A 57671-nucleotide genomic window follows, 5' to 3' on the forward strand; every position below is an offset into this window, starting at 1 on the left:
ACCGCAACGCTTGACGCCTGCCGCCAGCGTCTGCGTCCGATTCTGATGACGTCGCTTGCCTTTATTTTTGGGGTATTACCGATGGCGACGAGCTCAGGTGCAGGCTCTGCCAGCCAGCACGCGGTCGGTACCGGCGTGATGGGCGGGATGATCTCCGCAACCGTGCTTGCCATCTTCTTCGTACCGCTGTTCTTTGTACTGGTACGCCGACGCTTCCCGCTGCAGGAACGGCCTAAATAACAGGTATAAAAAGGGCGGCTTCAAAGCCGCCCTTTTTACAGGTTCATTTTTAGAGGTAGCGCATTCGCTATTCTTCCCGAAATTATTTACGAAGCATCACTTCGATAAAATCTTTCCAGTTCCCCAGTTCACGTTCGATCATAAAAGCCTCTCTTATTATTATGCGCATTTTACGTAACGGTAAGACAGATGTGAAGAACATTTAATCAATGACTGTGATAGCGGCTCCCTGTGCCTGATGCCTGCTGGCATGCCATCAATATGGCCATGAACCCGTAAATTTACTGTGACTTATGGCAATATTTTGAAATAGTCGAAATTTATCGGAACTATCTGTTCCGACGACAGAAAATGCTATTTTATTTTAAACTGCATGACCAGGCATTTAAGGCCGGAGAATTATACCTGGCGGGCGATTTCGAGTATTATTCTTCGCCATTATCTCATTCTAAAAACCTGGATAATTTACCTGTTTCCCCACAAGGAATTTAACATGACAACGATGTACGGGATTAAAAACTGCGACACCATAAAGAAAGCCCGCCGCTGGCTGGAAGAACACCAGGTAGAGTACCGCTTCCACGACTATCGCGTGGATGGTCTCGATGATGAATTATTACGCACATTTATCGCTGAACTAGGCTGGGAAGCGCTGCTTAACACGCGCGGTACTACCTGGCGCAAGCTCGATGAATCAGTACGCGCGGTTATCAACAACGCCGATGCCGCCGCCGCGCTGATGCTGGAAATGCCAGCTATCATCAAACGCCCATTGCTCTGCGCGCCCGGTAAGCCTATGCTGCTGGGTTTCAGTGATTCCAGTTACCAGCAGTTCGCTAGTGAGGTGTAGTTATGTCTTGCCCGGTCATTGAGCTGGCACAGCAGCTTATTCGCCGCCCTTCTCTCAGCCCCGACGATGCGGGCTGTCAGGCGCTGATGATTGAACGTCTGCGCCAGATTGGCTTTACCGTCGAAGCACTCGACTTTGGCGATACCCAGAATTTCTGGGCCTGGCGCGGTAAAGGTGAGACTCTGGCGTTCGCCGGTCACACCGATGTGGTACCCGCCGGTGATGCCGATCGCTGGATCAACCCGCCGTTTGAACCAACCATTCGTGACGGTATGCTGTTTGGTCGCGGCGCCGCCGATATGAAGGGCTCTTTAGCCGCGATGGTGGTTGCCGCCGAGCGTTTTGTCGCCCAGCATCCTCATCATCGCGGTCGCCTGGCGTTTCTCATCACTTCTGATGAAGAGGCCAGCGCAACCAATGGGACAGTCAAAGTGGTCGAGACGCTGATGGCGCGCCGTGAACGCCTGGACTACTGCCTGGTGGGCGAACCCTCCAGCACCGCCGTGGTTGGCGACGTGGTGAAAAATGGCCGTCGCGGCTCGCTCACCTGCAACCTGACTATCCATGGTGTGCAGGGGCACGTAGCCTATCCGCACCTGGCCGATAACCCGGTTCATCGTGCTGCACCGTGGCTCAACGAGCTGGTAGCCATTGAGTGGGATCAGGGCAACGAGTTCTTCCCGCCGACCAGCATGCAGGTGGCAAACATCCAGGCCGGAACCGGTAGCAACAACGTTATCCCGGGCGATTTGTTTGTGCAGTTCAACTTCCGTTTCAGCACCGAACTGACCGATGAGATGATCAAAACTCAGGTCCTGGCGCTGCTTGATAAGCATCAGCTACGCTACAGTGTTGACTGGTGGCTCTCTGGTCAGCCGTTCCTGACCGAAAGCGGGAAGCTGGTCGAAGCGGTGGTGAACGCCATTGAACACTATAATGAAATAAAACCACAGCTGTTAACCACCGGCGGTACGTCTGATGGACGCTTCATCGCCCGCATGGGCGCGCAGGTTGTTGAACTGGGTCCGGTGAACGCCACCATTCATAAAATTAATGAATGCGTCAACGCGGCCGACCTGCAACTGCTTGCCCGCATGTATCAGCGGATCATGGAACAGCTCGTCGCTTAACAGCAATAACCTGAGAGGTAACGCACATGGAATGGCTGGCTAAATACTGGTGGATACTGGTGCTGGTGTTTCTGGTAGGGGTGATCCTGAACGTGATCAAAGATCTAAAACGCGTCGATCACAAAAAATTCCTGGCAAACAAGCCAGATCTCCCGCCGCATCGTGATTTTAACGATAAGTGGGATGATGACGACGACTGGCCGAACAAAGACCAGCCGAAGAAGTAACCGTGTTGTCCCCTCTCCTTTGGGAGAGGGGATCGCTTACAACATTTCAATAATATCGTCGTCTTTCGGCGTTCCGCCGCTCAACGCTTCATCAAAGTAATGCTTCGGCACCGTGTAACGCAGATGGTCGAGCGCAAACTGCATACTGCGGTCATCAATGGCATGACCCAGCTCATCTACGATATCCAGGGTCACATCGCCACCGGCATTCTGTAGCGCATCCTCTGCCGCAACCGCGTGCTTAAGCTCAATGACCCGGTCTTCGCCACCGTGAATCAAATGCACGGTCGTTGCGGTATTCGCCGTCTGGGGAAGCGTTGCGTAGCGGCCATTGAAGGCGATGACTCGTGAGGCCAAATCTCCATGGGCCTTCACCCCCTCCAGCGCCATGATAGCCCCCTGAGAGAAGCCAATCAGTGCGGTGGCAAGCGGGCCGACGCCGCTCTCTTTTTGCCAGTAACGAATCACGTCAACAAACGTTGGCATAATGGCATCTATTCGCGCCTGACGATTCTCTTCCGTTACGCCCTGCACCGAAAACCACTGACGACCCGGCCCTGGCCCACACGGCTCGGCGCCGCCGATGCTGACAATGAGCGCGTCCGGGAACAAAGGCGCAAACCAGCTGCCAATTTCGCCCATCGCGACCGGGTTATCACCAACGCCATGAAACAGCAGCAACAGCTGTTGGGCAGGTGTGGCAGGGCTCTGGACGACAAAGTGTTCATGTTTCATGGGTGTCTCCTTAGACTATGCAGGCAGTGTACGCCCCATGCGAATAATGACCATGCCATTTAACTGAATGAGTTCGTTAAAAAAATTGCAGCTGGTTTATCTGATGGCGCCATGAGTCGGTTCGGGCGGCATCGAGCGCCATGAGTGCCTGCCGGGCTTCTTCGCGCAGACGCACCAGCAGCGCTTTACGCCCGTGCAGGCCCAGCTCCGCACACAGCGCCGTTTCGCTACGCTGCTGCAGCCGTCCACGCAGCGCAGGTAACGCTAAGTCCACCGCCAGTAGAAGCCGGTTAAGGCATCCAATTGCCGTCATCAGCGGACGGTGGGCGAACGCAAAGCTTGCCAGCTCCTGCCAGTCGTCATCATTAAGCATAGCGTCGTCAGAAGCCTCCAGCGGCAGCTTTTCATCAAGCCAGGGGGCGAGCCACAAAGCGTCGCGACGCAGACGTTGATGTTCATGCCGCGCCAGCGCTTTCCCGGCAGTGCTTAGCGGCAGCAGCGCCATCGCGGTATAGCAACCGCTACTGGCCTCCCGATGAGTGCCGATACGCGCGAGGGTAAAACCACAGCGCTGCCAGAAGCGCCACAGCGCCGGCGTGTAGCCAAAACTCACGGAGAGATAATCCACATCCTGATGCGCGACCAGCGCTTGCGCTATCAGCGCCTGCCCTGTTCCCTCACGCTGGCGCGAAGGGTGAACCGCGATCCGGGTAACGCGCCGGGCGCTGAGGGTTGCCGCCAGCGGACTCCCCCCGTGCGCTGCCAGCGACTGCGCCACCAGATTGCCGCGTGGGCGACGAAATCCAGCCCATACAGCCCGGCTGAGCGCTTCGCTGAGGTTCCCCTCATCCACCAGCCATAGCGCCCCGGCGAGGCCAGTGTCGCACTGCGCCGCCATAAAGTGCTGGCCCGGAGCATCCATCATTCGGCGTAAATCGAGAGGCGACGTGCGGTAATGCGCCCCGGAGAGCAGCTGATACATCGCCTGCGGCAGCTCGGGTGCGCTGAACCAGGCTTCCGGTTCAACGGCACAGAACTTAAGCGGCCCGCGAAGGGTTTCGCTAAAGCTCTTGTCATCAAAGAGCAGCGCCTGGCTCACCACCGCCTCCAGCGGGCACCCGGATGCCCAACGCACCGGCTCGCTGAGCGTCAGATAACGCAGCTTCGGGAAGCCTGCGCAGAACTTCAGCAGGAAGCCGCGCCCGGTTCCCTCGTAGCCCTGAACGGTGGTTGTGAGTAACGTGCGAGGAAATCGGGCAACCAGCGCCTGCAACAGCGGGGCCGGGATCGCCGCCGCTTCGTCGACGATAAGCCAGTCGGCCTTCACTTCTGACGCCAGCAGCGCGTCCGGTGCCATAAACTGAAAAGCGTCTCCGGCGAAGCGGGCCATCACGTCGGTGGCGGCCCGCGCCGGAGCGGTCACCATCGCACTGCCTGCAAGGCTGCGGATATGCATTCCCGCCAGCGCTGACTTACCGCGTCCACGTTCTGCCGTCACCACCATTACTCCGGGGGAGCAATCCGCCAATGTCTGTAAGATTTCCTGCTGCTCGCTGTCGGGTTCACCGTTTGCAGGTGTCCAGGTAGGGCGCGGAGGGAATTCAGGCAGCGTGAAGGGAGACTCCTGACGCCAGACCAGCGTTTGCGAGTCCTGTAAGATCACGCGGCAGAAATGGGCAACAAAATGGGGGGTCGCAATCGCCTGCGCCGTATCGCTCCAGCGCAGTGAGTCGTTATCAGGGGTATTTGGCCACTCTGTAAACGGTGGTACCAGCAGGACCAGCCAGCTCCCCGCCTGCAAAGTCCCGGCGAGGGCGGCAAAGGCCGCGGCATCAAAACCACGGCGGGCGTCAAATACCGCATGCCGAAACTCGCGCCCGAGCAGCGTGACCAGCGCAGAGGGCTGGCACGAAGGTTCAGAAATAGGCTGTGGGCCCACCCACAGCCAGTCGCCAGGAAGCGCATCGCGCAACGCGAGCGCTTCCTGCTGACTCCACGGTGCGTCGCCGCTCAATACCAGCAGGCGACGAATGCCTTCCCGTTGCATACTCGCCGTGAGTGCGGCGAGAGATCCCCTGAAGGACATCAACTACCCTCAGTTCTGTGCGGCAAAGGTGTTGCACTGGCTCGGATCACCGCTGTCGTAACCGCGCTTGAACCAGGTATAACGTTGCTGAGACGTCCCGTGGGTAAAACTATCCGGGACCACGCGTCCCTGGCTCTGCTGCTGCAGACGGTCATCGCCAATCGCCTGAGCGGCGTTCAACGCTTCTTCCAGATCCCCGGTTTCCAGCACACCCTGCTTCTGCATGCTGTGGCCCCAGACCCCCGCAAAGCAGTCCGCCTGCAGCTCCATGCGTACAGAAAGACGATTCACTTCCGCCTGCGAGGCATTTTGCTGCATCTGGCGCACCTTAGGCTCAATACCCAGCAGCTTCTGTACGTGGTGGCCCACTTCATGAGCAATCACGTAGCCCTGGGCGAAATCACCATCGGCACCGAGTTTGCGCTTCATGTCGTCATAGAAAGAGAGATCGATGTACACCGTGCTGTCAGCCGGGCAGTAGAACGGCCCCATCACCGACTGACCGGTACCGCAGCCGGTGCGGGTCGCACCGCGGTACATGACCAGATGCGGCTGCTGATAGTGTTTGCCCATCTTCTCGAAGATTTGTCCCCAGGTATCTTCCGTAGTAGCGAGGATAACGGAGGTGAATTTTGCCGCTTCATCGTCATTAGGGCTGATGGAGCGCTGCTGCGAGGAAGACTGCGGAGACATTGGCTCCCCGGTCAGCAGGCCGGTCAGGTCAACGCCGTAATAGCCAGCGACCAGCACCACCACCAGCAGGATTATTCCGCCCTTGCCGCTCGGCAGGCGGAATCCGCGCCCTCCCATCATCGGAGGCCCTGCGTCATTCCTTCTGTCTTCTACATTGTCGCTTTCGCGACGCCCTTGCCAACGCATAACTACCTCAAACGTTCTATGAATAATAGATAAGATCGTAGGCGGTTAGCGGCAGGATTACCACAGAAAACAGTATGAAAGGTAGCAGAAGCACTCAGAAGATACGTCATCCCCTGAGTGCTGGCGGGGAGCAGAATCAGTCGAGTTTAACGCCCAGACGATGCGCAACCGCTTCATAGGCTTCAATCAGGCCACCGAGGCTCTGACGGAAACGGTCTTTGTCCATTTTATCCAGCGTCTCTTTATCCCACAGACGGCTACCGTCCGGAGAGAATTCGTCGCCCAGCACAACTTCACCTTTGTACAGGCCGAACTCCAGTTTGAAATCGACCAGGATGAGGCCCGCGTCATCGAAAAGTTTGCTCAGCACGTCGTTGGCTTTGTACGTCAGCTCTTTCATACGCGCAAGGTGCGCCTGGCTCACCCAGCCGAAGGTCTCGCAGTAGGATTCGTTGATCATCGGGTCGTGCATTTCATCGTTCTTCAGGAACATGTCAAACAGCGGCGGGTTCAGCTCGATACCTTCTTCAATCCCCAGGCGTTTTACCAGGGAACCAGCAGCACGGTTACGCACCACACACTCTACCGGCACCATCTCCAGTTTTTTCACCAGGCTTTCGGTATCAGACAACAGCGCTTCCATTTGGGTCGGGATACCCGCGGCTTCCAGTTTGCTCATGATGAAATGGTTGAACTTGTTGTTCACCATCCCTTTACGATCGAACTGCTCAATGCGCGCACCGTCTCCTGCTGACGTATCGTTACGGAATTCGAGCACCAACAGGTCCGGATTTTCCGTGCTGTAAACGGTTTTCGCTTTACCGCGATACAACTCAGCTTGCTTTTGCATCTTTTTTCACTCCAGTGAGATTAAAGCTATTAAATTGGCGTTTTTCTGCCGACGCACACGTTTGCGTCACTATACAGAAAAAAGGGCTGGATTGCTCCAGCCCTGCAAAATTACTTGTTAAACGCGGCCTGGAATACGGCTACCAGGGCATCGTTTTGCGACTGCGTCAGGGTGTGGCCTTTCGGGTCGATGAACTGCAGACTGCTGCGGTTATCGAGGTCGCCAACCTGAAGTTTATAGTCGCCGGAAGCGAGATCCGGGTCACGGGCGCCCAGTTCCTGCCAGCTGCTGTCTGAGATAGGCTTGTAGGTAATCGCCATGCTGCCCTGCGAACGGGTACTGTCGGTCACTTTCATGCCCACTTTCTCAAGCGTTGCCGGGAGGCGCTGCCAGACCTGGTTGAACGGTGCGCGTACCACCAGCATCGGCAGACCGGTATCATCCGCCGCGCTCTGCACGTCGAAGGTAGCACCAGCACGGCTCTGCGCCGCATTCTGCGCATTCGTTGCACGCTGATCGAGGCCTGCGGAGATAACGTTCAGCATTTCGGTGCTGTAACGCTGCATGGATGCGGCGTCAGCAGCCGGCTTGCCGCCCTGCTCAAGGTTAATCAGCTTCACGCTCACCGCTTGCTGGTAGCCCTGAGGTTTCACCGAGATTTGATAGCGACCACGGTACTGCTGATCTTCATCCAGGCGGTTCCAGTCAACCCAGTCGGTGGTCAGCGTTTGTGCCGAGTCATCGCGCTTAGTGATGGTGTAGTTCTTCGCCTGAAGCACGCTTACCACCTGCGGCCACAGTGAACCACTACGGCCACTTTCCACCAGCAGCGTAGCGGTATCGCCGACATACTGGGTGCGCGCGCCATTTACCAGCGCCAGCGGCTGTGCTGGTGGGCGAATATCCAGCCCTTTACCGACCACGCCGCTACCGTTAGCAACAGGAATATTATAATCGCCGTTCTGAATCGGCAGGATCATCCCGGCTGGCGAGTGCAGTTCAGCAAGCGGTGCTGCATCCAGATAGGACTCATCACCGCTCACCTGGCGCTTGTAGCGCGAATCGGAACTGCAGGCCGCGAGGAGCAGAACAAGCGAAACACCCGCAACCTTCGCCAGGCGCGACTTCTGTACTGAGTAAGCCATCAAATCTCCCTAAACTTTACAGCAAACCGGCATGCTTAAGCGCTTCGGTGACGACATCGCGACCGTGGTCGGTAATCGGCGTCATCGGCAGGCGCAGCGTATCGGTTGCCACAAGTCCCAATTCCTTACAGGCCCATTTCACCGGGATCGGATTGGGTTCGACAAATAATTTATTGTGTAACGGCATCAGACGCTGGTTAATCACGCGCGCCTCGGCAAACTTACCGGCAGCCGCCAGTTTACACATTTCCGCCATGTCGCGCGCGGCAATGTTTGAGGTGACCGAAATCACGCCATGACCGCCGAGCTGCATGAAGTCCAGCGCGGTAGCATCATCGCCACTCAGCAGGATAAAGTCGTCTGAAACCAGCTCTTTGATCTGGTGAACGCGGCTTAAGTTCCCTGTAGCTTCCTTAATACCGATAATATTTTTTACTTCTGCCAGGCGACCCACGGTCTCCGGTAGCATGTCACAGCCGGTACGTGATGGCACATTATACAGAATTTGCGGCAGGTCAGTATGTTCAGCAATCGCTTTGAAGTGCTGGAACAGCCCCTCCTGCGTTGGGCGATTGTAATACGGCGTAACCGTCAGGCAGCCGACAATGCCGCTGTCATTGAAGCGCTGGGTCAGGCTGATCGCCTCGGCGGTAGCATTTGCACCAGTACCGGCAATCACCGGAATGCGACCATCCGCCAGTTCCAGCGTCATCAGTACTACATCGCCGTGCTCTTCGTGGCTCAGCGTGGCAGATTCACCGGTAGTCCCTACCGAAACAATCGCCGTGGTTCCGTTGGCGACATGGTAATCAATCAGTTTCTTCAGGCTTGACCGGTCGACATTACCTTTTTCATCCATCGGCGTGACAAGCGCTACAATACTTCCCGTGAACATGGGCCATCCTCTGAGCAGACGTGCAGATAAGAGTCTCAATGGTACGTTTGGTCTTGTAATAAAAGCAAGAGACCAGAGCCGTTGTGGATGTTGTATGCCGGTTTTTTTTATGCTTTCCTAATGATTACCTCACCTTTGACAGGAAGAACAGGTTTGACAGCCTCCTCACAACACTATCTGGTTATCACCGCATTGGGCGCCGACCGACCTGGCATCGTCAATACGATCACCCGCCACGTCAGCAGCTGCGGCTGTAACATTGAAGACAGCCGTCTGGCGATGCTTGGCGATGAGTTCACCTTCATCATGCTGCTCTCCGGTAGCTGGAATGCGATTACGCTGATTGAATCTACCTTGCCGTTGAAAGGGGCCGAGCTGGATCTGTTGATCGTGATGAAGCGCACTACCGCTCGTCCGCGCCCGGCCATGCCGTCAACGGTATGGGTTCAGGTCGAGGTACCGGACTCACCTCACATTATTGAGCGCTTCACTGCGCTATTTGACGCCCATGACACCAATATTGCCGAGCTGGTGTCTCGTACCCAATCGGGCGAAAATGACGTTGCCGCACAACTGTTTATCCAGATAACCGCCCATAGCCCGGCGTCACAGGATGCGTCAAATATCGAGCAAGCGTTCAAAGCCCTATGTACAGAACTGCACGCACAAGGCAGTATAAACATCGTCAATTATTCACAGCATGATGAACAAGATGGAGTTGTGTAATGAACCCACTGAAAGCCGGTGACATCGCACCGAAATTTAGCCTGCCCGATCAAGACGGCGAGCAAGTAAATTTGACCGACTTCCAGGGACAGCGTGTTCTGGTCTATTTTTACCCGAAAGCTATGACCCCCGGCTGTACCGTCCAGGCATGCGGTCTGCGTGACAATATGGATGAGCTGAAAAAAGCCGGTGTCGAAGTGCTGGGTATCAGCACCGATAAACCAGAAAAACTGTCACGTTTCGCCGAAAAAGAGCTGCTGAACTTTACGCTGCTGTCTGATGAAGACCATCAGGTTTGCGAACAGTTTGGTATCTGGGGCGAGAAGTCCTTTATGGGCAAAACCTACGATGGAATTCACCGCATCAGCTTCCTGGTTGATGCCGACGGCAAAATCGAACACGTGTTTGATGACTTCAAAACCAGCAATCACCACGACGTGGTGCTGAACTGGCTGAAAGAAAGCGCCTGATAGTTTAAGTTGAGCAGCATCGCTATTCACGCAAAGTGAATATGCGATGTTGTGGACGGGTTCCGTTCACCTCAAATGTACAGATTCTCTGGCGCTCTGATACCCGGTGAACGTGTTAAGGGCGCTCGTCGCCGCGCCCTTAACAATCCCGGCTCCCTGCCCTGCGGAAACACGTCGGCAATTTTCAGCCGGACCAGCCACCACTTTACCACCCGCGCTTTTACTCAGCAGCAAAGCGGTGCTTTCTGGCAGCAAGACAATAACAGCGAAACCCGAGTCCGGCTGAAAACCGATGAGGCGTTGACGGCTGACCGGGGCCACCCGCAGGGAGGCGGGTGGAGGGACTGGCCTGCAGGGACGCAGGCTCAGCCCCGAACCGATAGTCAGACGGCATAAGGCGAATGGACCGCGAAGCGGCGGTTTTCCCGCCGGGAGCCCGGGTTGCCAGGGAGGTGGCGGTGAGCCTCCCTGGCACGTTCACCGGTATCAGTGTGACAAAGAAGTAGTGTATTTAAAGTGAACGGAAACATTCACCTCGCAGACATAGTCTCTGGACATCGGTAGAACGTAGCTCGCTTTGCAGCGGCACGGTTAACGCACGACCGACTGCCGTCCCATCTCCCAGACTGCAGCCACGTTGCGGGCTGTGACCTGCAGATTGGTTCTGGCCTCTGCCAGCGCCTCCGGGAGCGTGACAACCTGAGTGAGTATCGAGAACGCCGCGTCGATGCCGTGCTGGTGCACCACGCCGTGGTCCTCACGTAACCCACCGGCCAGGGCAATAACCGGTTTGTGGTAGCGCTTCGCCACCCGGGCGACGCCAATCGGTGTTTTACCGCAAATGCTCTGACTATCGAGCCGTCCTTCGCCGGTGATCACCAGGTCCGCGTCCTTCACCTGGGCTTCCAGCCCCAGACGGTCGATAACAATCTCAACACCAGCGCACAGCGTGGCGTTGAGAAGCCCCATTAGTGCAGCACCCATTCCGCCAGCGGCGCCCGCTCCCGGTGCGTTCAGCACGGTCCGCCCGGTGGTACGGTGAATAATGGTTCCCCAGTTCGCCAGCGCGATATCGAGCCTTGCCACCATCTCGGTGGTGGCTCCCTTCTGCGGGCCAAACACCGCCGAGGCGCCCTGCGGACCACAAAGCGGATTGTTTACATCGCACGCCACCGTCAGCGTGACGTGCTGCAAACGCGGATGACAGGCGGATAAATCAATCGCGACCAGCGATTCCAGCGCTTCACCACGATGCGCAATTTCACTGCCCCCGGCGCTCAGCAAGCGTGCGCCAAGCGCCTGCATCATCCCGGCGCCTCCGTCGTTGGTGGCGCTGCCGCCAATGCCGAGAATAATGTGCTCTACCCCTTCGTCGAGGGCTGCGCGAATCAACTCCCCGGTGCCAAAGCTGGTGGTTTTCATCGGATTGCGCAGCTCAGGGGCAACATAATGCAGGCCAGAAGCTGCCGCCATTTCAATAACCGCGGTTTTGCCATCCCCCATCATGCCCCAGCGCGCAGATACCGTTTCACCGAGTGGCCCGGTTACCGGCGTGTGGCGAAAATGACCCTGGCTTGCCGCCACCATCGACTCCACCGTACCTTCGCCGCCGTCGGCCATCGGCACATTGACATATTCCGCATCCGGCCAGATTTCACGACAACCGGCTTCAATCGCCTGCGCCACTTCCAGTGCGGACAGGCTCTCTTTAAATGAATCGGGGGCAATTACAATTTTCATAGTTATCCTGCCAGTCCAAATACACCAAACATCAGAGTCGAGATAAACGCGATGGTTAAGCCCACCAGCGTTTCATAAGGCATCAGTTTCAGACGCTCATGAATTGCCATGTTGACGCTACCGCCAGTGGCGTGGAAGAAGCTGCCGTGCGGCAGGTGATCCAGCACCGTAGCACCGGCGTGGATCATCGCAGCACCCGCCAGCGCAGAGACGCCCAGTTCAAGCAGTGTAGGCGCAAACACGCTGGAAGCCACCGCGGTACCCGCTGTGGTAGACGCCGTCGCCATCGACATAATGGCACCGGAAATGGGCGCCAGCAGGTATGACGGAAGCCCGGAGGCCGTGAGCCCGTTAACCAGCACATCTTTTAATTCTGAGTTCGCAATAATACCCGCGAGCGTCCCGGTACCCAGCAGCATAATGGCCACCGGCGCCATACGGCTCAGCCCGGACACCATAAAGTGATTTGCCTGACGACCACGCCCCATCAGCACGGCGCCAATCAGGCCGCCGACCGGCAGCGCAATCAGCGGGTCAATCGCAATTCCGGCAACAGGACGCAGCGACAGCAGCACAATCGCTACCAGCGGCGCGCTGATAGAAACCAGGAACCCCGGCTGACCGTGGGTGCTGGCGTTGGTAATCACCTCTTCTGCGGTAACCGGGCTGCCCTTACGGGTGAGACGTTTCGCGAGGAAATATGCCATAGCCAGACCGAAGAGACCCGGAATGATGCCGGCCATCATCACCGAGGTTAACGGCACGTGGAAAGCATCCGCCGCCGCAATCGTGTTCGGGTTAGGCGACATCACGTTCCCGGCTTTCCCGCCCCCGATCATCGCCAGCAGGATGGCGGCTTTTGACAATCCGGCGCGATGAGCAATAGAGAGGGCAATCGGTGCCACGGTGATGACCGCTACATCGATAAACACGCCAACCGCCGTCAGGCACAGGGTGGCAATCGCCAGCGCAAGCAGCGCCCGGGTTTCACCGACTTTTCTGACTACCGTTTCGGCAATGGTATTTGCCGCACCGGACTCAATCAGCACCCCGGCCAGTACGCCCGCGGCAAGAATGCGCAGTACCGCGTTAGTGATCCCCTGCGCGCCCGTCACCATCAGGGTAACGGTCTCGACGAGGGATGCACCGCCAATAAGACCACCGATCAGCGCCCCGGCCATCATGCCGTAGGCGGGCGAAACTTTACGTAATATGAGGATGATTGCTACCGCCAGCGCGGCGATAGCTCCGAGAGTGGAAATCGACGTCATGTGATGCGCCTCCGTTAATTGACCCGCGCAGTATGGGAAATCAGCCGCATAACGAAACTGGAGGTTTTAACGAACTTTTGCCGGTGTCCGGGGGGCTAAGTTGTGGGATTCTACAGCCTGACACTGCAGCTCCATGCCAATAAATAACCAGAGAATACTTTTCAGGTTATTGATTTTTATACCGGTAATCTCTTCGCAGCGCTGCAAACGATAGCGAAGCGTATTGACATGAATATGCAGGGCTTTCGCCGTTTGAGAGAGGTCACAGTTATGCGCAAACCATTCGCGCAGGGTTTGTTGCAGCACTCCTTTGGCATCGTGTTCAACCAGATGTTGCCAGAGCCTTGAAAGCTCCTGCACCTGCCAGCTCTCCGAGACGTCGCTTAACAGCGCCGGTAAGGCATAGTCGTGATAGAACACGTACTGGTTTTTTACCTTCTGCCGTTTCACCATCGCCTGGGTGGCCCGGGCGGTTTGCCACGAGCGGTGTAGCCCATTGTCACCGGAAAAGTAGCCGCCAACCACAATGCGGCTAAAACCCGAACTGCTGGCCCAGGATTTGAAGCACTGGAGATCTTTCATCTCCTGCACCAGATCCCAGTTACCGTCTTTGCGGCTAATGGGTTTGATAATGATCAGTTCGTTGAAATCGGTGAAGGTCACGAGGTGATCGCGGGCGCGGTTTTCGAAGTACTCCATCAGGTTGCGCAGCGCCTCACGATCGGGCTGACGCAGCTCAATTATCGCTACCACCCGCGGCTGGCGCAGGTCGATCCCCAGATAAGAAACCATCGAGTGTAACGACTCCGGCGGCGGTTCGCGCATGATGAGCTGATTAATGAGTTCTTCCCGATAGCGCTTATCCCACTCTTTCTGCTCAATCAGCACCATGTGTTCAATAACCAGCTCAGAGGCCATCTTCACCAGTTCGGCGTAGGCGCGCACTTCACCCGGCTCGCCGGTAATTCCGACCACGCCAATCAGTTGGCCGTGAAAAGAGACCGGCAGGTTAATGCCCGGGCGAACGCCCTTGAGCTGGGCCGCGGTGGCGGTGTCTATCTCCACCACCCGGTTGTCTTTGAGCGCCAGAATGGCCCCTTCATGGCGCTGATGCAGGCGCGATGGCTCCCCCGAGGCGATAATGATGCCATGCTCATCCATGACGTTGACCGAGTAAGGAATGATGCGCATTGCCCGCTCAACAATCTGCCGTGCGGTGTAGTCCTTTAAATATCGCTTCTTCATTCCTTTTCTCGTCTGATTCAGGGGTTATCGACTACCGGTCCGTCCGGCCAGGCATGTACCACGGCTTTGATAAGGGTTGCCAATGGGATGGCGAAAAAGACGCCCCAGAAGCCCCACAGGCCGCCAAAAATCACCACCGAGAGGATGATGACCAGCGGATGCAGGTTGACCGCTTCAGAGAACAGCACCGGCACCAGCAGGTTGCTATCCAGGCCCTGAATCACCAGGTACACGGTAAACAGACTCCAGAACTCGGTGCCAAGGCCAAACTGGAACAGCGCCACGCCCACTACAGGAATGGTCACCACGAAAGCGCCGATATAGGGGATCAGCACCGAGAGCCCCACCAGCACCGCCAGCAGCAGCGAGTAGTTGAGACCAAACATGATAAAGCCTATCCAGGTAGCCACCCCAACCACGATCATCTCCAGCACTTTGCCGCGAATGTAGTTGGTTATCTGCTGGTTCATTTCTTTCCAGACCTGACCGGCCAGGCCGCGATTTCGCGGCAGCACGCGGCGCACGGCGTTCTGCATTTGCACTTTATCTTTCAGCAGGAAGAACACCATCAGCGGTACCAGCACGAGGTATACCGCAAGCGTCAGCAGCCCTACCAGCGAGGCAAGCGAGTATTTCACCACCGAGTCGCCAAGGGTCAGGAAGCGGCTACGCATGTTTTCCGCCATGGCATCGATGATCCCGGCATCCATCAGTGCCGGGTAGCGGCGCGGCACGTTGGCAGCAAAATCAGAAAATTTGCCCAGCATGCCTGGCATATCGCGAATGAGGTAGATCCCCTGCTGCCACGCCACCGGTATCACCACAAACGCCATCAGCAGCAGGATCCCGACGAACAGCACCAGCACGATGCTGGTCGCCCAGGTTCGCGAGCAGCCCACGCGCTCCAGCCGAACCGTCGGCCACTCCAGTAGATAGGCGAGCACTATTGCCACCAGCAGCGGCGCCAGCAGGCCGCTGAAGAAAAACAGAATGCCAAATCCGGCGAGCAAAATGACCAGCAGTGCTATCGCTTCCGGGTCGCTAAAGCGCCGACGATACCACTGCATTAACAACTTGAGCATAAAACCTCTTTCCTGTGAATGTCAGGATCTTTCTACCCGGAGTGTATCGAAATGTCACATAAAAGACTCCGCTTTTTGTCGCCCCCGCAGCAAACATCAAAAGTGAATCAAAAGAGGATTTTCAACCGCCCTGACCACCGCTACACTCATACAACAACAGCGCAGGAACCATCACCCCCGGCGCTGGTCAAAATGGCACATCCCACATGACAGGACTGAGGTTATGTTCAGGCAGTTAAGAAAAACGCTGGTTGCGACCGTTGTTGCCTCCCTTACGCTCGGCTCGTGTCTGCCCGCCTTTGCGGATAACGCTGACACATTGCCAGATATGGGTACCTCCGCAGGAAGCACGCTCTCCATTGGTCAGGAGATGCAGATGGGAGATTATTACGTACGTCAGCTACGCGGCAGTGCGCCGTTGATTAATGACCCGTTGCTGACGCAGTACATCAACACCCTCGGGATGCGCCTGGTCTCCCACGCCAATTCTGTACGTACGCCGTTTCATTTTTTTCTGATTAATAACGACGAACTGAACGCCTTCGCCTTCTTCGGCGGTAACGTGGTGCTGCATTCCGCCCTCTTCCGCTACACCTCGACGGAAAGCGAACTGGCCTCGGTGATGGCGCACGAAATCTCTCACGTTACCCAGCGCCATCTGGCGCGGGCGATGGAAGATCAGAAGCGCAATGCGCCGCTGACCTGGGTCGGTGCACTGGGCTCTATTCTGTTAGCGATGGCGAGCCCGCAGGCGGGGATGGCCGCGTTGACCGGTACTCTTGCGGGTACCCAACAAGGGATGATTAGCTTCACCCGTCAGAACGAAGAAGAAGCTGACCGCATCGGTATTCAGGTGCTGCAGCGCTCGGGCTTCGACCCGCAGGCGATGCCTTCTTTCATGGAGAAGCTGCTGGATCAGTCGCGCTACTCCTCCCGACCACCAGAAATGCTGCTGACTCACCCATTGCCGGAAAGCCGTCTTGCCGATGCACGTAACCGTGCCAACCAGATGCGTCCGGTGGTGGTGCAGTCTTCTGAGGATTATTACATGGCGAAGGCGCGTACCCTCGGCATGTACAATTCCGGACAAAATCAGCTCACCAGCGATTTACTCGACAGCTGGGCGAAAGGCAACGTTCGCGAACAGCGTGCTGCAACCTATGGCCGTGCGCTACAGGCCATGGGTGCTGAAAACTACGCCCAGGCAAGCAAACTGCTGCAGCCACTGTTAAGCGCCGACAGCCAGAACCCGTGGTTCCTCGACATGGCGACCGATATCGATCTCGGGCAGAAAAAAACCGCCGATGCGATTAACCGTCTGAAAAACGCCAAAGAACTGAAAACGAATCCGGTGCTGCAACTGAACTTGGCCAACGCCTATTTACAGGCCGGTCAGCCAGGCGAAGCCGCCACCATTCTTAATCGCTATACTTTCACCTATAAAGACGACACCAACGGTTGGGATCTGCTGGCCCAGGCAGAAGCCGCCCTTGGCAACCGGGACCAGGAGCTGGCAGCGCGCGCCGAAAACATGGCGCTGGTAGGAAGGCTCGATCAGGCCATTTCTATGCTGAGCAGCGCCAGTTCTCAAGTGAAGCTGGGTAGTCTGCAGCAGGCACGGTATGATGCGCGCATCGACCAGTTCCGGGACCTGCAGGAACGCTTCCGTCCGTATAGCAAAATGTAAGGAGAAACCATGTCTGACGCCACGGTCACTATTTATCACAACCCTCGCTGCTCCAAGAGCCGTGAAACGCTGAGCCTGCTGCAGAGCAAGGGGATTGAGCCAGACGTCGTGCTGTACCTCGATAACCCGCCGGATGCTGCAACACTACGCAATCTGGTGAAAATGCTGGGAATGAGCAGCGCGCGCGAACTGCTGCGTGACAAAGAAGATCTCTACGTCTCTCTGGGGCTTGCAGATCCAGCGCTCAAAGAGGAAGCCATCGTCATGGCCATGGTTGAGCATCCTAAGCTTATCGAACGTCCTATTGTTGTGAAAAACGGCAAGGCGCGCATCGGGCGCCCGCCGGAGCAGGTTCTCGACATCCTCTAAGCGGAAGCCATACGCCGCAGCGCTTCGAGAAAGGCCTGCGGCGTGTTTTCTCCCAGCTTTTTCTGCGCCTTACCGGTATTCCATAAACGACACAGCCGCTGCACCGTATCATCCAGGGTATCCATCGCCGGGATAAGATCTGACAGCAAGCCCGGGATCTGCACCGCAGCCCCCTCACCGCTGCCGGTGGATTTCATGACAAGATCGGCACGGGTGAACTGAAAACATTTCGCCGAATCAGTCTCAACACATTGAATAGCAGCCGGACAGACGATAAGCACCTGATCCAGCCAGTCGCTGACTAACGCCTGTGAGACGCCAGAAAACACCCGAGCAAAGCACCAGCCGCTGACCGGCTCCTGCGCCCACAGCAGGTGGCTCTCACCGCCGTCGTCCATTGACAGTGCCAGCAGGCGGTAATGCAGGTGCAGCGTATTAGCTTGCATCCCCGCTTTTAGCGCCTTTTTCCCCTGTAGCTGTGCCTGTTTCCGTCCTTCATGGGCCGGACGCAGATAACGGTTAAGCGTGGCCCGGGAGAGTGAAATCCCCAGTCCTTCAGTCACAATAAACAGCAGCTCATCAAGCGGCGCACGCAGCACATCGCGCAGCGCATTTATCATCACCACCTGCTCTTGTCTCAGCGCTTTGTGTACCAGATGTGGCGTCGTGTGGTGGTCAGAAATCTGGCTGCGTTTACGCCAGCGACGAACCGTAGTGACAGAGATACCCAGCTCCCGCGCCAGTTCGCGGTCACTCTTGTCAGATTCCTGCAGATATTTGCGAGTGCGAGGCGTTGTTGTGGCATTCGCATGCAGTTTAATTTCCATCCCCACTCCTCAAAACACATAACTAATCATATGAGATTTATATGATTAATAAGAACACAATGTGAGCAGATTCACCTTTCAGCCCACCGCTTTCTCCCATAATCCCTCATACATAACACACACAATAACGTCTGATCTTGTACGGAGTTCACAATGAACAATGTTCTGGGATTTTTAGAAGCGAAACTGATGCCTCTGGCGGCAAAAACCGCGCAGCAACGCCACCTCGGGGCGATCCGCGGTGCCTATGTATCATTCATGCCATTTATCATCGTGGGATCCATCCTGCTGGTGATCTCTTCATTTCCGAATCAAGCCTACCAGCAGTTTATGGCCGGAGCCTTCGGTGCCAGCTGGAGTGCGATCATCGAGATCCCGTTTAATGCGGTGTTCTCCACGATGTCGCTGTTCATCAGCTTCCTGGTGGCTTTTCGCCTGGCAGAGCACTACGGCGATGACCGGATCTCCTGCGGGATCCTCTCTCTGGTATGCTTCCTGATCCTCACCCCTTTCATCAAAGTTGCCGAAAACGGCGGGATCACCGTGATGCCGGTAGAGTGGATCGGCACCAAAGGGCTGTTTGTGGCGATGATAGGCTCACTCATCTGGACCGAACTGTTCTGCTGGCTGAAGCGCAAAAAACTGGTCATCAAGATGCCGGAAGGCGTACCACCGGCGGTGCAGGAATCCTTTGCCGCGCTTATCCCCGCGCTACTGGTGATGATTCTGGTGCTGGCTATCCGCATCCTGTTTGAAAACACCCACTATCACACCATTCATCAGTTTATTTATGAAGTGGTTGCCACGCCGGTACGCCACTATGGAACCTCCTATTTTGGCGCGCTGATGACCGTCTTCAGCATCACCATTTTGTGGTCAGTCGGCATCAACTCCGGCTCGATGATTAACGGCATCATTCGCCCGCTGTGGATGGAAAACCAGACCGACAACATCGCGGCAATTCAGGCAGGCGTGACGCCCCCGCACATCATTACCGAACAGTTCTTCGATATGATCTGGATGGGTGGCGCCGGGGCGACGTTATCACTGGTAATTGCGATGCTGATTTTCGCCCGCAGTAAAAACATGCGTGAAGTGGCGCGCCTCGGGGCCGGAGCTTCCCTCTTTAACATCAACGAGCCGATTCTGTTTGGCCTGCCGGTCATCATGAACCCGATTATGTTGATCCCCTTCAACCTTGTACCGCTGGTGCTGGTTACCATTCAGTACGTGGCGATGAAAATCGGTGCCGTTGCGGTAACGACCGGGGTGTTTATTCCCTGGACGCTACCGCCGGTCATTAGCGGTTTTATCGTGACCGGGCACCTCAGCGGTAGCGTCATGCAGTTACTCAATCTGCTGATTGGCGCCATGCTATACCTGCCCTTCATGCGCATTGTCGACAAACAGTATCGCGCGGCCGAGACGACCTCGACCGCTGAAACAGAAACCTCGCTGGCAAAACAGGAGTAAACGATGTGGGGAATGATTGCCACCTGGAGAATGGCGCTGGAAGGCGTAACGGAAGCGGCGGCGGAGCTGAAGGCGGGGAAAAGCACCGCCAGCGCCGTGGTGAACGCGGTTGCCGCCGTTGAGGATTTTCCGTTTTACAAGTCGGTGGGCTTCGGCGGCCTGCCGACAGAAAATGGTGACGTGGAGCTGGATGCCGCTTATATGGACGGTGACACGCTGGCCTTCGGCGCCGTCGGGAATCTTATCGATATCGTCAACCCGGTAAAGGTAGCGTATGCCTTAAGCCGTCAGCGCTATAACAGCCTGCTGGTGGGCCAGGGTGCTCGCGAATGGGCGCTGAGCCAGGGGTTCAGCAGCAAAGAGATGCTGACCGAACGTGCGTTGCAGCACTACCGCAAGCGCTGCCGGGAAACGCTGGATAAAGGCCTCAGCCCCTACGATGGTCACGACACCGTCGGCGTTATTGGCCTTGATAAGCACGGTTCCATGAGCGTCGCCACCTCCACCAGCGGCCTGTTTATGAAAAAACGCGGCCGCCTCGGTGATTCGCCGATCATCGGCTCCGGTTTTTACTGTGACAGTGAAACCGGTGCCGCCACCGCTACCGGCGTGGGCGAAGATCTGATGAAAGGCTGCACCAGCTATGAAATTGTGCGCCGCATGGCGCAGGGCATGAGCCCCCAGCAGGCAGCGGATTCCGTGGTCTGCGAGCTTGAGGATAAGCTGATGTCGCGCTTCGGCCGCGCGGGCGATCTCTCCGTGGTGTGCATGAACCGCCAGGGTGAGTTCGGTGCTGCAACTAACATCAAAACGTTCTCGTTCGTTGTCGCAACGGAGAAACAGCCGCTCACCGTGTTCCGCGCCGAACGTATCCGCGAGAAAACCCATTATCAGCCGGTGGACGACGAATGGATGCAGGCCTACGCCGCGCGTATTCGCGCCCCCATCGAGGAGTAACTCATGCTGGATTATCGCTTAATCACTGAACCCGATGCCCTCTGCAACGGGGCGCATCTGGTCAGCTGGCCGGGCAGCCCCCTGCTTGCACAGTTGACGCTGGCTAACGACCAGCTCATTGATGACATGGCGCAGCGGGCGCTGAAAGGCACAGTGGCTGACACCTGTTTTGGCTGTGCACCTTTCGCGCGGATCACGCTTATCCCCAAAGAGGAGTGGCAGGATCCGATAACCGACAGCCTCACCGCCGCATTACGTCCGCTGTGTAAAGCACCCACTGCCCCGCGACTGCTGCTTGATGCATCGCTCGCCGCCGATACCAGCGCCTTCGCCCAGGCATTACGTTTTGTTTTTAACCTCGACTGGAACCTTGAGGATTTAGGCCTGCGTCGTACATCGGTCGATAAACCGCGCTTCGAGCATCTCGACCTGTTCTGCCTTCCCGGGCAGCGTGAAGAGCTGGAAACGCGGGTTCACCAGCAGCATGTCATTGCCCTGGGAATGATCGCCGCCCGCAGGCTGGCTGATTTACCTTCCGAACAATGTACACCGCAGTACGTAGTGGAAGAAGCGCAGCGCCTGTGCGCCGCCTACCCTGCGCTTCGCTGTGAAGTGCTGGATGAAAAGGCCATCGTCAACCAGGGGCTGGGACTGCTGCATGCCGTAGGCAAAGGCTCATCGCGCCCGCCGCGTCTGCTGGCTATCCATTATGACGGCATCCCCGAAGGCCCGGTACGCAGTTACGTGGGTAAAGGCATCACCTTCGATACCGGCGGCCTGTGGCTGAAAGAAGGCGCGGGCATGTACACCATGAAGTACGACATGTGCGGCGCCGCCAACGTGCTGGGGCTGATGCAGAGCATCGCCGCCCTGGCGCTACCGGTGCGAGTAATGGGCGTACTGGCGCTGGCTGAAAATGCCATCGGGCCGGAGGCGATGCAGCCCGGAAGCGTCGCCCGGGCCTGCAACGGCATGACGGTTGAAATCAACAACACCGACGCCGAAGGCCGGCTGGTGCTGGCAGACGCCATCGCCTGGGCGAGCCAGCGCCACCCGAAAACGCAGTACATTATCGATATGGCAACGCTCACCGGCGCGGTGGTGAAAGCGCTTGGCTACGAGCTCAGCGGCTTGATGACCCAGGATGAAACGTTACGGGAGCAACTCATCCACGCCGGGAAAAAGTCGGGGGATGAAGTGTGGTCACTGCCGCTGGATGCCAGACTGAAAAAACAGACCGACAGCGCGATTGCCGACCTGTGTAATACCCCGACCAATAACGCCGCGATCAGCGCTTCGGCGGCGTGGTTGCTGCACCACTTCTGCCCGCCGGAGATCCCATGGGCACACCTTGACGTCAGCGGTACGGCCTTATGGCGCGAAGGAGGGAGAAGCGTGGCGTCAGGCAGGCCGATCCCGCTGCTGATGCAGCATTTGCTTAATGATTTGGCTGAGGATGGGCGCTAGGCCCGTGCGAGCGAAGCGCCGCCGGGCAATATTGCCGGATGGCGCTACAGCTTGAGGATCTCTTTTACGAAGGGGATCGTCAGCTTGCGCTGAGCGGTGATCGAGGCCTTGTCGAGCTCGTCGAGGGTCATAAACAGCGTGCGCATTTCCCTGTCCAGACGCTTTAACAGGAACCGGCACACGTCTTCCGGCATTTCAAAACCGCGCAGCCGAGCGCGTACCTGCAGCGCCTGCAGTTTGTCTTCGTCAGACAGCGGCTGCAGCTTGTAGATTTGCCCCCAGTCCAGCCTGGACGCCAGATCCGCAAGACCAAGATTGAGCTGGCGCGGCGGGCGATCGCCGGTAATCAGCAGGCGGGTTTTACCCGATTCGAGGATCCGGTTGTAGAGATTGAAAATCGCCATTTCCCACTGTTCGTCCCCGGCTACGCACTCAATATTGTCGATGCAAACCAGCGAAAGCTGTTCCATGCCTTCGAGCACTTCGGGAACAAACCACGTGCGTTTATCCAGTGGAACATAACCTACGGCTTCGCCACGCTGCGACAGTTCTGCACAGGCCGCGTGCAGCAAATGGCTGCGACCCGCGCCTTCGCGTGACCAGAAATAGATATAACCACTGTGCTCCTGACGCAGAACATTCTGCAACGCAGCAAGAAGAGAAGGGTTATCGCCCGGCCAGAAACTTGCGAACGTTTCATCGTCAGGTAGATAAAGTGGCAGAGAGAGCTGTGCCGGTGTGTTCAGAGCGACCTCAACATGGGCTTACACAAAAACGCGAAGAGTTTAACACAGTTTTATAGCGGGAGAGAACCGGGCGAGGATCCCGCCCGGTTAAAGGATCAATGCTTCACTTCGGTGCTGTCTTCTGCATCCAGTACTGTCTCTTCCGGACGCAGTACGCTGATAAGCTTAAAGATAAGGCTCAGCGCCACGCCCACGATGGTGGCCAGCGCCATGCCTTTCAGCTCTGCGGCACCGATGTGCACCTTCGCGCCGCTGACGCCAATAATCAGGATCACAGAGGTCAGGATCAGGTTCTGTGCTTTGCTGTAGTCGACTTTAGATTCGATCAGCACACGAATACCGGAAGCACCGATCACCCCGTACAGCAGCAGCGACACGCCGCCCATCACCGGGATCGGGATAATCTGGATCGCCGCGGCAAGTTTACCCACGCAGGAAAGCAGGATCGCGATGATTGCCGCGCCGCCGATAACCCAGGTGCTGTATACGCGGGTGATCGCCATCACGCCGATGTTTTCCCCGTAGGTGGTGTTTGGCGTTGAGCCAAAGAAGCCGGAGATGATGGTGGAGAAACCGTTCGCAAACATGGAGCGATGCAGACCCGGATCGCGGATCAGGTCTTTTTTGACAATATTCGCCGTGACCACGAGATGCCCTACGTGCTCGGCAATCACCACCAGCGCCGCAGGCAAAATGGTGAAAATGGCAAACCATTCAAAGCGCGGGGTGTACAGCGTTGGCAGGGCGAACCAGTGTGCGTCGGCAATCGCCTGGGTGTTGACCATCCCCATTGAGAACGACAGCGCGTAACCCACCAGTACGCCCACCAGGATGGGGATAATGGCGAGGAAGCCACGGAACAGCACGGAGCCAAAAATGGTGACGCCTAAAGTCACCAGCGACACGATGATGGTTTTGGAATCTGCCGACTGTCCGTCCGCTGGCAGCAGACCCGCCATATTCGCCGCAACGCCCGCCAGCTCCAGACCGATAACCGCGACGATGGCACCCATCGCCGCCGGTGGGAACATGACGTTCAGCCAGCCGGTACCCGCTTTTTTCACAATAAACGAGACGAGACAGAACAGCACGCCGCACATAATGAAGCCGCCCAGCGCCACTTCATAACCCAGCGGCAGCAAAAGCAGCACCGGGGAGATAAATGCAAAGCTCGATCCCAGGTAGGCCGGAATTTTGCCTTTACAGATAAAGAGATACAGCAGCGTCCCGATGCCGTTAAACAGCAGTACGGTAGCCGGGTTGATGTGAAACAGGACTGGCACCAGCACGGTTGCGCCAAACATAGCGAACAAGTGCTGCAAACTAAGCGGGATTGTCTGTAAGAGCGGCGGTCTTTCACTCACCCCGATAGCACGGCGCGTCATAGCGTTTTCCTCTGTGTTGTTATTAGTAGTGTGTTGTTTTACTCAAAAAAAAGCCGACTCTTAAAGTCGGCTCTTTTTAGTGAATCACTTATTTAGTACCAAAAATCTTATCGCCGGCATCGCCAAGCCCCGGAATAATGTATCCGTGCTCGTTGAGTCCCTGGTCGACGGAGGCGGTGTACAGCTCAACGTCCGGGTGCGCTTTCTCCAGCGCAGCGATACCTTCCGGAGCAGCAACCAGAACCAGCACCTTAATGCTGGTGCAGCCCGCCTGCTTCAGCAGGTCGATGGTTGCAATCATGGAACCACCGGTTGCCAGCATCGGGTCAACCACCAGCGCCATACGCTCGTCGATGTTAGAGACCAGCTTCTGGAAGTACGGTACCGGCTCGAGGGTTTCTTCATTACGGTAGATACCCACCACGCTGATACGTGCGCTCGGTACGTGCTCCAGCACGCCTTCCATCATGCCAAGACCGGCACGCAGAATAGGTACAACGGTAATTTTCTTACCTTTGATCTGCTCAACTTCTACCGGGCCGTTCCAGCCCTCAATGGTGACCTTCTCGGTCGCCAGATCAGAAGTTGCTTCATAGGTCAGTAAGCTGCCGACTTCAGAGGCCAGTTCACGAAAGCGTTTAGTGCTGATGTCATGCTCACGCATCAGGCCCAGCTTGTGTTTGACGAGTGGGTGTTTCACTTCCACGATCTTCATTCTCATACTCCTCTGAGTGTCGGCCACAAAAAAAATCGCGGGATTATACCGCTTTTTTCGGATTACGCCATACCCGTAATGCTTGACCGCGATCAAGCAAAGTGATTAACAGCTCGTTACATATTAGAAAATATACGAAAAAAAGCCGGGACATCGTTCCGGCTTTTTATAGATCAGCGCATCAGGTCAGTTAAGCCCAGCGCTCCTGGCAGTTAAAGTTCATTACCATTGCTGGCAATCACGTTCTTATACCAGTCAAAAGATTTTTTCCTGCTACGCGCCAGGCTGCCATGGCCCTCGTTATCTTTATCGACATAAATAAAGCCATAGCGCTTCTTCATTTCACCGGTGCCAGCGGATACCAGGTCGATGCAGCCCCACGGGGTGTAGCCCATCAGATCCACGCCATCTTCCACCACCGCCTTTTTCATTTCGCGGATATGCGCAGAGAGATAATCAATGCGGTACTGGTCGTTCACCGTACCGTCGCTTTCCTGCACATCAATGGCGCCAAAGCCATTTTCCACAATGAACAACGGGAGCTGATAGTGATCCCAGAACCAGTTCAGCGAATAACGCAGCCCAACCGGGTCGATCTGCCAGCCCCAGTCTGACTTCTGCACGTATGGGTTTGCGACCAGGCTTGTGGATTCGTCGTAGTCGAGGGTTGGGTTATCCTCCGTCGCCTTGGTGGTAAACGACATGTAATAGCTGAAACCAATATAGTCGACGCCCCCTTTCGCCAGAATGGCGTGGTCTTCCGCGGTAATATCAAGCTCAAATCCGCGACGCTCAAAGTAGTTGAGCAGGTGCTGCGGATATTTGCCGCGCACGTGAACGTCGGTAAACCAGTAGCGTCGGTGCATGGCGTTCATCGCCATCATCATGTCGTTCGGCGCGCAGGTCAGCGGGTAAATCGGGCACATCGCAATCATGCAGCCAATCTGTAATGAAGGATTGATTTTCCGCGCCGCCTGCACCGCCAGTGCGCTCGCTACCAGCTCGTAGTGCGCCGCCTGGAACATGACCGGCTCACGATCTTCACCCGGCTGGTAGTGAATTCCGGAGTTGGTGAACGGGGCAAAATCTTCGTGGAAGTTCGCCTGGTTGTTGATTTCGTTGAACGTCATCCAGTATTTCACTTTGTGCTGGTAGCGCCCAAAAACCACGGTGGCAAAACGCACAAAGAAATCAATCAGCTTACGGTTACGCCAGCCACCGTACTCGGTCACCAGGTGATAAGGCATCTCGAAGTGGGAGAGCGTAATCACCGGCTCAATACCAAGCTTCAGGCATTCATCAAACAGGTCGTCGTAGAACTGTAGCCCGGCTTCGTTTGGCTGCAGTTCATCACCGTTCGGAAAAATACGCGTCCAGGCGATAGAGGTTCGGAAGCAGCGAAAACCCATTTCGGCAAACAGCCTGAGGTCTTCTTTGTAGCGGTGATAAAAATCAATCGCCTCGTGGTTTGGGTAGTTTTTCCCCGGCAGTACGCCGTTGGTAATTTGTCGCGGAACGCCGTGCGCACCGGCGGTCATGACGTCCGCAACGCTGACCCCCTTCCCGCCCTCTTTCCAGCCGCCTTCCAGCTGATGTGCCGCAACCGCCCCACCCCATAAGAATCCTGCTTTAAATCCAGACATTCGTATTCCCTCTTTCAGCATGTTCGCGTCATGTTGACGCCACAGAAACCGGTTTCAGTGAATGATGTTGTGCCCGTGCCCACGATGCAAGAAGAAGAATGTACCCGGTTTCATTTTCGTGAACGGTATCAAGTTCACGGACGATATCGACAGAAATGCAGAAAATAACGGCTGATGAAAAATGAACGTAAAGCAGGCTCGCAAACGTTTGCTTTGGCTGTTAGAATGGCGCCGTTTTTTACTTCTATCGCAAGAAACGCGTGGAGATTTCGCTGTGACCGACAAAACCTCTCTTAGCTACAAAGATGCCGGTGTTGATATTGACGCAGGTAACGCTCTGGTCGACCGTATCAAGGGCACGGTGAAGAAAACCCGCCGCCCGGAGGTCATGGGAGGGCTCGGCGGCTTTGGCGCGCTGTGTGCGCTGCCGCAGAAATATCGTGAACCGGTGCTGGTTTCCGGTACCGACGGCGTAGGCACCAAGCTGCGTCTGGCGATGGATTTGAAACGCCACGATACCATTGGTATCGATCTCGTAGCGATGTGCGTTAACGATCTGGTGGTTCAGGGCGCAGAGCCGCTGTTCTTCCTCGATTACTACGCCACCGGTAAGCTGGACGTCGACACCGCTGCAAGCGTGATTAACGGCATTGCCGAAGGCTGCCTGCAGTCGGGCTGCTCGCTGGTCGGCGGTGAAACCGCTGAGATGCCGGGCATGTATCACGGCGAAGACTACGACGTGGCAGGCTTCTGCGTTGGCGTAGTTGAGAAATCTGAAATCATCGACGGCTCCAAAGTGGCCGACGGTGACGTGCTGATCGCCCTTGGTTCCAGCGGCCCGCACTCTAACGGCTATTCGCTGGTGCGTAAAATCCTCGAAGTCAGCAAGTGCGACCCGGAAGCTACCCAGCTCGACGGACAAAGCCTGGCCGACCACCTGCTGGCCCCGACCCGCATCTACGTGAAATCAATTCTTGCGCTGATTGAAGAAGTGGACGTCCACGCCATCGCCCACCTGACCGGCGGCGGCTTCTGGGAAAACATTCCGCGCGTCCTGCCGGATAACACTCAGGCGGTACTCGACGAATCCTCCTGGCAGTGGCCAGCGGTGTTCCACTGGCTGCAGGCAAACGGCAACGTCTGCCGTCGCGAAATGTATCGCACCTTCAACTGCGGCGTCGGGATGGTTATCGCCCTGCCGGCAGCAGAAGCAGACAAAGCACTGGCATTCCTCAAAGAGAAAGGTGAAAACGCGTGGAAAATCGGGTATATCAAAAACTCCGATTCCGAAGAGCGTGTGGTCATTGAATGAAAAATATCGTCGTGCTGATCTCCGGCAATGGTAGCAACCTGCAGGCCATCATTGACGCCTGCGAACAGCAACGGATTAACGGCGCTATTCGCGCCGTATTCAGCAACAAGGCCGACGCGTTCGGACTTGAACGCGCGCGTGATGCCGGGATCCCCGCCCATGCACTTGCGGCGAATCAGTTTGCCAGCCGTGATGCCTTTGACCGCGAGCTCATCCGCGAAATCGATGCTTACGCCCCGGACATTGTGGTGCTCGCGGGTTATATGCGCATTTTGAGCCCGGAGTTTGTTGCGCAATATCAGGGCCGTTTGCTGAATATTCACCCTTCTCTGCTACCGAAATATCCAGGTCTTTACACGCACCGCCAGGTGCTGGAGAACGGCGATGAAGAGCATGGTACGTCGGTGCATTTTGTCACCGACGAACTCGATGGCGGGCCGGTTATTCTGCAGGCGAAGGTCCCGGTATTTGCCGGTGATGATGAAGACGACGTCACCGCCCGCGTACAAGTGCAGGAGCACGCGATTTACCCGCTGGTCATAAGCTGGTTTGTCGATGGCCGACTGCAAATGCGTGATGGTCAGGCCTGGATGGATGGTCACCCGCTGCCGCCGCAGGGCTACGCCGCCGAATAATGCCTCCTCTGTGCCCGTGGTATGTACTTTGCCCCGGGCCATTCCCGCTATTACCGTCTGAAACCCTTCACTTTTTCGCTATGCGCCAGCGTAATGCCGGAAAACTGTCATACTTATCTGGCACAGTTGGACATCGCCTGACAAAGCTAGCAATATAAGCATGGAGACGGATTTACCGCGTCCCGTGAACGAACCGGAGTGTGAGTAGTAATGGGCCAGGAAAAGCTTTATATCGAGAAAGAACTCAGTTGGTTATCCTTCAACGAACGTGTACTCCAGGAAGCGGCCGATAAGAGTAACCCGCTTATTGAACGCATGCGCTTTCTGGGCATCTATTCCAACAACCTTGATGAGTTCTATAAAGTTCGATTTGCCGAGCTTAAGCGCCGTATTATCATCAGTGAAGAACAAGGTTTAACGGCCCATTCCCGACACCTGTTAGGTAAAATCCAGACCCGTGTGCTGAAAGCGGATCAGGAGTTTGACAGCCTGTATAACGAGCTGCTGCTCGAGATGGCGCGTAATCAAATTTTCCTGATTAACGAACGCCAGCTGTCGGTCAATCAGCAAAACTGGCTGCGTCACTACTTTAAGCAGTATCTTCGCCAGCACATTACCCCGATCCTGATTACCCGGGAAACTGACCTCGTACAGTTCCTGAAAGATGATTACACCTATCTGGCGGTGGAGATTATTCGCGGCGATAACATCGAATATGCGCTGCTTGAAATTCCGTCAGATAAAGTCCCGCGCTTTGTGAATTTGCCGCCGGAAACCCCGCGCCGCCGCAAACCAATGATCCTGTTGGACAACATCCTGCGCTACTGCCTCGATGACATCTTCAAAGGCTTCTTCGATTACGATGCGCTGAATGCCTACTCGATGAAGATGACCCGTGATGCCGAGTATGACCTCGTTCACGAGATGGAATCGAGCCTGATGGAGCTGATGTCCTCAAGCCTGAAACAACGCCTCACCGCAGAGCCGGTGCGTTTTGTTTACCAGCGCGATATGCCGGATGCGATGGTCGAAATGCTGCGTGAAAAGCTGACTATTTCGCGTCTTGACTCCATCGTCCCGGGCGGACGGTACCACAATTTTAAAGATTTCATTAGCTTCCCGAATGTTGGCAAGGGCAATCTGGTGAACAAGCCGCTGCCTCGCCTGCGTCACCTGTGGTTTGATAAATTCCGCAACGGCTTTGACGCTATCCGTGAACGCGACGTGCTGCTGTACTATCCGTACCACACCTTTGAGCACGTGCTGGAACTGCTGCGTCAGGCGTCGTTCGACCCGAGCGTGCTGGCTATCAAAATCAATATTTACCGCGTCGCCAAAGACTCACGCATTATTGATGCCATGATCCACGCGGCGCATAACGGCAAAAAAGTTACCGTGGTCGTGGAGCTGCAGGCGCGCTTCGACGAAGAAGCCAACATCCACTGGGCGAAGCGTCTGACCGCCGCCGGGGTGCACGTTATCTTCTCAGCGCCCGGCCTTAAAATTCACGCCAAGCTGTTCCTTATCTCGCGTAAAGAGGGTGATGACGTGGTGCGCTACGCCCACATCGGCACCGGTAACTTTAACGAGAAAACCGCGCGTATTTATACCGACTACTCGCTGCTGACCGCCGATGCGCGCATCACCAACGAGGTACGCCGGGTGTTCAACTTTATCGAAAACCCGTACCGCCCGGTGAATTTCGAGTATCTGCTGGTGTCGCCGCAAAACTCGCGCCGCCTGCTGTACGAGATGATCGACAAAGAGATTGCCAACGCGCAGAACGGCCTGCCTTCCGGCATTACGCTCAAGCTCAACAACCTCGTGGACAAAGGGCTGGTTGACCGGCTGTATGCCGCTTCCAGCTCCGGCGTACCGGTTAACCTGCTGATCCGCGGCATGTGCTCGCTCATCCCGGAGCTTGAGGGCATCAGCGAGAATATTCGCGTAATTAGCATCGTGGACCGTTACCTTGAACACGATCGGATCTATATTTTTGAGAACGGTGGCGATAAAAACGTGTATCTCTCATCCGCCGACTGGATGACGCGTAACATCGACTATCGTATTGAGGTGGCGGCGCCGCTGCTTGACCCGCGCCTCAAACAGCAGATCCTCGATATTATCGATCTCCTGTTCAGCGACACTGTAAAGGCGCGTTATGTTGATAAAGAACTGAGTAATCGCTATGTTCCACGCGGTAATCGCCGTAAAGTACGCGCACAATTAGCGATTTATGACTATATCAAATCACTTGAGCAACCCGATTAACCTATGCCCATACACGACAACTCCCCGCGGCCACAGGAATTCGCCGCGGTAGATCTCGGTTCAAACAGTTTTCATATGGTCATCGCCCGCGTGGTTGACGGCGCGATGCAGATTATTGGCCGCCTGAAGCAACGAGTACATCTGGCTGATGGTCTGAATGAAAACAACATGCTCAGCGAAGAAGCGATGGAACGTGGGCTTAGCTGCCTCTCCCTCTTTGCCGAACGACTGCAGGGATTCTCCCCCTCCAGCGTCTGCATTGTGGGTACACACACGCTGCGCGTGGCGCTGAATGCGCAGGAATTTCTTAAACGTGCGGAAAAGGTTATCCCTTATCCCATCGAAATTATTTCGGGTAACGAAGAAGCGCGACTGATTTTCATGGGGGTAGAACATACCCAGCCGGAAAAAGGCCGCAAGCTGGTTATCGACATCGGCGGTGGCTCCACCGAGATGGTCATTGGTGAAGACTTCGAACCCCAACTGGTAGAAAGCCGTCGCATGGGCTGCGTGAGCTTCGCGCAGATGTTCTTCGCGGGCGGCGTTATCAACAAAGAGAACTTTCAGCGTGCGCGCCTCGCGGCAAGCCAGAAGCTGGAGACCCTCTCCTGGCAGTATCGCATTCACGGCTGGAATGTCGCCCTCGGCGCTTCCGGCACCATCAAAGCTGCCCACGAGGTGCTGCTGGCGATGGGTGAAAAAGACGGTTTCGTGACGCCTGAACGTCTTGAAATGCTGGTAGACGAATTACTGAAACATAAAAACTTTGAAGCGCTCAGCATGCCGGGGCTCTCTGACGAGCGTAAAGCGGTGTTCGTGCCGGGGCTCGCTATCCTCTGCGGCGTGTTTGATGCGCTGGCGATTAAAGAGCTACGGCTGTCCGACGGCGCGCTGCGCGAAGGCGTGCTGTATGAGATGGAAGGTCGTTTCCGCCATCAGGATATTCGCAGCCGTACGGCGCAGAGCCTTGCGAACCACTACAACATCGACCGGGAACAGGCGCGCCGCGTGCTGGAAACCACGATGCAGATGTACGATCAGTGGGAAGCGCAAAACCCAAAACTCGCCAACCCGCAGCTGGCAGCGCTGCTGAAATGGGCAGTGATGCTGCACGAGGTGGGGCTCAACATCAATCACAGCGGAATGCACCGCCACTCGGCCTACATTCTGCAAAACAGCGATCTGCCGGGCTTTAACCAGGAGCAACAAACGCTGATGGCGACGCTGGTGCGCTGCCACCGCAAAGCCATCAAGCTCGATGAGATCCCGCGCTTTACGCTGTTTAAGAAAAAGCAGTTCCTGCCGATGATCCAGCTGCTACGCCTCGGCGTGCTGCTGAACAATCAGCGTCAGGCGACAACCACGCCCCCCACGCTGACCCTGACGACGGAAGCCCACCACTGGACGCTCTGCTTCCCTCATGACTGGTTCAGCCAGAACTCCCTGGTACTGCTCGATCTGGAGAAAGAGCAGCAGTACTGGGAGTCGGTGACCGGCTGGTGGCTTAAGATTAAAGAGGAAGATGCTCCGGTGATCGCCGCCTAAGCGGCGTTCACATCGGCACTGGCAACCAGACTCTCCAGCGGTTCTGGTTTGCCAATGCCGTAGCCCTGCAGATAATCAATCCCCAGCGACATCGCCGCCTGACGGGTTTCTTCGTTTTCTACGTACTCCGCGACCACCAGCATTTTCTTCATCCTCGCCAGATGGCAGATAGAGGCCACAATCTGATAATCGAGGCTGCTGTCGACAATATTGCGGATAAAACTGCCGTCAATTTTGAGGATGTCGGCACTGACGTTTTTAAGCCGTGCGTAGCTGGCGTAGCCGGTTCCAAAATCGTCTATTGCTACCCGGCACCCAAGCTCCTGTAACTCCGCCATGGTCTGGCGAGCCTGTTCCGGATGCGCCAGCGAATGGCTTTCCGTCAGCTCAAAGATAAGCTGCCAGGGCTCAACCGACCAGGTTTTCAGCAGCCGCTGAACGGTTTTAGCCACCTGTGTACCGCAGGCGGTAAAAGGCGACAGATTGATAGCAAAGCGAACGCCCGGCAGTTCCTGACGATGACGGCTCATAAAGGCCAGCGTCTGCTCCAGCACCCACATATCAATGCGCGACGACAGGCCAAACTCATGGGCTATCGGCAGGAAGTTATCGGGGCTCAGCAACTGGCCCTCCTCCCCTTCCATCCGAAGCAGGATCTCAAAGTAGTTATCGCCGCGAACCCCCATGATAGGCTGCGCCATCAGACGAAATTTATCCTGCTCTAACGCCTGTTGGATCTGATTCATCATCACCACTTTATCTTTCAGCCCCTGCTGCAGATGCATTGCACTGCGGCGCTGCAGGTTCTCCGGATGAAAAGTAGTCAACGAAAGGTCGGCAATGGTGCTGAGCTCGCCGAGCAGCAAATAAAGGTGAGTAACCGGAGAGCGAACGTAGCAGTAGCTGATGCCAATCTGCGGCTGTAGCGGGATCCCGTCCCAGCTAAAGCGAAACTGCTTCGCCCGCTCATCGAGCTGCTCAATACGACGCTGATAGCCTTCCGTATTAAGACGGATAACCAGGTCGTGGCCGGAGAGCTGGTAGACCTGCTCGTCTTCTTCCATCACGACTTTTAGCCACTCGGCGATCTTCTGTTTGTACTGGATCCGCATCATGACGCCGTAATGGCGTCCCAGCACCTCCAGCTCCGGTACCCGCAGGAAACACAGCACTGACCACGGTGTCATCGCCAACGAGCGATTCAGCGCCCGCAGGTTTGGCATGTGTACCACCGGGTCGAGGAATGCCATCCGCCGTACCCGCTCGTGGGTCAGGCGCTGACGCGTTGCCAGCATGGCCATATACACCACGATAAATGAGAACACCAGATAGCTCGATGAGGTAATGGCTAACTGATTACTGTAGCCCGGATAAACGGGCAAATAGCGATAATAAAAATGAATAGAAACAATCAGTACCAGCGTCCAGACCAGCGACATAAAGCGATAACCAAACCGCATGGCTCCCCAGAGCATCACTGGTAATAATAATGACAGCGTATAATTTGTATTAAAAATCGTACTGCTGGTATTCATCGGCCACAGCAGCATCCCCATCAGCACAATAAGTGCGGCTGCCCACAGCAGAATTTCAGGCCATTTTACTTTCGGGTCACACTGCAGACGGATCTGGGAAATATATCCGCGAAGATATATCGGGTGACGAATAATCCTGATCAACAAATAACAGAGCGGAACCCCGGTAATACACCCCACCAGCAGCGCCTGATAGTTTATCAAGGTACGCAGACTCAGCGGACTAATACCTTCCATTTGCTCGCGGCTGGGATGCAGGCCAAGATAAACCGCAATTTGAAACAGCACGAGAAATATCGTTGCCGGAAAAAACATCTGCCAGAACAAACGCTGCGACATCAAGCGGACGTTACCGTGGGACACGTGGTGACGACGAGGCACGCTGGCCCGGTATCCGCCCCAGCTCAGAATGACCGGGATCAGAAAGTGGAGGGTCACGCCCAGCGACTCACCCAGGGACAGGCCACGGGTGGTATGCACCCACAATCCAAGGAACATTCCAGGCAGCGCTGCCCAGCCGAAAAAGAGCATCAGGCTCAGCATAAATGCCAGCGGCAGGTAATACAGTGCGACGATCCCACCTTCCAGTGGGGTAAACGTATTAGCAAGATTAATAACAGGAAGTAATACCAGCGGAATAATCAGCGGTAACGCCCACCATTTATCCCGGTAATTACGATATAACGTGAACAAATTCATAGATGCTCGACGGATTACCCAATATCCTGACGGGTATATTCAGACAGGCATCCAACCTGACCATATTTCCCGCGAAACCAACTGCTGCGCGGTACGGATGGAAGATTCTAGTAGGCGCCCATATGGGGTGTTTGACATAAGTCAAAAAAATAGCAGCTCGAATTTATAATTTAGAATTTTCTTGCTTCAGATCGCCATAAAAATCAAGGATGTGAATTTATTAATTAGTTTACATAACATAAACTAATGTTTGGGCGATATATTTTTACATCCCTCAACGTTGACCCTGAAGTCACACTATGCCTTAATATCGCTATCGCCCGAATGCGGGTATTTTTCAAGGAACCCTTTGTGAGCCAGGCCACCAGTATGCGAAAACGACATCGATTTAACGGTCGAATGACGCGGATCGTACTCCTCATCAGCTTCTTTTTCTTCTTTGGCCGCTTCGTCTACTCCTCCGTCGGCGCCTGGTACCACCACCAGGATAAAAAAGAAGCCCAGCAATCCAGCCAGCCTGCCACCGAGACAACCCCTCAGCGCTAATCTGCTTCCTTGAAATAAAAAAGGCGGCACATGGCCGCCTGATGCTATTTGTGGGGGATTATTCCCACTCAATCGTTGCTGGCGGTTTGCCGCTGATGTCGTACACGACGCGGGAAATACCGTTCACTTCGTTGATGATGCGGTTGGATACACGGCCAAGGAAATCATACGGCAGGTGTGCCCAGTGCGCCGTCATGAAGTCGATGGTTTCTACCGCACGCAGGGAAACCACCCAGTCGTACTTACGGCCATCGCCCATCACGCCAACGGAACGGACCGGCAGGAACACGGTGAACGCCTGGCTCACTTTGTTGTACAGATCGGCTTTGTGCAGTTCTTCAATGAAGATAGCGTCCGCGCGACGCAGCAGGTCGCAGTACTCTTTCTTCACTTCGCCCAGTACGCGAACGCCGAGGCCCGGACCCGGGAACGGGTGACGGAACAGCATGTCGTACGGCAGGCCCAGCTCCAGACCGATTTTACGTACTTCGTCTTTGAACAGCTCACGCAGCGGCTCAACCAGACCCATCTTCATCTCTTTCGGCAGGCCGCCCACGTTGTGGTGAGATTTGATGACGTGTGCTTTACCGGTAGCAGAAGCGGCAGATTCGATAACGTCAGGGTAGATAGTCCCCTGCGCCAGCCATTTGACGTCTTCCAGCTTCAGCGCTTCTTCGTCGAACACTTCAACGAATACGCGACCGATGATTTTGCGTTTCGCTTCCGGATCGTTCTCGCCTTTCAGCGCGTCCAGGAAGCGCTGCTCGCCTTCCACGTGAACGATGTTCAGACCGAAGTGGTCGCCGAACATGTCCATGACCTGCTCTGCTTCGTTGAGACGCAGCAGACCGTTATCGACGAAGACGCAGGTCAGGTTTTTGCCAATCGCGCGGTGCAGCAGCATTGCGGTGACAGAAGAGTCAACGCCGCCGGAGAGGCCGAGGATCACTTTATCGTCGCCAACCTGTTCACGGATACGTTCAACGGCGTCGTCGATGATCTTAGCCGGGGTCCACAGTGCTTCACACTGGCAGATATCGCGAACGAAACGCTCCAGCATGCGCAGGCCCTGACGGGTGTGAGTCACTTCCGGGTGGAACTGCACGCCGTAGAAGCGTTTTTCTTCGTTAGCCATAATGGCAAACGGGCAGGTATCGGTGCTGGCTACGGTCACGAAGTCAGCCGGGATAGCGGTAACTTTATCGCCGTGGCTCATCCAGACGTCCAGCAGCGGTTTGCCGTCAGCGGTCAGTGCGTCTTCGATGCCGCGAATCAGCGCGCTGTCGGTTTTCACTTCAACCTGCGCGTAGCCGAATTCACGTTCGTTAGAACCTTCAACGTGGCCACCGAGCTGCATCGCCATGGTCTGCATGCCGTAGCATACGCCAAGCACCGGTACGCCTGCGTTAAATACGTATTCCGGCGCGCGTGGGCTGTTCTGCTCAGTGGTGCTTTCCGGGCCACCGGAAAGAATGATACCGCTTGGATTGAATTCACGGATCTGGGCTTCAGTCACATCCCAGGCCCACAGCTCACAGTAAACGCCAAGCTCACGCACGCGGCGCGCGACCAGCTGAGTGTACTGAGAACCAAAATCGAGGATAAGAATGCGATGTTTATGAATATTGTCGGTCATTGACGGTTGTTCCGAGGCAAATGGCAATGAGTAAAAGTCAGCGCCCGGTGAAAGCACCGGGCGCAGAAATCATTAAGATCCGAGACGGTAGTTCGGGGATTCTTTGGTGATAGTCACGTCATGAACGTGGCTTTCCTGAATGCCCGCGCCGCTGATACGTACGAATTCCGCTTTAGTACGCAGTTCGTCAATAGTACCACAACCGGTCAGACCCATACAGGAGCGCAGGCCGCCCATCTGCTGGTGAATAATCTCTTTCAGGCGGCCTTTATAGGCAACGCGACCTTCGATCCCTTCCGGAACCAGTTTGTCAGCAGCGTTATCGCTCTGGAAGTAACGGTCGGAAGAGCCTTTGGACATCGCGCCCAGGGAGCCCATTCCACGGTAAGATTTGTAGGAACGCCCCTGGTAGAGTTCAATTTCACCCGGAGATTCTTCGGTACCCGCCAGCATGGAGCCCACCATGACAGCAGCAGCGCCTGCAGCGATGGCTTTCGCGATATCACCGGAGAAACGGATACCGCCGTCAGCGATAACCGGAATACCGGTACCTTCCAGCGCTTCAACCGCGTCGGAAACCGCAGTGATCTGCGGAACACCAACACCGGTAACGATACGGGTAGTACAGATAGAGCCAGGGCCGATGCCAACTTTCACCGCGCTGCAACCGGCTTCTGCCAGAGCACGAGCGCCAGCGCCCGTCGCGACGTTACCGCCGATGATTTGCAGATTCGGGTATTTAGCACGGGTTTCACGAATGCGCTGCAGAACGCCTTCGGAGTGGCCGTGGGAGGAGTCGATCAGCAGCACGTCAACACCTGCGGCAACCAGCGCGTCAACGCGGTCTTCGTTACCCGCACCTGCGCCAACCGCGGCACCCACGCGCAGACGGCCATGCTCGTCTTTACAGGCGTTCGGTTTACGTTCTGCTTTCTGGAAATCTTTAACGGTGATCATGCCGAGCAGGTGGAAACTGTCGTCCACCACCAGCGCTTTTTCAACGCGCTTCTCGTGCATCTTCGCCAGCACAACTTCACGAGTTTCGCCTTCGCGAACGGTCACCAGACGCTCTTTCGGAGTCATGTAAACGCTGACGGCCTGGTTCAGGTCGGTCACGAAGCGGACGTCACGGCCAGTAATGATACCCACCAGCTCGTTGGCTTCGGTCACTACCGGATAACCAGCAAAACCATTACGCTCGGTCAGTTCTTTCACTTCACGCAGTGTAGTCGTCGGCAGGACGGTCTGCGGGTCGGTGACGATACCGGATTCATGCTTCTTCACGCGGCGAACTTCTTCCGCCTGGCGTTCGATAGACATGTTTTTATGAATAAAGCCGATGCCACCTTCCTGCGCCAGGGCAATAGCCAGACGCGCTTCAGTCACAGTATCCATTGCTGCAGAAAGCATAGGAATGTTCAGGCGAATGTTTTTCGTAAGCTGGGTACCGAGATCAGCGGTATTCGGCAGAACGGTGGAATGAGCGGGAACGAGGAGGACGTCATCAAACGTCAGTGCTTCTTTGGCGATACGTAGCATGGGCAATATCTCTACCTGGGGTGATATTAAATATTGCCGTGGCATTATACAGAGCGTAACCGATTGCATCTACACTTTTTTGCAAAAAATACTTGCGCTCCCCTGCCAGCGGGTTACTATCGACTGAATAACCTGCTGATTTAGAATTTGATCTCGCTCACATGTTACCCTCCCAATCCCCCGCAATTTATACTGTCAGCCGCCTCAACCAGACGGTCAGAATGCTGCTGGAACAAGAAATGGGACAGGTGTGGATCAGCGGCGAAATCTCTAACTTCACCCAACCCGCTTCCGGTCACTGGTACTTCACCCTCAAAGACGATAACGCCCAGGTGCGCTGCGCGATGTTTCGCAACAGCAACCGTCGGGTGACGTTTCGACCGCAGCACGGGCAACAGGTATTAGTCCGCGCCAACATCACTTTGTATGAACCGCGCGGCGACTATCAGATTATTGTCGAAAGCATGCAGCCAGCGGGTGAAGGCTTACTCCAGCAGAAGTATGAACAGCTTAAAGCTGCGCTTGCCGCTGAAGGGCTGTTCGAGCAGCAGTTTAAACAGGCACTACCCTCCCCGGCCACCTGCGTCGGCGTGGTGACCTCTAAAACCGGTGCGGCGCTGCACGACATTCTTCACGTACTAAAACGGCGCGACCCTTCCTTACCGGTCATTATTTACCCGACTGCCGTACAGGGTGACGATGCCCCAGGGCAAATCGTTCGCGCCATTGAGCTTGCCAACCAGCGCGGCGAATGTGACGTATTGATTGTCGGTCGTGGCGGTGGAGCGCTTGAAGATTTATGGAGTTTTAACGATGAACGCGTGGCGCGGGCAATTTTTGCCAGCCGCATCCCGGTGGTCAGCGCCGTCGGCCATGAAACCGACGTCACCATCGCCGACTTCGTTGCCGACCTGCGTGCACCAACCCCTTCGGCTGCGGCAGAGATAGTCAGCCGCAACCAGGCTGAACTGCTACGTCAGCTGCAAAGCGGGCAGCAGCGTCTGGAAATGGCGATGGACTATTACCTGGCGCACCGCCATCGCCGCTTCACCGAGCTTCACCATCGTTTGCAGCAACAGCATCCGCAGCTGCGCCTCGCACGTCAGCAAACGCTGCTGGAACGCCTGCGTCAGCGAATGAATCAGGCGATGGAAAACCAGTTGAAGAGCGCCAGGCAGCGCCAGCTCCGCACGCAGCAGCGTCTGAACCAGCATAATCCGCAGCCACGCATTCACCGTGCTCAAACACGCATTCAGCAGCTGGAGTACCGCCTGGCGCAAACGCTTCGCGATAAGCTCAGCGTCACCCGCGAACGCTTCGGCAATGCCGTTACCCATCTCGAAGCCGTCAGTCCGCTCTCAACGCTCGCGCGCGGCTACAGCGTGACGACCGCAGCCGACGGAAAAGCGCTGAAGCAAACCAAACAGGTTAAGGCGGGAGATACGCTGAATACGCGCGTAGCTGACGGCTGGATAGCCAGTGAAGTGACCGGCATTACGCCGGTGAAGAAAACGCGCAAGAAAAAGCCGGTTTAAACCGGCACGAATTCAACGCGTTTTTTCGAGATCAGCCCATGGCCGTTCTGGCAGAAATAATCTACCGCTCCGCAGGCTTTTAACACCTGGAGTGGTTGATGACACTCCGGGCAACGCGCTTCCAGATTGATATCTTTATGGCAGTTTTCGCAATGCGCCAGGCCGTTTTGCGGCTCCAGCTCTGCATGGCAATCCGGGCAGATTATCGACATCACAACTCCTCGGGTGAATTACGCTGTCCCCATTTTACCACGTTGCGCGAAGGCCGGGGCATCATTCCAGCCCCGGCCGCTTCGGCATGATATCAGACGTTAGTCACCGGTTTCTGCTCGCTGCTCGTCTGAGCGTTAGCCAGCATACGACGCACTGGCACGATCAGCACAATCAGTACCGCCGCACAGATAAGCAGCGCCACAGAGCAGCGGGCGAACAGATCTGGCAGCATATCAAGCTGATCGGCTTTCACATGACCACCAATCAGACCGGCCGCGAGGTTACCCAGCGCACTGGCACAGAACCACAGCCCCATCATCTGGCCACGCATTCTTTCCGGCGCCAGCAGCGTCATGGTTGCAAGGCCAATCGGGCTCAGGCACAGTTCACCCAGGGTCAGCATCAGGATGCTGCCCACCAGCCAGAACGGAGAAACACCCGCCCCACCGTTGCTGAGCACGTTCTGCGCCGCCAGCATCATCAGGCCAAAGCCCCCTGCCGCACACAGAATGCCGATAACGAACTTGGTAATGCTGCTCGGGCGAATGTTGTTACGCGCCAGCATCGGCCAGGCCCAGCTAAATACCGGCGCCAGCAGAATAATAAACAGCGCATTAATGGACTGGAACCACACGGCAGGGATTTCGAAATCGCCGATCATGCGGTTGGTATAGTCGTTTGCAAACAGGTTAAACGACGTAGGCTTCTGCTCAAACGCAGACCAGAAGAACGCCGCAGAAACCAGCAGGATAAAGCAGACCAGCAGCCTGGCGCGCTCTTTACGGTTGAGCCCCGCGAACATGAACAGGTAAATAAAGTAGAGCGCCACGGAGGCCGCAATCACGTAAACCAGCGTGCTGGCGACCGCAACCGGATTAATCACAATCACGTCCTGGATGATCAACGTCACGATGACGGCAATGGCAGCTACCACCGCCAGCAGGCCCGCGCCCACGCCGTTACGTTTTACTACCGGGCTGTTCCAGGTGGAATCAAGGCCAACTTCGCGGTCGTAGCGTTTCATCGACGGAACGGCAAACACGCGGAAAATAACCAGCGCCACCAGCATCCCGATACCGCCGATGCCAAAGCCCCAGTGCCAGCCGTGGGTTTTAATCAGCCAGCCAGAGATAAGCGGCGCAATAAATGAGCCCATGTTGATGCCCATATAGAACAGCGAGAAACCGCCGTCACGACGCGCATCGCCTTTCTTATAAAGCGTACCGACCATCACCGAGATACAGGTTTTGAACAGGCCAGAGCCGATAACGATAAACATCAGACCGATAAAGAACAGGCTGTTGCCCATGACCGCGGAAAGCGCAATCGACAGGTGTCCCAGCGCAATCAGGATAGAACCGTACCAGACGGCTTTCTGCTGGCCGAGCCAGTTATCCGCGAGCCAGCCGCCCGGCAACGCTGCCAGGTACATAGTCCCGGCGAAGATACCGACAATGGCAGAAGCGTTTTCGCGTGCCAGCCCCATGCCGCCTTCATAGACGGTTGCCGCCATAAACAGGATCAGCAGCGGGCGAATACCGTAAAACGAGAAACGCTCCCACATTTCGGTGAAGAACAGTGAGCCAAGCGGATAAGGGTGACCGAAGAACGTTCGGCTCTCTTTTTGATGAGCAGAGGATTGCATAATTCTCCCAGGAAGGTGTGTTGTGGTGCAGTAAACGCCGACAGGTATGCTGACCAGTTATGTATCTGGCCAATTCTTACCGTCGGTGAAGTGTTATTTCATCCCATAATAACCTGACGCTAGTTTTCTCTAGCACCAAAAAGCAGACTTTGAGATGAAAACTCGACAACAGTCTACTTTCTCAGATTTTATGTTGGCAAAAAAGGGATATTGATTGACATCAAAGCGATCGAGAATTTGCCGTGCACAGGCATAAAAAAACCCGCGGCTGGCGCGGGTTTCAGAGTAATCAGCAACGGTTATTTGCTTTTCTTGATGTGCTTGATTAAGCGCTTACGCTTACGCATCTGGTTCGGCGTCAGGGTGTTACGCTTGTTCGCAAACGGGTTATCACCCTCTTTGAACTGAATGCGGATCGGAGTCCCCATTACGTCCAGAGATTTGCGGAAGTAGTTCATCAGATAGCGCTTGTAGGAGTCCGGCAGGTCTTTCACCTGGTTGCCGTGAATAACGACAATCGGCGGGTTGTAACCACCGGCGTGAGCATATTTCAGCTTCACGCGACGTCCACGCACCAGCGGCGGCTGATGGTCGTCTGCCGCCATATTCATAATGCGGGTCAGCATCGCGGTACTCTGGCGACGGGTAGAGCTGTCGTAGGCTTCGCGTACGGATTCGAACAGGTTACCCACGCCGCTACCGTGCAGCGCAGAGATGAAGTGTACGCGGGCAAAATCGATGAAGCCCAGACGGAAGTCGAGGGTCTCTTTTACCTGCTCACGCACTTCGTTGCTGAGACCGTCCCACTTGTTAACCACGATAACCAGTGAGCGCCCACTATTGAGGATAAAGCCCAGCAGCGAGAGATCCTGATCGGAAATCCCTTCGCGGGCGTCAATCACCAGCAGCACTACGTTAGCGTCTTCAATCGCCTGCAGCGTTTTGATAACCGAAAACTTTTCTACCGTATCGGTGATTTTACCGCGCTTACGCACGCCCGCGGTGTCAATGAGTACGTACTCACGTTCATCGCGTTCCATCGGAATGTAGATACTGTCGCGCGTGGTGCCCGGCATGTCGTACACCACCACGCGTTCTTCACCGAGAATACGGTTAGTAAGTGTAGACTTACCTACGTTCGGGCGACCGACGATAGCAAGTTTAATCGGCAGATCCTGCGGATTAAACGTGTCTTCCGGTTCTTCGACTTCTTCGCCGTTTTGTTCGGCTTCAAACTGTGCCCAGTACTCAGCGTCTTCGTCGACTTCTTCCGGCGGATTAACTTCGTCAACCCACGGCAGCAGCACGGTTTCCAGCAGGCTGGTAACACCGCGACCATGAGAGGCCGCAATCGGATAAATTTCGCCAAGACCCAGAGACCAGAAATCGGCAACGGCCTGATCGGCATCAATACCGTCAGTTTTGTTCGCCACCAGGAAGGTCGGTTTTTCACGAGAACGCAGGTGCTTAGCGATCGCGGTATCCGCCGGCATCAGGCCAGCGCGCGCATCCACCATAAACAGCACGACGTCAGCTTCTTCAATCGCCAGCAGCGACTGTTCCGCCATGCGGGTTTCTACACCATCTTCTGTGCCATCAATACCGCCGGTATCGATACAGATGAATTCACGCCCTTCCACTTCAGCACGACCGTACTTACGGTCACGAGTCAGACCCGGGAAATCCGCAACCAGCGCGTCACGGGTACGCGTCAGGCGGTTAAAAAGCGTGGATTTTCCTACGTTAGGGCGCCCGACAAGCGCGACCACAGGTACCATGTTAAATGCCTCATCAAATTCAATATCACGTCGCTTCACGCGCCGTTTTACAAAGTCAAACGGCCCCTGGTGCCCAGGAGCCGTCTAGTATAACTCACAACCCGCGTGGATTAACGCGTAATTGCGTACACCGTGCCGCCTTTCGCCTGAATCAGCAATTTGCCGTCAGCGATAACCGGGTCGGTCAGGAAACCAGAGCTGTCGACCTTCTGCTGAGCGACAAAGCTGCCGTTCTGCGGGTCGAGCCAGTGCATGTAACCTTCGCTGTCACCGACCACCAGGCTGCCATTGTACAGCACCGGAGAGGTCAGCAGACGATGCAGCAGATCGCTTTGCGTCCACAGGGTCACGCCGCCTTCGGTAGTCAGCGCCAGCACGCGATCGTTCTGGTCAACCATGTAAATGCGGTCACCATCGACGATGAAGTCGTTTACCGAGCCCAGCTCACGTTTCCACATGATCTGGCCGCTGCGCAGATCCAGCGCGGTCAGGTTACCGTTATACGCCAGCGCGTAAACCACGCCGTTAACGATAACAGGAGTGGTATCAACGTCGCTCAAACGGTCGATTTCAGTCGGGCCGGTTGCCTGGGAGATACGCTGCTGCCAGATAAGCTGGCCCTGCTGGAGCATCACCGCGCTCACGCGCCCGTTGTCACCACCCACAATGGCAGCGCCGTACGCTACCGCCGGGGCAGATTCGCCACGCAGCGACAGAGAAGGCATATCGAGGTTAACGGTCCACTTCACGGCACCGTCAGATTCGTTCAGCGCCTGCAACAGGCCGTTGCTGGTATGCACAATCACCATGCCGTCGCTGATAACCGGACGCGACATCGCTTCACCGGCAACGGTCGTCTGCCACGCTACGGTACCATCGCTGGTATTGAGCGCGTAAACTTTAGCCTTTTCGCTACCCACATAAACATGACCGCCAGAGACCGTCAGGCCGCCGGAGAGCAGTGCTGGAGCATGAGAGAACCAGCCGTCTTTTTCTGCCAGATTCACGGACCAGACTTCTTTACCGTCACCGAGGTTCATCGCCTTAACGGTGCCTTTACGGTCTGCGGCATACACGACGTTATCGGCATACGCAGGGTGCAGGTTGGAATAGAAGTCACCAATACCGCTTCCTACCGAGGTATCCCACGCGGTAGAAGGCGTAAACTGATTTTCAACAGTCGGCAACGGAGACATTTTCACAACGTCTTCTTCGCTGTTGAACAAAGAGCAACCACTCAGCAACGTTACTGAAAGCAGTCCTGGCAAAAGTAATTTACGCAATTGCATCGCGTCCCTCTCAGATGGACAAATTATTTATTTTCATGCGCATCATTTCGCTGAGCGCCGGTGAAGCATCACTCTTAACGCCCGCTTCCCAGGCGGTACGCGCCCCCTGCTTATCGCCTTTGCTGAGCAGGATTTCGCCGCGCAGATCCGCGACGATAGCGGTCCAGCCTTCACCCTTAATCCCGTCGAGGGTTTTCAGGGCGGCATCCTGCTGCTTAAGCTGCAGCTGAACGCGTGCCAGACGCATGTTGATGACCGACTTCAGATTATCATCGGAAGCGGCGGTCAGCCCCTGCTGCAGCTGTTTTTCTGCTTTATCAAGTTCGCCTTTATCAACAAACTGCTGTGCCAGCTCCAGAGAAGCAAAAGCACCATAGCTGGTTTTTGATTCCGCCGCGAATTTCTCAGCGGCCGCAATGGCGTCAGGTTTACCTGAATTCAGTGCGGTAATCGCCGTTTCATATGACTGGGATGTCTCTCTGGCAGAGTCTGCCTGATGCGACGTCCAGTAGCGCCAGCCAACCAGCGCACCTACCCCGAGAATTACCCCAACAGCCAGCGCTTTACCGTTTTCTACAAAGAAACGTTTAATCGCGTCGACTTGTTCGTTTTCGTTTTCGTAAATTTCCACGCAGTCCTTCTCCTGAATGATGTTTCCCGGGAGATTAGCCCAGAAGTGTGCGTAAATGCGCAGCAACGCTATCCTGCGTTACGGTGGTTTGCTCGCCGGAGCGTAAATCTTTCACGACCACGTTGCGGTCGGCAATTTCAGATTCACCCAGAACCAGTGCGACGCGAGCGCCCCACTTATCGGCACGAGCAAACTGCTTTTTAAAGTTACCGCCACCGTGGTTAGTCATCAGTTTAACGCCCGGGACCGCATCACGGATCTGCTCCGCCAGACGCATTGCTGCGCTCTGCGTATCCGTTCCGGAAGCCACCAGGTATATATCGACAACAGAATCGGCTTTAAATTCCGGATTAACTGCCTGAACTAACAAAACAAGTCGCTCAAGACCCATCGCGAAACCGACGGCCGGAGTCGCGCGACCACCCAGCTGTTCTACCAGACCATCGTAACGGCCACCGGCGCAGACGGTTCCCTGGGAACCGAGGCTGTTAGTGACCCATTCGAAAACGGTACGATTATAGTAATCAAGACCACGAACCAGACGTTGATTGACGGTATACGCAATACCGGCGTCGTCGAGCAGTTTACACAGCCCGGCAAAGTGTTCTTTGGAATCGGCATCCAGGTAATCACCCAGCGCTGGCGCATCGTTCAACAGCGCCTGCACTTCCGGGTTTTTAGAGTCCAGCACGCGCAGTGGGTTGGTGTACATGCGACGTTTGCAGTCTTCGTCGAGCTTTTCCTGATGCTGTTCCAGGTAGGCGACCAGCGCATCGCGATAGTTGGCGCGGGCTTCGAGTGAACCGATAGAGTTCAGTTCGAGGCTGACGTCGTTCGCAATACCCAGCGCGCGCCACCAGCGGGCGGTCAGCATGATGAGCTCGGCGTCGATATCCGGGCCCTGCAGACCAAAGACTTCGCAACCCAGCTGATGGAATTGACGATAGCGCCCTTTCTGCGGACGTTCATGGCGGAACATCGGCCCGATATACCACAAGCGCTGTTCCTGATTGTACAGCAGACCATGCTCGATGCCGGCGCGTACACAGCCCGCCGTACCTTCCGGACGCAGGGTCAGGCTGTCGCCGTTGCGGTCCTCAAAGGTATACATCTCTTTTTCAACCACGTCGGTCACTTCACCAATTGCGCGTTTGAATAACGGGGTCTGCTCTACAATCGGCAAACGGATTTCACTGTAACCGTAGCTGCCGAGCACCTGCTTCAGTGTGCCTTCAATGCGCTGCCAGATGGCGGTTTCGCCAGGCAGATAATCGTTCATGCCGCGAATGGCTTGAATGTTTTTTGCCACGTTTTTTCTCTTTCTATATACAAAAATGAACCCACTGCGCTCACGCGCCCGCGGGTTCAATCATACACGGGAAGCCAGCGGCTTCCCATCTCGTTATTTACTTTCAAGCTGTTGCACGTTGATGCGCTGCGTCTCGTCCAGCTGGTTTGCCTTAGCACGAATACGCGCTTCAAGCTGCGCAATCATGTCTTCGTTATCCAGTCGGTCTTTACGCACGCCGTCTTCATACAGGCCGCTTTTCTTGTTGCCGCCGGTTACGCCGAGAGTCGATACCAGCGCTTCACCTGGGCCATTCACCACGCAACCGATGATGGAAACGTCCATCGGGGTGATGATGTCTTCCAGACGCTGCTCCAGCGCATTGACGGTCCCAATGACGTCAAACTCCTGACGCGAGCAGGTCGGGCAGGCGATAAAGTTGATGCCGCGGGAACGGATGCGCAGGGACTTCAGGATATCGAATCCGACTTTGATCTCTTCAACCGGATCCGCCGCCAGCGAAATACGCAGCGTGTCGCCGATCCCTTCAGAGAGCAGCAGGCCAAGACCGATCGCCGACTTGACCGATCCGGCACGTGCGCCACCGGCTTCGGTGATCCCGAGGTGCAACGGTTGATCGATTTGCTTCGCCAGCAGACGGTACGACTCAACGGCCAGGAACACGTCAGAGGCTTTCACGCTCACTTTGAACTGGTCGAAGTTGAGACGATCGAGGTGATCCACGTGACGCATCGCCGATTCCAGCAGCGCCTGCGGGGTCGGTTCACCGTATTTTTCCTGCAGATCTTTTTCGAGCGACCCGGCGTTCACGCCGATACGGATAGGAATGTTTTTATCGCGCGCGCAGTCAACAACCTGGCGGATACGATCTTCGCTACCGATGTTGCCCGGGTTAATACGCAGGCAATCCACGCCGTACTCCGCAACTTTGAGAGCAATACGGTAATCGAAGTGAATATCGGCGACCAGCGGGACGTTAACCTGCTGTTTGATGAGCTTGAACGCCTCGGCGGCGTCCATTGTCGGCACGGAAACGCGGACAATATCTGCACCAACGCGTTCCAGCGCTTTAATCTGATTGACCGTCGCAGCAACGTCCGTGGTGCGGGTATTGGTCATTGACTGTACGGCGATGGGAGCCCCATCGCCAATCGGCACGTTCCCAACGTAAATGCGTGTCGACTTTCTACGTTGAATTGGAGCCTGGTTATGCATGAAAAATCTCCCGCATTACGCGTCTTACTAATTACTGTGCCGGTGCGGTTTCGGCGTTCAACGTAAAGCGCGCAACCTGGTTAGTTTTAATAAAGCGGCTGAGATCGACCGGTTTCCCCTGGTACTGGATCTGCACCGCTGCCGGAGCGCCAATTTTAAACTTGTAAGGCGCCTTTCCGGCTAAGTTAAGCGTGCCGTCTTTACGCTGCAGCCCGCTGAACAGTTTTTTGCCTGTTGCATCGCTCACTTCGAGCCAGCAGTCAGCGGTAAAGTTCATCACCAGCGCGTTAGGATCGGCCGCAGCGGTAGTCGCTGCAACACCGGCCTGGTCAGTCGGCAATGCCGCAGTTGCCGGTGCCTGAGTCTCTACGTTTGCCTGTGAAGGCGCTACAACCGCATTGTTGTTGGCCTGAGTAACCTGAGCCTGCGCGGCGGGTGCCGTCGGAGCCTGGGTCTGCGGAGCCGGAGCTTCAACCGGCGTTGCCTGTGCGGTTGAGGCCGCTGCGGTATCCGGAGCCTGAGCGCCACCGCTGGTATCCAGCGGGACGTTCTGAGAGCTGCTGCTGTCGTTGGCGTTCAGTTCAGCGGAAGACTGATCGGCCATCGTGGTGATTTCTTCCTGCTGCGCTTTGTGGTTCTGCCACCACCATGCGCCCGTCAGGCCGATAACCACGAACAACACCAGCCAGGTGAAGCTCATCAGCCAGCCGTCGCGTTTCTTACGACGCTTGCCAAGGGAGAAGGTCTGCATCGGTGCCACTTTCGCGGCTCTGACCGGTGCCTGCTTCTCCATCATCGGTAACAGTTCTTCTTCCGGGATATGCACCAGACGGGCATAGGAGCGGATGTAACCACGCAGGAACGTTGAAGCCAGATCGGCAGGAGCCTTATCGTCTTCAATATCGCGAACCGTGGAAACCTTCAGGCACAAGCGTTCAGCGACCGCTTGCTGGCTGAGTCCGAGTTGTTCACGGGCGTTGCGCAGACGTGTACCCGTGGTTTGTGCTGCTTGTTGGTCGTGGTTGGCTTCAGTATTCATTCGCTACAACTGCTGGTACGTGAAATTAAAGAGTCTGATGCCGGATGCCCAGCACCGCGAATAAGCTTATCTATAAGTATGACGAGTATAAGTTATTGAACCGCTACATACTGCCTTAATAGAGACGGAAACGCACCGTAATTATTAACGTTGCAGATGCATTTTGCCTAATCCATCACCAGTTGAACCGCGCGCCTCATCTGAAACGCGCGGTTCAGCCTATCAGACGGCTTTTACCGTAATAGGTTCACCCTGCATACGTTTACGCATGGTACGTTTGGTACGGTCGATAACGTCGCCCGCCAGCTGCCCGCAGGCCGCGTCGATATCATCACCACGGGTTTTACGCACGATGGTGGTAAAGCCATATTCCATCAGCACTTTAGAGAAGCGATCGATACGGCTATTAGAGCTGCGACCATACGGTGCACCCGGGAACGGGTTCCACGGAATCAGATTTATCTTACACGGCGTGTCTTTCAGCAGCTCAGCCAGCTGATGCGCATGCTCGGTACCGTCGTTCACGTGGTCGAGCATCACATACTCGATGGTCACGCGACCCTGGTTCGCGTTAGATTTCTCCAGATAACGGCGCACGGCGGCGAGGAACGTTTCAATATTGTACTTTTTGTTAATAGGTACAATTTCGTCACGAATTTCGTCGTTCGGAGCGTGCAAAGAGATAGCTAACGCCACGTCAATCATATCGCCGAGCTTATCCAGCGCCGGAACCACACCTGAGGTGGAGAGCGTGACACGACGTTTAGACAGACCAAAACCGAAATCATCAAGCATGATTTCCATGGCCGGGACGACGTTGGTCAGGTTGAGCAGCGGTTCGCCCATCCCCATCATTACCACGTTGGTGATAGGACGGGTGCCGGTGACTTTGGCCGCACCAATGATTTTGGCCGCGCGCCACACCTGGCCGATAATTTCCGACACCCGCAGGTTACGGTTAAAGCCCTGCTGCGCCGTAGAGCAGAATTTGCACTCTAATGCACAACCTACCTGTGAAGAGACGCACAGCGTAGCGCGGTCTTCTTCCGGAATGTAGACCGTTTCAACGCGCTGATCGCCGACGGCAATCGCCCATTTGATGGTGCCATCGGAGGAGCGCTGCTCTTCAACAACTTCCGGAGCACGAATTTCCGCCACTTCTTTCAGTTTGCCGCGCAAGACTTTGTTGATGTCGGTCATCTCATCAAAGTCATCGCTGCAATAGTGGTACATCCACTTCATGACCTGATCGGCACGAAATGGCTTCTCGCCCATATCTTTAAAGAATTCGCGCATCTGCTGGCGGTTCAGATCCAACAGGTTGATTTTTCCATTTTTATTAGGAACCGCAGGCGTGACGACTTCAGTGGTGTTAACTAATTCAGACATAATATTTTCCGGCCTCGTTGTTACACGTTATGGCCCGTGGAGGGTTAAAAAGAAACGCCCCGCAAATTGGGGGCGTTGCATTGTACAAATTATGGCGCATGAATGCCACGTCTGCGCGCGGCAATCAGTAAATCAATTAGCGCGTGCGCGGGCAGACTTCGCCTTCGCCAAAGAAGTAGGCGATTTCGCGGGCGGCAGATTCAACGGAGTCAGAACCGTGGGTGCCGTTTTCAGTGAAGCTGTCAGCGTAGTCAGCGCGCAGAGTACCCGCCAGCGCGTTCGCCGGGTTGGTTGCGCCCAGCAGATCACGGTGACGCTGTACCGCGTTTTCGCTTTCCAGCACGGAGACAACGATCGGGCCAGAAGTCATGAATTCAACCAGACCGTCGAAGAACGGCTTGCCGTCGTGCTCGGCGTAGAAGCCACGAGCCTGTTCAACGCTCAGGTGCAGCATTTTGGTACCGACAATTTTGAAACCCGCCGCTTCAAAGCGAGTAAAGATATTGCCAATCACGTTTTTTGCCACCGCGTTTGGTTTGATGATAGAGAAAGTACGTTCGATAGCCATGATTACCTCAAGTGTTGTTCTATGATGTTGCGCTTTACGCGGTAAAAATCTGGCGCGAATTATAAAGAGCAAAAATGCGCTTGCCTATGGATGAAGGTAACATTTTTTTAAAATAAGCTGATTTTTAGCAACACAATATTGCCGTCAGCGGGTCCCGAAATCACTGCAAGGTAAACACCGCGGTGATCGTTTGTCCAGCCTCATCCATCACCAGAAGCTGATACTCACCTGATTTATCAAGTTGTAGCGTGGCGCTGGCACCGCTTGCTTCCTGCGGTTCACCGTTGATGAACCACCAGCGCCGCCCCTCTCCACCAGTCGTTTGCAGCGCAAGCGACGCCCTGCTCTCCCCCGGTAAACGTTTTATCACCGCTCCATTTTGCACCCCGGAAAGCACCAGCGGGACGATGTTCTGCTCTCTGAGCGGAGGGCAGCTTTTCGATGCCGGCGGCAGGCGCGCCGCGCGTTTTTCACTGGCTGGCAGCCAGGGCTCCAGCGGTAGCGGCCAAACCTCCAGCGTTTTCTCTACCGCCCCGGGACAATCGGCCGCCACGCGTTTTCCTTCGTCGTTCAGCCAGACAGGGAAGCGGATCCCGCGCATCCCTTCTTGCCCCGGCAGCAGCAGCGTTGGCGGCTGGCTACTGTCGACAAGCCAGGTCGCCAGTCGGCGACGACAGTTGCTGTCACCCGCGGGCAACGCTTGCCCTCCCGGCCAGCACACCGTGGCTGCACTGACTGAATCAGGACGCGGGTCAACCGGCAGTCCACCTCGCCCCGCCGTCGCTCTGGAGAGCAGCAGGTTACTCACCTGATTTAACAGCGGGATAGCACTGACGTAGCCAAACTGGCCCACCACCGGCGTACCGTCTGGTCGCCCGGTCCAGATACCTATCACATAGCGGGCGTTAATCCCGATAGCCCAGGCATCGCGGTAGCCGTAGCTGGTGCCGGTCTTCCACGCCAGCGGAACCACCGCCGGGAGCGCGGTATCCGGCAGCGGGCTATCTTCCCCGGCCAGGATGCGCCGAATCACCCACGCAGAGCCCGGAGACAACAGCGGGCGCTCAAGCAACGGATCGCCCGGCAGCAGACGCAGGCTTCCGGCTTTACCATGACGCGCAAAGGCGCTGTAAGCCGCCACAATATCGGCAAGCCTCGCCCCGGCACCGCCAAGGATCAGCGATAAATTCGGTTCCGCCCCCGCCGGTAAAATGAGCGGCAGACCGGCGTTACGTAACCGCCCGGCGAACTGCTTCGGCCCATAGGCTTCAAGCACCTGCACGGCGGGCAGGTTCAGCGAACGTACCAGCGCTTCACTCATGCTGACCGGGCCATGAAAGCCGCTGTCAAAATTTCCGGGGCGATAATCACTGAAGCGTCGGGGTACGTCCTGCAATAGCGAAGCCGGGTGAATCAGCCCTTCATCCATCGCCATGCCGTAGATAAACGGCTTCAGCACCGATCCCGGTGAGCGGACAGCCGACACCATATCAATATGGCCAAAACGGCTGTCGTCGCTGATATCCGCCGAGCCAACCCAGGCGCGAACCTTCATATCGGTGTGATCGACCACCACCATCGCCAGCGAACTGCGCGGCGGCAGACGAGATTTCCAGTTCAACGCCATCTCTTCAAGCTGACGCTGCAGGCTGGCATCGAGAGTGGTAACCACTTTCCCGGCCTGGCTTTGATTCAGCACCTTGCGTGAAAACAGCGGTGCCAGCTGCGGCATCTGCCGCGGGAACAGCCACACCGGCTCCTCGCGCGCTTCGTTAACCACCTTTTGTGACCAGACGCCCTGGGTCAGCATCCTTGCCAGCACTTTGTCGCGCGCCGCCTGGGCGCGTGCTGGCCAGCGGTCCGGGCGTAAACGGCTCGGTGCCTGCGGCAGTACCGCCAGCAGCGCCGCTTCCGAGTAGCTCATCTGCGACGGTGGTTTACCGAGATAGGACCAGCTCGCCGCGCCAATCCCCTGCAGCGTGCCGCCGAACGGGGCGCGGTTGAGGTATAAAGTGAGGATCTCGCGCTTGGACAGATGCCATTCCAGCTGCATGGCCCGCCACAGCTGGCGGATTTTGCCGCCAAAGGTTCGGGGGTGGGGATCGAGAAGGCGCGCCACCTGCATGGTCAGCGTGCTCCCGCCGGAAACCACACGCCCGGCAGTCAGATCCTGCCAGGCCGCCCGAGCGATCGACAGCGGATTCACACCGGGATGATCCCAGAACCAGCGATCCTCATACTGGATCAACGCATCAAGATAACGGGGAGAAACCTCTTCCAGCGTCACCGGGTAGCGCCAGATCCCTTCGGCATCGGCGAAACGCCACAGCGGTGTACCGTCTTCAGCAACCACCACCCGCGCAGGAGCCACCTCTTTCAACGGCAGCGGCCAGATACGATCGGCGAGCCAGATAGCCAGCCAGAGGGCAATAAAAAGACCCGCCAGCCAAAGCCAGCGGGTTTTTCGGATACGCAGCAATGACATATTACGGTGCGACGATGAGCGGCCCTTGCGCCGCGCCGTTCGCCCGCCACTGCGGTACATACATCGATTCGACCTGCGGGACCGGCACCTGGTACGCGCCCGGGGTCACCGCACGCGCGAGATACACCAGCGTAACTGGCTGATACTCGTTCACCGCTACCGCGGCCACAAAGCGGTCATCACGGAACTCCATATGCTGAATGTCCGCCTGCTGCATCTGGTTCACCAGGTTTTGTACTTCGCTGGCGTTGTCCTGCAGGCTGGCCGCGCTGTTGGCCAGGTTCTGGTTTTCCAGCTCGAGCCCGGCCGGCAGCAAATCAACCACCAGCGCATCCGGTACATTACGGTTGGCTTTGATCTGCAGATGCACCAGCACCAGGTCACCACTGCGCAGCGAGGAAAGCGACTTCAACTGCCCGTCGGTGCCGAGGAACTGGCGTTCAATCTGCAGCACGTTACTTGCCACCTGCGGTGCACTGGTCGGGTAGCCGCTGCTGTCGAGGCGCAGCCACAGCGGCTGTGTGCCGGTATTGGTGACGCTGAGTGCCGCCAGCTGATCGCCAGTCAGGTTACGGGTTTGCGCTTTATCACCCGCCAGCGGTTCGGCCGTAAGCGAGGTCTGCGCCTGCCAGTTGCCCGGCAGATCCTGCAATCCTTTGGCTGCCAGGAACAGCGCGTTCATCTCCTGGGTGGAAAGCCAGCGCTCACCAAATGCCTGCTGCGAAAGGGTATTCAGCAGCGTGTTTTGCGCATCCGGCAGCAGCTTATTTTCTTCCAGCAGCGACAGCATCTGGGCGTTATCACGAAGCGGGCTGCCGTAGTCCGCCATCCAGCCGTTTTTATCATTACGCGGTGTGGTGAGCGCCAGCTTCAACGCGGCTTCACTGCGTGGCGCATCCCCCATCATTTTCAGTGCCAAGCCAAGCTGCATCAGCGGCAAACCGGCACGCGCCTGGGCATGACGATCCCAGATTTCACGCAGTGCGCCGAGGGGCGCTTTTTGCTGACGCGCCAGCACCAGCCCCGCATAGGCCTGCACCGCAAAACGGCTGGCCTGAGAATCAGTACTGTAGCGAATGGTCATCAGCCCCGGCTCCTGCAGATAGCGCAGCAGACGATTATTACCCTTCGTGAGCGCTTCTGCCGGAACGCTGTAGCCCTGCTCACCGGCACGCACGAGGAAATCCATCACGTAGGCGGTAAGCCAGTACTCTTCCGGCCCTTCGCGATCCCAGAGCGCAAAACCACCGTCATCACGCTGCATTTGCAGCAGACGAGAAATACCAATATCCACCGCGGCGCGGCGTTTGTCATCGCTGTCACCGACGATGCCTAAGCTTTTCAGCTGCTGGGCGTTGGTGTAGAGCGAAGGGAACAGGCCGCTGGCGGTTTGCTCCAGGCAGCCGTAGGGATATGCCTTCAATTCACGGATATAGCGCGCCAGGTTCAGCGGCGGTTTACCGCTCAGCAGCAGTTGCCCTTCAAGCGTTACCGGAGAGAAGCCCTGAATATGCGTCTGCGGTGTGCTCCAGCTTTCGCCTGGCTGCAACGCCACGCCGGAGTTAACGGTCTGCGCCGGGAACGCCGGACGTACGCCGAGCTTCCACTGTTTATTGAGCGCAGGCAGCGTTTCTCCCGGCAGAGTCATGCCGCTGACCACGGCGCTTACCTCTCCGTCACCAAACCCTTCCCCGGCACGTACCGGAATAAACAGCGAGGTTCGCGCGCCCGGAGCCAGTTTCACCGGCTGTGGCTGTCCACCTTCAAGCGCCAGCAGCCCCGCAGCTGTCAGTTGAACGTTAAGCGTTTGCGGTGCATCAGTGAGGTTGGTGATATCCAGCACCAGACGCGTGGTGTCACCACCGGCGATAAAGCGCGGCATGTTCATTTCGGCAATCACCGGCGCCGCAACGACCACTTTACTTTCACTGCTGCCAAAGTCGTCGGCGTTCCACGCCTGCGCCATCACCCGCAGCTCACCGTTGAAATCACCGATTGGCAGCGTGACGGTCCCTTCTCCTTTGTCGTCGAGCATCACCGGCTGCGCCTGTTGGGCAACGATAGTCACATGATTAACCGGCGGTTTACCGCCGCGTTTTAGCTCATCGCCATCACCACCAAAACGCAGGCTGGCAAGACGCCCCTGGCCTTCGATGACCTGACCATAAATATCATAGATATCCGCGCCATAGCGCTTCTGGCCGAAGAATGCATTCCACGGATCGGGAGTGACGTAGTCGGTGATATTCAGCACCCCGCTGTCGACCGCCGACAGCAGCACGTTGACCTGCTTCGGCAGTTCGCCTGATTTGCTGGTTGCTTTCACCTTCACGGTCAGCGGCTGGTTGGGGCGCATTTTCGCCGGGCTGTCGAGATGGATATCGAGACGACGGTTTTCGTCGCCAAGCGGCAGGTGCAGCAGGCCGACGGCACGTTTTGGCGTGGCGGATTTTGATTTATCCCCAGGGCGCACAACCAGCGTACTGAGGTAGAGATCGTGGCGGTTCCACGCCTTATCGACCGGGATGGACAAGTCCATACCTTCCGCCGGGACGTCGATCTCCTGCCACCACAGCGGCCCTTCGCTGGATTCCACCATCGCATAGCCTTTACCTGCCGCCGGAGCCGCAATATGCAATTTGATGGTGTCGCCCGGTTTGTAGGCTGGTTTATCGAGCTTCATGGTCACCTGGTCAGGACGCGCCGCGCCGGTGCCATCGCTGTTATCCTGCCAGCTGTAACCCGCCCAGAAGCGGACGCTGCTGACGGTATCGTCAGGCGCTTTCACTTCCAGGCGATAAGAGCCCCACTCTACCGGGAAGCTCACTTTCCCGGTTTCATCGGCTTTCAGATCCAGCGCCTGCTCCGCTTCTACCAGATCTTTCTGGTCGAAGCGGGACTGCCAGCCATCGTTTTCTGACCAGTTCCAGTAGTAGTCGCGGCGTTCGCGGACGAGGCGTACTTTCAGGCCAGAGACCGCCTGTTTTTGCCCCTGCGCGTTGGCGTAGACAATGTCGAATGCTGCATCGCTGTTTTCATCCACAATCGGCTGATTGATGGTAGTATCTGTGCGGTAGTCATAGACCGGTTTGGCGGCGAACTCAGGGCGGATCCCCGGCAATACCGGTGCCGGCCAGATTGCCTGTTCGGCACGACGAGTAACCGGACGACCGCCGGATTCCAGCAGGCTTGCCTGCAAAATCACCTGCAGAGGGGAATGGCTCTCCTGCCACTGGCTTGCGGTATTCACCGTCCCATGGCCTTTGTCGTCCAGCGCCAGCTGTACTTCATCGAGGGTGCGGGAGAGATTCTCTTCGGCAATATCACCAAACTGATAGCCCGGCAGCGCTGCCACCGCGTCACGCAACGGGCGCAGGAACAGCTTGCCCTGCAGAGTGTTGCCGTTAGCGGGCGCGCCGTACAGGTAGTAACCCGTCACCTCAAAGTTCACCTCATCGGCAGGGGCCAGCGGCTGCTTCTGCGTCGTCAGGTTGAGCGCCATTCGCTCCGGCATGAAATCTTCAACATGGAAATCCCATTCACGCTGCTGGTTGTCGCCGGTGTTGGCGCGAATATGCCACATGCCGGTCGCCGCTCCGCTGTCGAGCGGATAAGTAAACTGATACAACCCGTTGACCGGCTTGCTCACCACCGAGCGAATCACCTGGCCATCCGGTTTCACCACTTCCAGTTTCACCGGCTGTTCAGTCAGTGGCTTACCGTCGCTGTCGCGCAGCAGGCCGTTCAGGATAACCGTTTCGCCAGGACGATAGAGGTCGCGCGGGCCAAACATGAAGAACTGCTTGCTGTAGCCCGGCGCACCTGCAATCGAGAATTCAGAGAGATCGAGTGCCGGAAGCTTCAGATCCAGAAGCGTGGTCTGCCCGTCTTTGCGCGCCAGCAGCAGCGCGGCTTCTTTATCAGTTTGTAGCTGGGCATGGCCCTGGGCATCGCTGGTGGCCTGAGCCAGCGGCTGACCGCTGGCATTGAGAAGCTGTACGTCAATACCGGACTGCG

48 protein-coding genes (1 of these 48 running past the window's edge) are annotated in these 57671 nt (G+C 56.2%); 17 read left to right on the forward strand and 31 right to left on the reverse strand.

Features of this window, described 5'->3' with window-relative positions:
* On the forward strand, window positions 1-240 hold a 240-nt coding region (locus GYRE_RS23200; protein ID WP_156102664.1), incomplete at its 5' end, for an efflux RND transporter permease subunit.
* 82 nt (window positions 241-322) lie between these two features.
* Here the strand turns inward: GYRE_RS23200 and ypfM are convergent.
* Window positions 323-382, reverse strand: a complete 60-nt coding sequence (ypfM, locus tag GYRE_RS24475) for a protein YpfM (RefSeq protein ID WP_001386977.1) — start codon at window positions 380-382, stop codon at window positions 323-325.
* Between the two features lie 351 nt (window positions 383-733).
* On the opposite strand from ypfM, the gene GYRE_RS09545 reads away from it, so the two are divergent.
* From GYRE_RS09545 to GYRE_RS09555, 3 genes are read left to right on the forward strand one after another with little or no spacing between them, the layout of a single operon-like run.
* On the forward strand, window positions 734-1090 hold the full coding sequence (locus tag GYRE_RS09545; protein ID WP_038254918.1) for an ArsC family reductase: 357 nt from the start codon (window positions 734-736) through the stop codon (window positions 1088-1090).
* A 2-nt stretch (window positions 1091-1092) separates the two neighbouring features.
* The gene (gene dapE / locus GYRE_RS09550; protein WP_006821119.1) at window positions 1093-2220 is read left to right on the forward strand and encodes a succinyl-diaminopimelate desuccinylase; all 1128 of its coding nucleotides are present in this window, start codon (window positions 1093-1095) and stop codon (window positions 2218-2220) included.
* Window positions 2221-2246: 26 nt separating this feature from the next.
* A complete protein-coding gene (locus GYRE_RS09555; protein ID WP_006821120.1) occupies window positions 2247-2447 on the forward strand; it encodes a YpfN family protein in 201 nt (66 codons plus the stop codon).
* A 36-nt stretch (window positions 2448-2483) separates the two neighbouring features.
* Here GYRE_RS09555 and ypfH read toward each other — a convergent pair whose 3' ends face one another.
* The 6 genes from ypfH to dapA form a co-directional block, all read right to left on the reverse strand.
* The gene (gene ypfH, locus GYRE_RS09560; RefSeq protein ID WP_006821121.1) at window positions 2484-3182 is read right to left on the reverse strand and encodes an esterase; all 699 of its coding nucleotides are present in this window, start codon (window positions 3180-3182) and stop codon (window positions 2484-2486) included.
* A gap of 76 nt (window positions 3183-3258) precedes the next feature.
* On the reverse strand, window positions 3259-5268 hold the full coding sequence (locus tag GYRE_RS09565) for a tRNA(Met) cytidine acetyltransferase TmcA (protein WP_038254920.1): 2010 nt from the start codon (window positions 5266-5268) through the stop codon (window positions 3259-3261).
* A 9-nt stretch (window positions 5269-5277) separates the two neighbouring features.
* Complete coding sequence (gene ypfJ / locus GYRE_RS09570; RefSeq protein WP_006821123.1) at window positions 5278-6147, reverse strand: KPN_02809 family neutral zinc metallopeptidase; 870 nt, start codon at window positions 6145-6147, stop codon at window positions 5278-5280.
* A gap of 136 nt (window positions 6148-6283) precedes the next feature.
* Window positions 6284-6997: a phosphoribosylaminoimidazolesuccinocarboxamide synthase gene (gene purC / locus GYRE_RS09575; RefSeq protein ID WP_006821124.1), complete on the reverse strand. Its 714-nt coding sequence runs from the start codon at window positions 6995-6997 to the stop codon at window positions 6284-6286.
* A gap of 110 nt (window positions 6998-7107) precedes the next feature.
* Window positions 7108-8142: an outer membrane protein assembly factor BamC gene (gene bamC, locus GYRE_RS09580; protein ID WP_038254922.1), complete on the reverse strand. Its 1035-nt coding sequence runs from the start codon at window positions 8140-8142 to the stop codon at window positions 7108-7110.
* Between the two features lie 16 nt (window positions 8143-8158).
* Entirely contained in the window at window positions 8159-9037 is an 879-nt protein-coding gene (dapA, locus tag GYRE_RS09585; RefSeq protein ID WP_006821126.1) for a 4-hydroxy-tetrahydrodipicolinate synthase, read from the reverse strand.
* A 153-nt stretch (window positions 9038-9190) separates the two neighbouring features.
* Between dapA and GYRE_RS09590 the strand changes: the two genes are divergently transcribed.
* Entirely contained in the window at window positions 9191-9763 is a 573-nt protein-coding gene (locus GYRE_RS09590) for a glycine cleavage system transcriptional repressor (RefSeq protein WP_038254924.1), read from the forward strand.
* The gene (gene bcp / locus GYRE_RS09595) at window positions 9763-10233 is read left to right on the forward strand and encodes a thioredoxin-dependent thiol peroxidase (protein WP_006821128.1); all 471 of its coding nucleotides are present in this window, start codon (window positions 9763-9765) and stop codon (window positions 10231-10233) included. The genes GYRE_RS09590 and bcp overlap by 1 nt, the downstream gene beginning before the upstream one ends.
* Window positions 10234-10824: 591 nt before the next feature.
* Here the strand turns inward: bcp and GYRE_RS09600 are convergent.
* The 4 genes from GYRE_RS09600 to GYRE_RS09615 all read right to left on the reverse strand — a co-directional run bounded on the left by GYRE_RS09600 (window position 10825) and on the right by GYRE_RS09615 (window position 15571).
* Window positions 10825-11973, reverse strand: a complete 1149-nt coding sequence (locus GYRE_RS09600; protein WP_006821129.1) for a glycerate kinase — start codon at window positions 11971-11973, stop codon at window positions 10825-10827.
* Between the two features lie 2 nt (window positions 11974-11975).
* Window positions 11976-13244: a GntP family permease gene (locus GYRE_RS09605; protein ID WP_006821130.1), complete on the reverse strand. Its 1269-nt coding sequence runs from the start codon at window positions 13242-13244 to the stop codon at window positions 11976-11978.
* Between the two features lie 66 nt (window positions 13245-13310).
* Window positions 13311-14489 carry a sugar diacid recognition domain-containing protein gene (locus tag GYRE_RS09610; RefSeq protein ID WP_006821131.1) on the reverse strand — a complete coding sequence of 393 codons (1179 nt, stop codon included), beginning with the start codon at window positions 14487-14489 and terminating at the stop codon, window positions 13311-13313.
* Between the two features lie 17 nt (window positions 14490-14506).
* Window positions 14507-15571, reverse strand: coding sequence for an AI-2E family transporter (locus GYRE_RS09615; protein WP_006821132.1), 1065 nt, complete (start codon window positions 15569-15571; stop codon window positions 14507-14509).
* A 223-nt stretch (window positions 15572-15794) separates the two neighbouring features.
* Between GYRE_RS09615 and bepA the strand changes: the two genes are divergently transcribed.
* Complete coding sequence (bepA, locus tag GYRE_RS09620) at window positions 15795-17258, forward strand: beta-barrel assembly-enhancing protease (protein WP_006821133.1); 1464 nt, start codon at window positions 15795-15797, stop codon at window positions 17256-17258.
* A 9-nt stretch (window positions 17259-17267) separates the two neighbouring features.
* Window positions 17268-17627: an arsenate reductase (glutaredoxin) gene (arsC, locus tag GYRE_RS09625; RefSeq protein ID WP_006821134.1), complete on the forward strand. Its 360-nt coding sequence runs from the start codon at window positions 17268-17270 to the stop codon at window positions 17625-17627.
* Here the strand turns inward: arsC and GYRE_RS09630 are convergent.
* Window positions 17624-18454, reverse strand: coding sequence for a helix-turn-helix domain-containing protein (locus GYRE_RS09630; protein ID WP_038254926.1), 831 nt, complete (start codon window positions 18452-18454; stop codon window positions 17624-17626). The genes arsC and GYRE_RS09630 overlap by 4 nt on opposite strands.
* A gap of 153 nt (window positions 18455-18607) precedes the next feature.
* Here GYRE_RS09630 and celB point away from each other — a divergent pair, with 153 nt between their 5' ends.
* From celB to GYRE_RS09645, 3 genes are read left to right on the forward strand one after another with little or no spacing between them, the layout of a single operon-like run.
* Window positions 18608-19927 (forward strand): PTS cellobiose transporter subunit IIC, encoded by a 1320-nt coding sequence (gene celB, locus GYRE_RS09635; RefSeq protein WP_006821136.1) that lies wholly within the window; start codon window positions 18608-18610, stop codon window positions 19925-19927.
* Between the two features lie 3 nt (window positions 19928-19930).
* Entirely contained in the window at window positions 19931-20884 is a 954-nt protein-coding gene (locus tag GYRE_RS09640; RefSeq protein ID WP_038254928.1) for a glycosylasparaginase, read from the forward strand.
* Between the two features lie 3 nt (window positions 20885-20887).
* A complete protein-coding gene (locus GYRE_RS09645; protein WP_038254931.1) occupies window positions 20888-22351 on the forward strand; it encodes a leucyl aminopeptidase family protein in 1464 nt (487 codons plus the stop codon).
* A 44-nt stretch (window positions 22352-22395) separates the two neighbouring features.
* Here GYRE_RS09645 and GYRE_RS09650 read toward each other — a convergent pair whose 3' ends face one another.
* The 4 genes from GYRE_RS09650 to GYRE_RS09665 all read right to left on the reverse strand — a co-directional run bounded on the left by GYRE_RS09650 (window position 22396) and on the right by GYRE_RS09665 (window position 26840).
* Complete coding sequence (locus GYRE_RS09650; RefSeq protein WP_071777554.1) at window positions 22396-23097, reverse strand: DnaA inactivator Hda; 702 nt, start codon at window positions 23095-23097, stop codon at window positions 22396-22398.
* 95 nt (window positions 23098-23192) lie between these two features.
* Window positions 23193-24482: a uracil permease gene (gene uraA, locus GYRE_RS09655; RefSeq protein ID WP_006821140.1), complete on the reverse strand. Its 1290-nt coding sequence runs from the start codon at window positions 24480-24482 to the stop codon at window positions 23193-23195.
* Between the two features lie 88 nt (window positions 24483-24570).
* On the reverse strand, window positions 24571-25197 hold the full coding sequence (gene upp / locus GYRE_RS09660) for a uracil phosphoribosyltransferase (protein ID WP_038254935.1): 627 nt from the start codon (window positions 25195-25197) through the stop codon (window positions 24571-24573).
* Window positions 25198-25409: 212 nt separating this feature from the next.
* Window positions 25410-26840: a 6-phospho-beta-glucosidase gene (locus GYRE_RS09665; RefSeq protein ID WP_038254937.1), complete on the reverse strand. Its 1431-nt coding sequence runs from the start codon at window positions 26838-26840 to the stop codon at window positions 25410-25412.
* A 274-nt stretch (window positions 26841-27114) separates the two neighbouring features.
* On the opposite strand from GYRE_RS09665, the gene purM reads away from it, so the two are divergent.
* The 4 genes from purM (at window position 27115) to ppx (ending at window position 32603) form a co-directional block, all read left to right on the forward strand.
* Window positions 27115-28152, forward strand: coding sequence for a phosphoribosylformylglycinamidine cyclo-ligase (gene purM / locus GYRE_RS09670; RefSeq protein ID WP_038254999.1), 1038 nt, complete (start codon window positions 27115-27117; stop codon window positions 28150-28152).
* Window positions 28149-28787, forward strand: coding sequence for a phosphoribosylglycinamide formyltransferase (gene purN / locus GYRE_RS09675; RefSeq protein ID WP_006821145.1), 639 nt, complete (start codon window positions 28149-28151; stop codon window positions 28785-28787). Before purM ends, purN begins: the two co-directional genes overlap by 4 nt.
* 210 nt (window positions 28788-28997) lie before the next feature.
* Window positions 28998-31058, forward strand: coding sequence for a polyphosphate kinase 1 (gene ppk1 / locus GYRE_RS09680; RefSeq protein WP_006821147.1), 2061 nt, complete (start codon window positions 28998-29000; stop codon window positions 31056-31058).
* A gap of 3 nt (window positions 31059-31061) precedes the next feature.
* Window positions 31062-32603 (forward strand): exopolyphosphatase, encoded by a 1542-nt coding sequence (gene ppx / locus GYRE_RS09685; RefSeq protein WP_006821148.1) that lies wholly within the window; start codon window positions 31062-31064, stop codon window positions 32601-32603.
* Here ppx and GYRE_RS09690 read toward each other — a convergent pair.
* On the reverse strand, window positions 32600-34837 hold the full coding sequence (locus GYRE_RS09690; protein ID WP_006821149.1) for a sensor domain-containing phosphodiesterase: 2238 nt from the start codon (window positions 34835-34837) through the stop codon (window positions 32600-32602). The genes ppx and GYRE_RS09690 overlap by 4 nt on opposite strands.
* 351 nt (window positions 34838-35188) lie before the next feature.
* On the opposite strand from GYRE_RS09690, the gene GYRE_RS23690 reads away from it, so the two are divergent.
* Window positions 35189-35383, forward strand: coding sequence for a YfgG family protein (locus tag GYRE_RS23690; protein WP_071777556.1), 195 nt, complete (start codon window positions 35189-35191; stop codon window positions 35381-35383).
* A 58-nt stretch (window positions 35384-35441) separates the two neighbouring features.
* Here GYRE_RS23690 and guaA read toward each other — a convergent pair whose 3' ends face one another.
* Window positions 35442-37019: a glutamine-hydrolyzing GMP synthase gene (gene guaA, locus GYRE_RS09700; RefSeq protein WP_006821151.1), complete on the reverse strand. Its 1578-nt coding sequence runs from the start codon at window positions 37017-37019 to the stop codon at window positions 35442-35444.
* 72 nt (window positions 37020-37091) lie between these two features.
* Window positions 37092-38558 carry an IMP dehydrogenase gene (guaB, locus tag GYRE_RS09705; protein WP_006821152.1) on the reverse strand — a complete coding sequence of 489 codons (1467 nt, stop codon included), beginning with the start codon at window positions 38556-38558 and terminating at the stop codon, window positions 37092-37094.
* 161 nt (window positions 38559-38719) lie between these two features.
* Here guaB and xseA point away from each other — a divergent pair, with 161 nt between their 5' ends.
* The gene (gene xseA / locus GYRE_RS09710) at window positions 38720-40093 is read left to right on the forward strand and encodes an exodeoxyribonuclease VII large subunit (RefSeq protein WP_038254939.1); all 1374 of its coding nucleotides are present in this window, start codon (window positions 38720-38722) and stop codon (window positions 40091-40093) included.
* Here the strand turns inward: xseA and GYRE_RS09715 are convergent.
* The 12 genes from GYRE_RS09715 to GYRE_RS09770 form a co-directional block, all read right to left on the reverse strand.
* Window positions 40090-40305, reverse strand: a complete 216-nt coding sequence (locus GYRE_RS09715) for a zinc ribbon domain-containing protein (protein ID WP_006821155.1) — start codon at window positions 40303-40305, stop codon at window positions 40090-40092. The two genes, xseA and GYRE_RS09715, sit on opposite strands and share 4 nt — an antisense overlap.
* 92 nt (window positions 40306-40397) lie before the next feature.
* Entirely contained in the window at window positions 40398-41951 is a 1554-nt protein-coding gene (locus GYRE_RS09720) for a peptide MFS transporter (RefSeq protein ID WP_038254941.1), read from the reverse strand.
* A gap of 299 nt (window positions 41952-42250) precedes the next feature.
* A complete protein-coding gene (der, locus tag GYRE_RS09725; protein ID WP_038255003.1) occupies window positions 42251-43729 on the reverse strand; it encodes a ribosome biogenesis GTPase Der in 1479 nt (492 codons plus the stop codon).
* Window positions 43730-43839: 110 nt separating this feature from the next.
* Complete coding sequence (gene bamB, locus GYRE_RS09730; RefSeq protein WP_006821159.1) at window positions 43840-45018, reverse strand: outer membrane protein assembly factor BamB; 1179 nt, start codon at window positions 45016-45018, stop codon at window positions 43840-43842.
* A gap of 10 nt (window positions 45019-45028) precedes the next feature.
* Window positions 45029-45649 carry a YfgM family protein gene (locus tag GYRE_RS09735; protein WP_038255005.1) on the reverse strand — a complete coding sequence of 207 codons (621 nt, stop codon included), beginning with the start codon at window positions 45647-45649 and terminating at the stop codon, window positions 45029-45031.
* Window positions 45650-45683: 34 nt separating this feature from the next.
* Entirely contained in the window at window positions 45684-46958 is a 1275-nt protein-coding gene (gene hisS, locus GYRE_RS09740; protein ID WP_038254943.1) for a histidine--tRNA ligase, read from the reverse strand.
* Between the two features lie 93 nt (window positions 46959-47051).
* A complete protein-coding gene (ispG, locus tag GYRE_RS09745; protein WP_006821161.1) occupies window positions 47052-48173 on the reverse strand; it encodes a flavodoxin-dependent (E)-4-hydroxy-3-methylbut-2-enyl-diphosphate synthase in 1122 nt (373 codons plus the stop codon).
* Window positions 48174-48204: 31 nt separating this feature from the next.
* Complete coding sequence (gene rodZ, locus GYRE_RS09750; protein ID WP_038254946.1) at window positions 48205-49212, reverse strand: cytoskeleton protein RodZ; 1008 nt, start codon at window positions 49210-49212, stop codon at window positions 48205-48207.
* A gap of 222 nt (window positions 49213-49434) precedes the next feature.
* The gene (rlmN, locus tag GYRE_RS09755) at window positions 49435-50601 is read right to left on the reverse strand and encodes a dual-specificity RNA methyltransferase RlmN (protein WP_006821164.1); all 1167 of its coding nucleotides are present in this window, start codon (window positions 50599-50601) and stop codon (window positions 49435-49437) included.
* Between the two features lie 136 nt (window positions 50602-50737).
* The gene (ndk, locus tag GYRE_RS09760) at window positions 50738-51169 is read right to left on the reverse strand and encodes a nucleoside-diphosphate kinase (RefSeq protein ID WP_006821165.1); all 432 of its coding nucleotides are present in this window, start codon (window positions 51167-51169) and stop codon (window positions 50738-50740) included.
* A gap of 160 nt (window positions 51170-51329) precedes the next feature.
* Window positions 51330-53654, reverse strand: a complete 2325-nt coding sequence (gene pbpC, locus GYRE_RS09765) for a peptidoglycan glycosyltransferase PbpC (protein WP_038254947.1) — start codon at window positions 53652-53654, stop codon at window positions 51330-51332.
* A gap of 1 nt (window position 53655) precedes the next feature.
* A protein-coding gene (locus GYRE_RS09770; RefSeq protein ID WP_038254948.1) for an alpha-2-macroglobulin family protein crosses the window boundary here: on the reverse strand, window positions 53656-57671 show its 3' portion. Its footprint extends 928 nt past the window's final position; 4016 of the gene's 4944 nt are visible here — the last part of the coding sequence; the start codon falls outside the window, past its right edge; its stop codon occupies window positions 53656-53658.

It is taken from the genome of Yokenella regensburgei ATCC 49455 (assembly GCF_000735455.1).
Taxonomy (GTDB): Bacteria; Pseudomonadota; Gammaproteobacteria; order Enterobacterales; family Enterobacteriaceae; genus Yokenella; species Yokenella regensburgei.

Excerpts from the sequence above, each read along its gene's own strand:
- GYRE_RS09545 (WP_038254918.1), top strand. The coding sequence starts at position 734 with ATGACAACGATGTACGGGATTAAAAACTGCGACACCATAAAGAAAGCC.
- dapE (WP_006821119.1), top strand. The coding sequence starts at position 1,093 with ATGTCTTGCCCGGTCATTGAGCTGGCACAGCAGCTTATTCGCCGCCCT.
- GYRE_RS09555 (WP_006821120.1), top strand. The coding sequence starts at position 2,247 with ATGGAATGGCTGGCTAAATACTGGTGGATACTGGTGCTGGTGTTTCTG.
- ypfH (WP_006821121.1), bottom strand. The coding sequence starts at position 3,182 with ATGAAACATGAACACTTTGTCGTCCAGAGCCCTGCCACACCTGCCCAA.
- GYRE_RS09565 (WP_038254920.1), bottom strand. The coding sequence starts at position 5,268 with ATGTCCTTCAGGGGATCTCTCGCCGCACTCACGGCGAGTATGCAACGG.
- ypfJ (WP_006821123.1), bottom strand. The coding sequence starts at position 6,147 with ATGCGTTGGCAAGGGCGTCGCGAAAGCGACAATGTAGAAGACAGAAGG.
- purC (WP_006821124.1), bottom strand. The coding sequence starts at position 6,997 with ATGCAAAAGCAAGCTGAGTTGTATCGCGGTAAAGCGAAAACCGTTTAC.
- bamC (WP_038254922.1), bottom strand. The coding sequence starts at position 8,142 with ATGGCTTACTCAGTACAGAAGTCGCGCCTGGCGAAGGTTGCGGGTGTT.
- dapA (WP_006821126.1), bottom strand. The coding sequence starts at position 9,037 with ATGTTCACGGGAAGTATTGTAGCGCTTGTCACGCCGATGGATGAAAAA.
- bcp (WP_006821128.1), top strand. The coding sequence starts at position 9,763 with ATGAACCCACTGAAAGCCGGTGACATCGCACCGAAATTTAGCCTGCCC.
- GYRE_RS09600 (WP_006821129.1), bottom strand. The coding sequence starts at position 11,973 with ATGAAAATTGTAATTGCCCCCGATTCATTTAAAGAGAGCCTGTCCGCA.
- GYRE_RS09605 (WP_006821130.1), bottom strand. The coding sequence starts at position 13,244 with ATGACGTCGATTTCCACTCTCGGAGCTATCGCCGCGCTGGCGGTAGCA.
- GYRE_RS09610 (WP_006821131.1), bottom strand. The coding sequence starts at position 14,489 with ATGAAGAAGCGATATTTAAAGGACTACACCGCACGGCAGATTGTTGAG.
- GYRE_RS09615 (WP_006821132.1), bottom strand. The coding sequence starts at position 15,571 with ATGCTCAAGTTGTTAATGCAGTGGTATCGTCGGCGCTTTAGCGACCCG.
- bepA (WP_006821133.1), top strand. The coding sequence starts at position 15,795 with ATGTTCAGGCAGTTAAGAAAAACGCTGGTTGCGACCGTTGTTGCCTCC.
- arsC (WP_006821134.1), top strand. The coding sequence starts at position 17,268 with ATGTCTGACGCCACGGTCACTATTTATCACAACCCTCGCTGCTCCAAG.
- GYRE_RS09630 (WP_038254926.1), bottom strand. The coding sequence starts at position 18,454 with ATGGAAATTAAACTGCATGCGAATGCCACAACAACGCCTCGCACTCGC.
- celB (WP_006821136.1), top strand. The coding sequence starts at position 18,608 with ATGAACAATGTTCTGGGATTTTTAGAAGCGAAACTGATGCCTCTGGCG.
- GYRE_RS09640 (WP_038254928.1), top strand. The coding sequence starts at position 19,931 with ATGTGGGGAATGATTGCCACCTGGAGAATGGCGCTGGAAGGCGTAACG.
- GYRE_RS09645 (WP_038254931.1), top strand. The coding sequence starts at position 20,888 with ATGCTGGATTATCGCTTAATCACTGAACCCGATGCCCTCTGCAACGGG.
- uraA (WP_006821140.1), bottom strand. The coding sequence starts at position 24,482 with ATGACGCGCCGTGCTATCGGGGTGAGTGAAAGACCGCCGCTCTTACAG.
- upp (WP_038254935.1), bottom strand. The coding sequence starts at position 25,197 with ATGAAGATCGTGGAAGTGAAACACCCACTCGTCAAACACAAGCTGGGC.
- GYRE_RS09665 (WP_038254937.1), bottom strand. The coding sequence starts at position 26,840 with ATGTCTGGATTTAAAGCAGGATTCTTATGGGGTGGGGCGGTTGCGGCA.
- purN (WP_006821145.1), top strand. The coding sequence starts at position 28,149 with ATGAAAAATATCGTCGTGCTGATCTCCGGCAATGGTAGCAACCTGCAG.
- ppk1 (WP_006821147.1), top strand. The coding sequence starts at position 28,998 with ATGGGCCAGGAAAAGCTTTATATCGAGAAAGAACTCAGTTGGTTATCC.
- ppx (WP_006821148.1), top strand. The coding sequence starts at position 31,062 with ATGCCCATACACGACAACTCCCCGCGGCCACAGGAATTCGCCGCGGTA.
- GYRE_RS09690 (WP_006821149.1), bottom strand. The coding sequence starts at position 34,837 with ATGAATTTGTTCACGTTATATCGTAATTACCGGGATAAATGGTGGGCG.
- guaA (WP_006821151.1), bottom strand. The coding sequence starts at position 37,019 with ATGACCGACAATATTCATAAACATCGCATTCTTATCCTCGATTTTGGT.
- guaB (WP_006821152.1), bottom strand. The coding sequence starts at position 38,558 with ATGCTACGTATCGCCAAAGAAGCACTGACGTTTGATGACGTCCTCCTC.
- xseA (WP_038254939.1), top strand. The coding sequence starts at position 38,720 with ATGTTACCCTCCCAATCCCCCGCAATTTATACTGTCAGCCGCCTCAAC.
- GYRE_RS09715 (WP_006821155.1), bottom strand. The coding sequence starts at position 40,305 with ATGTCGATAATCTGCCCGGATTGCCATGCAGAGCTGGAGCCGCAAAAC.
- GYRE_RS09720 (WP_038254941.1), bottom strand. The coding sequence starts at position 41,951 with ATGCAATCCTCTGCTCATCAAAAAGAGAGCCGAACGTTCTTCGGTCAC.
- der (WP_038255003.1), bottom strand. The coding sequence starts at position 43,729 with ATGGTACCTGTGGTCGCGCTTGTCGGGCGCCCTAACGTAGGAAAATCC.
- bamB (WP_006821159.1), bottom strand. The coding sequence starts at position 45,018 with ATGCAATTGCGTAAATTACTTTTGCCAGGACTGCTTTCAGTAACGTTG.
- ispG (WP_006821161.1), bottom strand. The coding sequence starts at position 48,173 with ATGCATAACCAGGCTCCAATTCAACGTAGAAAGTCGACACGCATTTAC.
- rodZ (WP_038254946.1), bottom strand. The coding sequence starts at position 49,212 with ATGAATACTGAAGCCAACCACGACCAACAAGCAGCACAAACCACGGGT.
- rlmN (WP_006821164.1), bottom strand. The coding sequence starts at position 50,601 with ATGTCTGAATTAGTTAACACCACTGAAGTCGTCACGCCTGCGGTTCCT.
- ndk (WP_006821165.1), bottom strand. The coding sequence starts at position 51,169 with ATGGCTATCGAACGTACTTTCTCTATCATCAAACCAAACGCGGTGGCA.
- pbpC (WP_038254947.1), bottom strand. The coding sequence starts at position 53,654 with ATGTCATTGCTGCGTATCCGAAAAACCCGCTGGCTTTGGCTGGCGGGT.